Source organism: Sphingomonas sp. F9_3S_D5_B_2 (assembly GCF_054263715.1).
This window is the reverse complement of sequence record NZ_JBSZFB010000004.1, coordinates 162,786-218,688: the sequence shown is the minus strand read 5'-3', so window position 1 is coordinate 218,688 and position 55,903 is coordinate 162,786. Positions and strand designations below refer to the sequence as shown.

General features: G+C 65.1%; 50 protein-coding genes, 1 tRNA gene and 1 pseudogene (2 of these 52 only partly in view). 23 read left to right on the top strand and 29 right to left on the bottom strand.

Features of this window, described 5'->3' with window-relative positions:
- Both rpoC and rpoB read right to left on the bottom strand, forming a co-directional pair.
- A protein-coding gene (gene rpoC / locus ACUXST_RS12295; RefSeq protein ID WP_458390275.1) for a DNA-directed RNA polymerase subunit beta' crosses the window boundary here: on the bottom strand, positions 1-4,052 show its 5' portion. It extends 214 nt beyond the left edge of the window; 4,052 of the gene's 4,266 nt are visible here — the first part of the coding sequence; its start codon is at positions 4,050-4,052; its stop codon lies off the left edge, out of view.
- A 51-nt stretch (positions 4,053-4,103) separates the two neighbouring features.
- A complete protein-coding gene (gene rpoB, locus ACUXST_RS12290; RefSeq protein WP_458390274.1) occupies positions 4,104-8,279 on the bottom strand; it encodes a DNA-directed RNA polymerase subunit beta in 4,176 nt (1,391 codons plus the stop codon).
- A gap of 312 nt (positions 8,280-8,591) precedes the next feature.
- Here rpoB and ACUXST_RS12285 point away from each other — a divergent pair, with 312 nt between their 5' ends.
- The 4 genes from ACUXST_RS12285 to ACUXST_RS12270 all read left to right on the top strand — a co-directional run bounded on the left by ACUXST_RS12285 (position 8,592) and on the right by ACUXST_RS12270 (position 11,506).
- On the top strand, positions 8,592-8,897 hold the full coding sequence (locus ACUXST_RS12285) for a hypothetical protein (protein WP_458390273.1): 306 nt from the start codon (positions 8,592-8,594) through the stop codon (positions 8,895-8,897).
- Between the two features lie 107 nt (positions 8,898-9,004).
- Entirely contained in the window at positions 9,005-9,373 is a 369-nt protein-coding gene (locus ACUXST_RS12280) for an RcnB family protein (protein ID WP_458390272.1), read from the top strand.
- A gap of 76 nt (positions 9,374-9,449) precedes the next feature.
- Positions 9,450-10,163, top strand: a complete 714-nt coding sequence (locus tag ACUXST_RS12275) for a response regulator (protein ID WP_458390271.1) — start codon at positions 9,450-9,452, stop codon at positions 10,161-10,163.
- The gene (locus ACUXST_RS12270; protein WP_458390270.1) at positions 10,163-11,506 is read left to right on the top strand and encodes a sensor histidine kinase; all 1,344 of its coding nucleotides are present in this window, start codon (positions 10,163-10,165) and stop codon (positions 11,504-11,506) included. The genes ACUXST_RS12275 and ACUXST_RS12270 overlap by 1 nt, the downstream gene beginning before the upstream one ends.
- Positions 11,507-11,561: 55 nt before the next feature.
- On the opposite strand, the gene ACUXST_RS12265 is transcribed toward ACUXST_RS12270, so the two are convergent.
- The 5 genes from ACUXST_RS12265 to ACUXST_RS12245 all read right to left on the bottom strand — a co-directional run bounded on the left by ACUXST_RS12265 (position 11,562) and on the right by ACUXST_RS12245 (position 16,939).
- Positions 11,562-12,239: a glutathione S-transferase family protein gene (locus ACUXST_RS12265; protein ID WP_458390269.1), complete on the bottom strand. Its 678-nt coding sequence runs from the start codon at positions 12,237-12,239 to the stop codon at positions 11,562-11,564.
- Positions 12,240-12,686: 447 nt separating this feature from the next.
- Positions 12,687-12,836: a hypothetical protein gene (locus ACUXST_RS12260; protein ID WP_458390268.1), complete on the bottom strand. Its 150-nt coding sequence runs from the start codon at positions 12,834-12,836 to the stop codon at positions 12,687-12,689.
- A gap of 163 nt (positions 12,837-12,999) precedes the next feature.
- Positions 13,000-13,374 (bottom strand): 50S ribosomal protein L7/L12, encoded by a 375-nt coding sequence (rplL, locus tag ACUXST_RS12255; RefSeq protein WP_458390267.1) that lies wholly within the window; start codon positions 13,372-13,374, stop codon positions 13,000-13,002.
- A 70-nt stretch (positions 13,375-13,444) separates the two neighbouring features.
- A complete protein-coding gene (gene rplJ, locus ACUXST_RS12250; RefSeq protein ID WP_458390266.1) occupies positions 13,445-13,960 on the bottom strand; it encodes a 50S ribosomal protein L10 in 516 nt (171 codons plus the stop codon).
- A 312-nt stretch (positions 13,961-14,272) separates the two neighbouring features.
- Positions 14,273-16,939, bottom strand: a complete 2,667-nt coding sequence (locus tag ACUXST_RS12245) for a M1 family metallopeptidase (RefSeq protein WP_458390265.1) — start codon at positions 16,937-16,939, stop codon at positions 14,273-14,275.
- An 11-nt stretch (positions 16,940-16,950) separates the two neighbouring features.
- Between ACUXST_RS12245 and ACUXST_RS12240 the strand changes: the two genes are divergently transcribed.
- Complete coding sequence (locus ACUXST_RS12240; RefSeq protein ID WP_458390264.1) at positions 16,951-17,151, top strand: hypothetical protein; 201 nt, start codon at positions 16,951-16,953, stop codon at positions 17,149-17,151.
- Here the strand turns inward: ACUXST_RS12240 and ACUXST_RS12235 are convergent.
- From ACUXST_RS12235 to rplK, 3 genes are all read right to left on the bottom strand, one after another.
- Complete coding sequence (locus ACUXST_RS12235; RefSeq protein ID WP_458390263.1) at positions 17,148-18,035, bottom strand: outer membrane protein; 888 nt, start codon at positions 18,033-18,035, stop codon at positions 17,148-17,150. The two genes, ACUXST_RS12240 and ACUXST_RS12235, sit on opposite strands and share 4 nt — an antisense overlap.
- A gap of 313 nt (positions 18,036-18,348) precedes the next feature.
- Positions 18,349-19,047 (bottom strand): 50S ribosomal protein L1, encoded by a 699-nt coding sequence (gene rplA, locus ACUXST_RS12230; RefSeq protein ID WP_458390262.1) that lies wholly within the window; start codon positions 19,045-19,047, stop codon positions 18,349-18,351.
- Between the two features lie 4 nt (positions 19,048-19,051).
- Positions 19,052-19,483, bottom strand: a complete 432-nt coding sequence (gene rplK / locus ACUXST_RS12225; protein ID WP_458390261.1) for a 50S ribosomal protein L11 — start codon at positions 19,481-19,483, stop codon at positions 19,052-19,054.
- A gap of 268 nt (positions 19,484-19,751) precedes the next feature.
- Between rplK and ACUXST_RS12220 the strand changes: the two genes are divergently transcribed.
- Entirely contained in the window at positions 19,752-21,548 is a 1,797-nt protein-coding gene (locus ACUXST_RS12220) for a calcium-binding protein (protein WP_458390260.1), read from the top strand.
- A 55-nt stretch (positions 21,549-21,603) separates the two neighbouring features.
- Here the strand turns inward: ACUXST_RS12220 and nusG are convergent, their stop codons facing one another.
- Positions 21,604-22,143, bottom strand: coding sequence for a transcription termination/antitermination protein NusG (gene nusG / locus ACUXST_RS12215; protein ID WP_458390259.1), 540 nt, complete (start codon positions 22,141-22,143; stop codon positions 21,604-21,606).
- 19 nt (positions 22,144-22,162) lie between these two features.
- Positions 22,163-22,384, bottom strand: a complete 222-nt coding sequence (secE, locus tag ACUXST_RS12210) for a preprotein translocase subunit SecE (RefSeq protein ID WP_458390258.1) — start codon at positions 22,382-22,384, stop codon at positions 22,163-22,165.
- A 145-nt stretch (positions 22,385-22,529) separates the two neighbouring features.
- On the opposite strand from secE, the gene ACUXST_RS12205 reads away from it, so the two are divergent.
- Positions 22,530-24,569: a TonB-dependent receptor gene (locus tag ACUXST_RS12205; RefSeq protein WP_458390257.1), complete on the top strand. Its 2,040-nt coding sequence runs from the start codon at positions 22,530-22,532 to the stop codon at positions 24,567-24,569.
- Here ACUXST_RS12205 and ACUXST_RS12200 read toward each other — a convergent pair.
- The 7 genes from ACUXST_RS12200 to ACUXST_RS12170 all read right to left on the bottom strand — a co-directional run bounded on the left by ACUXST_RS12200 (position 24,566) and on the right by ACUXST_RS12170 (position 31,044).
- Positions 24,566-26,107 (bottom strand): winged helix-turn-helix domain-containing protein, encoded by a 1,542-nt coding sequence (locus tag ACUXST_RS12200; RefSeq protein WP_458390256.1) that lies wholly within the window; start codon positions 26,105-26,107, stop codon positions 24,566-24,568. The two genes, ACUXST_RS12205 and ACUXST_RS12200, sit on opposite strands and share 4 nt — an antisense overlap.
- 127 nt (positions 26,108-26,234) lie before the next feature.
- A tRNA-Trp gene (locus ACUXST_RS12195) sits at positions 26,235-26,310 on the bottom strand.
- A gap of 44 nt (positions 26,311-26,354) precedes the next feature.
- Positions 26,355-28,313, bottom strand: coding sequence for a CocE/NonD family hydrolase (locus ACUXST_RS12190; RefSeq protein ID WP_458390255.1), 1,959 nt, complete (start codon positions 28,311-28,313; stop codon positions 26,355-26,357).
- Positions 28,314-28,384: 71 nt separating this feature from the next.
- Complete coding sequence (locus ACUXST_RS12185) at positions 28,385-29,113, bottom strand: hypothetical protein (protein WP_458390254.1); 729 nt, start codon at positions 29,111-29,113, stop codon at positions 28,385-28,387.
- Positions 29,110-29,907, bottom strand: coding sequence for a COG4705 family protein (locus ACUXST_RS12180; protein ID WP_458390253.1), 798 nt, complete (start codon positions 29,905-29,907; stop codon positions 29,110-29,112). The genes ACUXST_RS12185 and ACUXST_RS12180 overlap by 4 nt, the downstream gene beginning before the upstream one ends.
- Positions 29,894-30,631: a hypothetical protein gene (locus ACUXST_RS12175; protein ID WP_458390252.1), complete on the bottom strand. Its 738-nt coding sequence runs from the start codon at positions 30,629-30,631 to the stop codon at positions 29,894-29,896. The genes ACUXST_RS12180 and ACUXST_RS12175 overlap by 14 nt, the downstream gene beginning before the upstream one ends.
- 80 nt (positions 30,632-30,711) lie before the next feature.
- Positions 30,712-31,044, bottom strand: coding sequence for a DUF2218 domain-containing protein (locus tag ACUXST_RS12170; protein ID WP_458390251.1), 333 nt, complete (start codon positions 31,042-31,044; stop codon positions 30,712-30,714).
- An 86-nt stretch (positions 31,045-31,130) separates the two neighbouring features.
- On the opposite strand from ACUXST_RS12170, the gene ACUXST_RS12165 reads away from it, so the two are divergent.
- Complete coding sequence (locus ACUXST_RS12165; protein ID WP_458390250.1) at positions 31,131-31,718, top strand: cytochrome b; 588 nt, start codon at positions 31,131-31,133, stop codon at positions 31,716-31,718.
- A 14-nt stretch (positions 31,719-31,732) separates the two neighbouring features.
- On the opposite strand, the gene ACUXST_RS12160 is transcribed toward ACUXST_RS12165, so the two are convergent.
- Together ACUXST_RS12160 and ACUXST_RS12155 are read right to left on the bottom strand one after the other, a co-directional pair.
- On the bottom strand, positions 31,733-31,957 hold the full coding sequence (locus ACUXST_RS12160; protein ID WP_458390249.1) for a PilZ domain-containing protein: 225 nt from the start codon (positions 31,955-31,957) through the stop codon (positions 31,733-31,735).
- A gap of 124 nt (positions 31,958-32,081) precedes the next feature.
- Positions 32,082-33,848 carry a fatty acyl-AMP ligase gene (locus ACUXST_RS12155; protein WP_458390248.1) on the bottom strand — a complete coding sequence of 589 codons (1,767 nt, stop codon included), beginning with the start codon at positions 33,846-33,848 and terminating at the stop codon, positions 32,082-32,084.
- Between the two features lie 104 nt (positions 33,849-33,952).
- Between ACUXST_RS12155 and ACUXST_RS12150 the strand changes: the two genes are divergently transcribed.
- The 5 genes and pseudogenes from ACUXST_RS12150 to ACUXST_RS12130 all read left to right on the top strand — a co-directional run.
- Entirely contained in the window at positions 33,953-34,504 is a 552-nt protein-coding gene (locus ACUXST_RS12150; protein ID WP_458390247.1) for a regulatory protein RecX, read from the top strand.
- 41 nt (positions 34,505-34,545) lie between these two features.
- Entirely contained in the window at positions 34,546-35,208 is a 663-nt protein-coding gene (locus tag ACUXST_RS12145) for a cold-shock protein (protein WP_458390246.1), read from the top strand.
- Between the two features lie 95 nt (positions 35,209-35,303).
- Entirely contained in the window at positions 35,304-35,666 is a 363-nt protein-coding gene (locus tag ACUXST_RS12140) for a DUF192 domain-containing protein (RefSeq protein WP_458390245.1), read from the top strand.
- A 75-nt stretch (positions 35,667-35,741) separates the two neighbouring features.
- Positions 35,742-36,125 carry an NADH:ubiquinone oxidoreductase subunit NDUFA12 gene (locus tag ACUXST_RS12135; protein ID WP_458390244.1) on the top strand — a complete coding sequence of 128 codons (384 nt, stop codon included), beginning with the start codon at positions 35,742-35,744 and terminating at the stop codon, positions 36,123-36,125.
- A pseudogene (locus ACUXST_RS12130) lies at positions 36,110-36,505 on the top strand (DUF2155 domain-containing protein); the annotation flags it as partial. The gene ACUXST_RS12135 and the pseudogene ACUXST_RS12130, both read left to right, overlap by 16 nt.
- A gap of 35 nt (positions 36,506-36,540) precedes the next feature.
- On the opposite strand, the gene aat reads toward ACUXST_RS12130, so the two are convergent.
- Complete coding sequence (aat, locus tag ACUXST_RS12125; RefSeq protein WP_458390243.1) at positions 36,541-37,269, bottom strand: leucyl/phenylalanyl-tRNA--protein transferase; 729 nt, start codon at positions 37,267-37,269, stop codon at positions 36,541-36,543.
- 56 nt (positions 37,270-37,325) lie between these two features.
- Positions 37,326-37,688, bottom strand: a complete 363-nt coding sequence (gene arsC, locus ACUXST_RS12120; RefSeq protein WP_458390242.1) for an arsenate reductase (glutaredoxin) — start codon at positions 37,686-37,688, stop codon at positions 37,326-37,328.
- Positions 37,689-37,880: 192 nt separating this feature from the next.
- Between arsC and ACUXST_RS12115 the strand changes: the two genes are divergently transcribed.
- Both ACUXST_RS12115 and ACUXST_RS12110 read left to right on the top strand, forming a co-directional pair.
- Entirely contained in the window at positions 37,881-38,450 is a 570-nt protein-coding gene (locus ACUXST_RS12115) for a hypothetical protein (protein WP_458390241.1), read from the top strand.
- 19 nt (positions 38,451-38,469) lie between these two features.
- On the top strand, positions 38,470-39,855 hold the full coding sequence (locus tag ACUXST_RS12110) for a L,D-transpeptidase scaffold domain-containing protein (RefSeq protein ID WP_458390240.1): 1,386 nt from the start codon (positions 38,470-38,472) through the stop codon (positions 39,853-39,855).
- A 3-nt stretch (positions 39,856-39,858) separates the two neighbouring features.
- Here the strand turns inward: ACUXST_RS12110 and ACUXST_RS12105 are convergent, their stop codons facing one another.
- From ACUXST_RS12105 to accB, 3 genes are read right to left on the bottom strand one after another with little or no spacing between them, the layout of a single operon-like run.
- Positions 39,859-40,557, bottom strand: coding sequence for an energy transducer TonB family protein (locus ACUXST_RS12105; RefSeq protein WP_458390239.1), 699 nt, complete (start codon positions 40,555-40,557; stop codon positions 39,859-39,861).
- Between the two features lie 44 nt (positions 40,558-40,601).
- Positions 40,602-41,966, bottom strand: a complete 1,365-nt coding sequence (accC, locus tag ACUXST_RS12100; protein WP_458390238.1) for an acetyl-CoA carboxylase biotin carboxylase subunit — start codon at positions 41,964-41,966, stop codon at positions 40,602-40,604.
- 14 nt (positions 41,967-41,980) lie between these two features.
- Positions 41,981-42,481 (bottom strand): acetyl-CoA carboxylase biotin carboxyl carrier protein, encoded by a 501-nt coding sequence (gene accB / locus ACUXST_RS12095; RefSeq protein ID WP_458390237.1) that lies wholly within the window; start codon positions 42,479-42,481, stop codon positions 41,981-41,983.
- 118 nt (positions 42,482-42,599) lie between these two features.
- Between accB and thiS the strand changes: the two genes are divergently transcribed.
- Genes thiS through ACUXST_RS12080 form a run of 3 tightly spaced genes read left to right on the top strand, consistent with a single transcriptional unit; the run spans position 42,600 to position 43,966 of the window.
- A complete protein-coding gene (gene thiS, locus ACUXST_RS12090; RefSeq protein ID WP_458390236.1) occupies positions 42,600-42,818 on the top strand; it encodes a sulfur carrier protein ThiS in 219 nt (72 codons plus the stop codon).
- Positions 42,819-43,178, top strand: a complete 360-nt coding sequence (locus ACUXST_RS12085; RefSeq protein WP_458390235.1) for a VOC family protein — start codon at positions 42,819-42,821, stop codon at positions 43,176-43,178.
- Positions 43,175-43,966: a thiazole synthase gene (locus ACUXST_RS12080; RefSeq protein WP_458390234.1), complete on the top strand. Its 792-nt coding sequence runs from the start codon at positions 43,175-43,177 to the stop codon at positions 43,964-43,966. The genes ACUXST_RS12085 and ACUXST_RS12080 overlap by 4 nt, the downstream gene beginning before the upstream one ends.
- On the opposite strand, the gene ACUXST_RS12075 is transcribed toward ACUXST_RS12080, so the two are convergent.
- A complete protein-coding gene (locus ACUXST_RS12075; protein ID WP_458390233.1) occupies positions 43,959-44,765 on the bottom strand; it encodes a class I SAM-dependent methyltransferase in 807 nt (268 codons plus the stop codon). The two genes, ACUXST_RS12080 and ACUXST_RS12075, sit on opposite strands and share 8 nt — an antisense overlap.
- A gap of 140 nt (positions 44,766-44,905) precedes the next feature.
- Between ACUXST_RS12075 and ACUXST_RS12070 the strand changes: the two genes are divergently transcribed.
- Positions 44,906-46,234 carry an erythromycin esterase family protein gene (locus ACUXST_RS12070; protein WP_458390232.1) on the top strand — a complete coding sequence of 443 codons (1,329 nt, stop codon included), beginning with the start codon at positions 44,906-44,908 and terminating at the stop codon, positions 46,232-46,234.
- Here ACUXST_RS12070 and ACUXST_RS12065 read toward each other — a convergent pair.
- Positions 46,231-46,704: a GNAT family N-acetyltransferase gene (locus ACUXST_RS12065; RefSeq protein WP_458390231.1), complete on the bottom strand. Its 474-nt coding sequence runs from the start codon at positions 46,702-46,704 to the stop codon at positions 46,231-46,233. The two genes, ACUXST_RS12070 and ACUXST_RS12065, sit on opposite strands and share 4 nt — an antisense overlap.
- Positions 46,705-46,710: 6 nt before the next feature.
- On the bottom strand, positions 46,711-48,384 hold the full coding sequence (locus tag ACUXST_RS12060; protein ID WP_458390230.1) for a thiamine pyrophosphate-binding protein: 1,674 nt from the start codon (positions 48,382-48,384) through the stop codon (positions 46,711-46,713).
- 100 nt (positions 48,385-48,484) lie between these two features.
- On the opposite strand from ACUXST_RS12060, the gene ACUXST_RS12055 reads away from it, so the two are divergent.
- The 4 genes from ACUXST_RS12055 to ACUXST_RS12040 form a co-directional block, all read left to right on the top strand.
- Complete coding sequence (locus tag ACUXST_RS12055) at positions 48,485-50,383, top strand: CocE/NonD family hydrolase (protein ID WP_458390229.1); 1,899 nt, start codon at positions 48,485-48,487, stop codon at positions 50,381-50,383.
- Between the two features lie 242 nt (positions 50,384-50,625).
- Positions 50,626-52,560 (top strand): calcium-binding protein, encoded by a 1,935-nt coding sequence (locus ACUXST_RS12050; protein ID WP_458390228.1) that lies wholly within the window; start codon positions 50,626-50,628, stop codon positions 52,558-52,560.
- A 254-nt stretch (positions 52,561-52,814) separates the two neighbouring features.
- Positions 52,815-54,287, top strand: a complete 1,473-nt coding sequence (locus tag ACUXST_RS12045; RefSeq protein ID WP_458390227.1) for a calcium-binding protein — start codon at positions 52,815-52,817, stop codon at positions 54,285-54,287.
- 218 nt (positions 54,288-54,505) lie between these two features.
- Positions 54,506-55,903, top strand: the 5' portion of a protein-coding gene (locus tag ACUXST_RS12040) for a calcium-binding protein (protein WP_458390226.1). The gene runs 105 nt beyond the window's last position; the window shows 1,398 of its 1,503 coding nt (coding positions 1-1,398); the start codon lies at positions 54,506-54,508; its stop codon lies off the right edge, out of view.

The window sequence follows — 55,903 nt, the reverse complement described above, 5'->3', positions numbered from 1 at the left end:
CGGTTCATTCCAGCGCCCGTGCCTGCCGGGATGAGCCGGCCGACGATGACGTTTTCCTTGAGACCGTTCAGCGTGTCGACCTTGCCCTGAACCGCGGCTTCCGTGAGGACGCGCGTGGTTTCCTGGAACGAGGCCGCCGAGATGAAGCTGCGGGTCTGCAGCGACGCCTTGGTGATCCCGAGCAGGACCGGCTTGCCCTCGGCGCGGCGCTGGTTCTTGGTGAGACGGGCGTTGTTCTCGTCCATCTCATCGCGATCCACCTGCTCGCCGGCCAGCAACGTGGTGTCGCCGCCGTCCGTGATCTCCACCTTCTGCAGCATCTGGCGAACGATCACCTCGATGTGCTTGTCGTTGATCTTCACGCCCTGGAGCCGATAGACCTCCTGGATCTCGCTGACGAGATATTCGGCCAGCGCCTCGACGCCGAGAACTTCGAGGATGTCGTGCGGATCGGGTGAACCGCCGACGAGATTGTCGCCGCGCTTCACATAATCGCCTTCCTGGACCTCGATCATCTTCGACTTCGGGACGAGATACTCGACCGGATCCGAACCATCGTCGGGCACGATCGCGATCTTACGCTTTGCCTTGTAGTCGCGCATGAAGGTGACCTTGCCGGACACCTTGGCGATGATCGCGTTCTCCTTCGGCTTGCGCGCCTCGAACAGCTCGGCGACGCGCGGCAGACCACCGGTGATGTCACGCGTACGCGCGGCTTCCCGCGGCATGCGCGCCAGCACTTCGCCGGCCTCCACCGACTGGCCATCCTCGACCGCGACGATCGCTCCCGGGGCGAGCCGGTAGACGGCCGCTTCCTTCGCGTCCTTGCCCATCAGGGTGAGGCGCGGGTGGGGCGTATCCTTCTTCGACTTGGCGAGATCGTCCGTGACGACGCGCTGCGTGATGCCGGTCGACTCGTCGACAACTTCCGTCATGGTCCGGTTCTCGATCAGGTCCTGGTACTTCACGGTACCGGCCTTCTCGGTGATCACCGGGCTGAACGACGGATCCCATTCGGCGATGCGGTCGCCACGGCTGACGATATGGCCGCTCTCGCAAAGCAGGTGCGCGCCGTAAGGCAGGCGGTGCGTCGAGAGCTCGCGGCCGTCCATGTCGAGGATCGCGATTTCACCCGAGCGCGACAGCGAGATGTGCCGTCCACGCGGGTCGGCAATCGTCGGCATGTCACGAAGCTCGATGGTGCCGTCGACCGGCGCCTCGAGGTTCGACTGCTCGTTGAGCTGCGCCGCGCCGCCGATGTGGAAGGTCCGCATCGTCAGCTGGGTGCCCGGCTCACCGATCGACTGGGCGGCGATGACGCCGACAGCTTCACCGATGTTGACGGGCGTACCGCGGGCGAGGTCACGCCCGTAGCACTTGCCGCAGACGCCCTGCTTCGACGCGCAGACCAGCGGTGAGCGGATCTTCACGCCCTGGACGCCGATCTCCTCGATCCGGGCGACCATCGGCTCGTCGAGAAGGGTGCCCTCCTCGATGAACACGTCGCCGGACTTCGGATCCATGATGTCTTCGGCCGTGGTGCGGCCCAGGATACGGTCGGCAAGCGAAGCGATGACGGCGCCGCCCTGGACGATCGCGCGCATTTCGAGCGCTCGGTCGGTTCCGCAATCCTCCTCGATGATCACCGCATCCTGCGACACGTCGACAAGACGGCGGGTCAGGTAACCCGAGTTCGCCGTCTTGAGCGCCGTGTCGGCCAGGCCCTTGCGGGCGCCGTGGGTCGAGTTGAAGTATTCGAGGACGGTCAGGCCTTCCTTGAAGTTCGAGATGATCGGCGTTTCGATGATCTCGCCCGACGGCTTGGCCATGAGGCCGCGCATGCCGGCAAGCTGCTTGATCTGCGCCTGCGAACCACGGGCACCGGAGTGCGCCATCATGTAGATCGAGTTCAGGTCCGCCTGACGCCCGTCGGGACGCTTTGGAGTCGCCGAAATCTCCTTCATCATCGCGCTTGCGACCTGGTCGCCGCAACGCGACCAGGCGTCGATCACCTTGTTGTACTTTTCCTGCTGGGTGATCAGGCCGTCCTGGTACTGCTGCTCATAGTCCTTCACGAGCGCGCGGGTGTCGTCCACGAGGTCGACCTTGGCCTTGGGAATGACCATGTCGTCCTTGCCGAACGAAATGCCGGCGGCAAACGCGTGCCGGAAGCCGAGCTGCATGATCGCGTCGGCGAACAGCACCGTCTCCTTCTGGCCGGTGTGGCGGTAGACGATGTCGATGACGTCGCCGATCTCCTTCTTGGTCAGGACCCGGTTGACGGTCTCGAAGGGCACCTTGTGGCTCTTCGGGAGGGTCTCGCCGAGCAGCATGCGGCCAGCGGTCGTTTCGAACCGCTTCATGTAGGTGTTGCCCTGCTCGTCGGTCTGCGGGACGCGGCTGGTGATCTTCGTGTGCAGCGTGACTGCGCCAGCGGCGATCGCCTGGTGGACCTCGGCCATGTCGCTGAGCACCATGCCCTGGCCCGGCTCATCATCCTTTTCGAGCGACAGGTAATAGAGGCCGAGAACCATGTCCTGCGACGGCACGATGATCGGCTTGCCATTGGCGGGGGACAGGATGTTGTTGGTGCTCATCATCAGGACGCGCGCTTCCAGCTGGGCCTCGAGACTCAGCGGGACGTGCACGGCCATCTGGTCGCCGTCGAAGTCGGCGTTGAACGCGGCGCAGACCAGCGGGTGAAGCTGAATCGCCTTGCCCTCGATCAGCACCGGCTCGAACGCCTGAATGCCGAGACGGTGGAGCGTCGGTGCGCGGTTCAGGAGCACCGGATGCTCGCGGATCACCTCGTCGAGGATGTCCCAGACTTCCTTGCGCTCCTTTTCGACCCACTTCTTCGCCTGCTTCAGGGTCATGGAGAGACCCTTGGCGTCGAGGCGCGAGTAGATGAACGGCTTGAACAGCTCGAGCGCCATCTTCTTCGGCAGGCCGCACTGGTGAAGCTTGAGCTCCGGACCGGTGACGATGACCGACCGGCCCGAATAGTCGACGCGCTTGCCGAGCAGGTTCTGACGGAAGCGGCCCTGCTTGCCCTTCAGCATGTCGGACAGCGACTTCAGCGGACGCTTGTTGGCGCCCGTGATGGTGCGGCCACGACGGCCGTTGTCGAACAGAGCGTCGACGGCTTCCTGAAGCATGCGCTTCTCGTTGCGGACGATGATGTCCGGAGCGCGCAGCTCCATGAGCCGCTTCAGGCGGTTGTTACGGTTGATGACCCGGCGATAGAGGTCGTTGAGGTCCGACGTCGCGAAGCGGCCGCCGTCCAGCGGCACCAGCGGGCGCAGCTCGGGCGGGATGACTGGGATGACCTCGAGGATCATCCACTCCGGACGGTTGCCGGACTCGAGGAAGCTCTCGACGACCTTGAGGCGCTTGATGATGCGCTTGGGCTTCAGCTCGGACTTCGTCTCGGCGAGGTCCTTGAGCAGGATTTCCTTCTCGCCTTCGAGGTCGAGGTCCATCAGCATGTGCTTGACGGCCTCGGCGCCGATGCCGGCCGAGAAGGCGTCTTCGCCATATTCGTCCTGGGCGGCGAGAAGCTCGTCCTCGGTGAGGAGCTGGTACTTCTCGAGCGCGGTGAGGCCGGGCTCGATCACGACGTAGCTCTCGAAGTAGAGGATGCGCTCAAGCTGCTTGAGCTGCATGTCGAGCAGAAGCCCGATGCGGCTCGGCAGGCTCTTCAGGAACCAGATGTGCGCGACAGGGGCGGCCAGCTCGATGTGGCCCATGCGCTCGCGGCGGACCTTCGAGACGGTGACTTCGACACCGCACTTTTCGCAGACGATGCCCTTGTACTTCATGCGCTTGTACTTGCCGCACAGGCATTCGTAGTCCTTGATCGGGCCGAAGATGCGCGCGCAGAACAGGCCGTCACGCTCCGGCTTGAACGTGCGGTAGTTGATCGTCTCCGGCTTCTTGATCTCGCCGAAGGACCAGCTGCGGATCTTCTCCGGGCTGGCGATGCCGATCTTGATCTCGTCAAACGTCTCGGGCTTGGCGATCGGATTTGCGAAGGGGGTCAGTTCGTTCATTTGTAACTCCTGACCCCGCCCGGGACACGGGCGGGGTTGGGTGGAAGTTGGTTATTCGGCAGCGATGGCGGTCGGGCCTTCGGCATCGGGATCCTCGATGCTTTCGAGCTCCACGTTCAGCCCCAGGCTGCGCATTTCCTTGACGAGAACGTTGAAGCTCTCCGGAATGCCGGCCTCGAAGGTGTCGTCACCCTTGACGATCGCCTCGTAGACCTTGGTGCGGCCGATCACGTCGTCCGACTTCACCGTCAGCATCTCCTGGAGCGTGTAGGCAGCGCCGTAAGCCTGCAGCGCCCACACCTCCATCTCGCCGAAGCGCTGTCCGCCGAACTGCGCCTTGCCGCCCAGCGGCTGCTGGGTGACGAGGCTGTACGGGCCGATCGAACGGGCATGGATCTTGTCGTCCACGAGGTGGTGAAGCTTCAGCATGTAGATGTAGCCCACCGTTACCTTCCGATCGAACGGATTGCCGGTGCGCCCGTCGAACAGGGTGACCTGTCCGGACGGATCCAGCCCCGCCTTCTCCAGCATGTTCGTGACGTCCGCTTCGCGAGCGCCGTCGAACACCGGAGTGCCCATCGGGATACCTGCAGTCAGGTTCGATGCGAGCTCCACGACGCCGTCATCGTCACGGGCATCGATGTCCTGCGCATAGGAATCGCCGTAGATGTCCTTGAGCTTCGTCCGAAGCGCCTTGGCATCCTTGTCCGCGAGATCGCGCCCGCGGTCGTGCATGCCTTCCAGCATCTCCTGAATCTGCTTGCCTAGGCCGCGCGCGGCCCAGCCAAGGTGGGTCTCGAAGATCTGACCGACGTTCATGCGCGACGGCACGCCGAGCGGGTTCAGCACGATGTCGACCGGAGTCCCGTCCTCGAGGAACGGCATGTCCTCGTTCGGCAGGATGCGGCTGATCACGCCCTTGTTGCCGTGACGGCCGGCCATCTTGTCGCCCGGCTGAAGCTTGCGTTTCACCGCGACGAACACCTTGACCATCTTCAGCACGCCCGGCGGCAGCTCGTCGCCCGCCTCCAGCTTGCCGACGCGGTCCTGATAGCGGGCGCTGATGACGTTCACCGCCTCGTCGTACTGAGTCTTCAGGGCCTCGATGTCCGCCTGGCGGCTGTCGTCCTTGACGGCGATCTTCCACCAGTCGTGACGCTCGGCAGCCTCGAGCGTTGCGTCGTCGAGAGTCGCGCCCTTCTTGATGCCCTTGGGAGCCGCAGTCGCGACCTGGCCGAGCAGCATCTCGCGCAGACGCGAGAAGGTCGCACGGTTGAGGATGGCACGTTCGTCGTCGGCGTCCTTCTTCAGCCGCTCCTTTTCCTCGGTCTGGATGGCGCGGGTACGGTCATCCACGTCGATGCCGTGGCGGTTGAAGACTCGCACTTCAACGACCGTGCCGGCGACGCCCGGCGGCAGCCGCAGCGAAGTGTCGCGAACGTCCGACGCCTTTTCACCGAAGATGGCGCGGAGGAGCTTTTCCTCCGGCGTCATCGGGCTTTCGCCCTTGGGCGTGATCTTGCCGCACAGGATATCGCCCGGCTCGACCTCGGCACCGATGTAGACGATGCCGGCCTCGTCGAGGTTGCGGAGCGCTTCCTCGCCGACGTTCGGAATGTCGCGGGTGATGTCTTCCGGCCCGAGCTTGGTGTCGCGGGCCATGACCTCGAACTCTTCGATGTGGATCGAGGTGAAGACGTCGTCCTTCACGATCCGCTCGGAGATGAGGATCGAGTCCTCATAGTTGTAGCCGTTCCACGGCATGAACGCGACGAGCACGTTCCGGCCGAGCGCGAGCTCGCCATACTGGGTCGACGGACCGTCCGCAATGATCTCGCCGGCCGCAACCTGGTCACCGACCTTCACCAGCGGACGCTGGTTGATGCAGGTGTTCTGGTTGGAACGCTGGAACTTCATCAGCGTGTAGATGTCCACGCCGCTGTCGCCCGGCTTGATGTCGCCGGTTGCGCGAACCACGATACGAGCCGCGTCGACCTGGTCGATGATGCCCGAACGGCGGGCAGCGATCGCTGCCCCGGAGTCACGGGCGACCGTCTCTTCCATGCCGGTGCCGACGAACGGCGCCTCAGCCTGGATGAGCGGCACCGCCTGCCGCTGCATGTTCGATCCCATCAGGGCGCGGTTGGCGTCGTCGTTCTCCAGGAACGGGATCAGCGAGGCGGCCACGGAGACCAGCTGCTTGGGACTGACGTCCATCAGCGTGATCTGGTCGCGCGGCGCCATCAGGAAGTCGCCGTTGCGACGCGAGGATACGATTTCCTCGCCGAAGCTGCCGTCGTCGTTCAGCTCAGCGTTCGCCTGGGCAATCGTGTGCTTCGCCTCTTCCATCGCGGAGAGGTAGACGACGTCGTCGGTCACCTTGCCGTCGATGACCTTGCGGTACGGCGTCTCGATGAACCCGTACTTGTTCACCCGGCTGAAGCTGGCGAGCGAGTTGATCAGGCCGATGTTCGGCCCTTCCGGAGTCTCAATCGGGCAGATGCGGCCGTAGTGGGTCGGGTGGACGTCGCGGACTTCGAAGCCGGCGCGCTCACGGGTGAGACCGCCGGGCCCGAGCGCCGATACGCGGCGCTTGTGGGTGACTTCGGACAGCGGGTTGGTCTGGTCCATGAACTGCGACAGCTGCGAGGAGCCGAAGAACTCACGCACCGCGGCAACTGCCGGCTTGGCGTTGATGAGGTCGTTCGGCATCACCGTGGACACGTCGACCGAGCTCATGCGCTCCTTGACCGCACGCTCCATGCGCAGCAGCCCGACGCGATACTGGTTCTCCAGCAGCTCGCCGACGGAGCGGACGCGGCGGTTGGCGAGGTTATCGATGTCGTCGATGTCGCCCTTGCCGTCCTTGAGATTCACCAGCTCCTGGACGACGGCGAGGATGTCTTCCTTGCGAAGCGTCGTGACAGTGTCCTCGACCTCGAGGCCGAGCCGCATGTTGAGCTTTACGCGGCCGACCGCGGACAGGTCGTAGCGCTCGGGATCGAAGAACAGGCCGTAGAACAGCGCGTCCGCGGTCTCGCGCGTCGGCGGCTCGCCGGGGCGCATCACGCGGTAGATGTCCGACAGCGCCTGGTCCGCGTCCTCGGCCTTGTCGGCCTTCAGCGTGTTGCGGATCCAGGGACCGGTGTTGATGTAGTCGATGTCGAGCAGCTCGAGCGTCTGCACGCCGGCCGTGTCGAGCTTCTCGAGGTTCTCGGCAGTGACCTCGTCGCCGGCCTCGATGTAGATCTCGCCGGTCTTCTCGTTGATGAGATCGTAAGCGGAATAGCGGCCAAAGATCTCCTCGGTCGGGATGATCAGGTTCTTGACGCCGTCCTTCGCTGCCTGGTTGGCGCGGCGCGGGGTGATCTTCTCGTTGGCCTTGAAGATGATCTCGCCAGTGTCGGCGTCGACGACTTCATGGGTCGGCTTCTGGCCGCGCCATGCTTCGGGGCTGTAGGGGATCTGCCAGCCGTTCTTCCCACGGACGTAGCCCACCGTCTTGTAGAAGGTGTTGAGGATCTCCTCGCTCGACATGCCGAGCGCATGGAGCAGTGCCGTTACCGGCAGCTTGCGCTTGCGGTCGATGCGGACGTTGACGATGTCCTTGGCGTCGAACTCGAAGTCGAGCCAGCTGCCGCGGTACGGGATCACTCGGGCTGCGAACAGGAACTTGCCGCTGGCGTGGGTCTTGCCGCGGTCGTGGTCGAACAGGACGCCCGGCGAACGGTGCATCTGGCTGACGATCACGCGCTCGGTGCCGTTGATGATGAAGGTGCCGTTCATCGTCATGAGCGGCATGTCGCCCATGTAGACGTCCTGTTCCTTGATATCGATGACCGACTTGGCTTCGGTCTCCGGATCGATCTCGAAGGTCGTCAGGCGCAGGGTGACGCGCATCGGCGCGGCATAGGTCAGCCCGCGCTGGCGGCACTCGTCGGTGTCGTACTTGGGGTGCTCAAGCTCGTAGCGATCGAAGTCGAGGTGCGCGGTGCCGGCGAAATCCTGGATCGGGAACACCGAGCGAAGCGTCTTCTCGAGGCCCGAGACATAGCCGGTCGACGGGTCGGAGCGCAGGAATTGTTCATAGCTCTCGCGCTGAACCTCGATGAGGTTCGGCATTTCCGAGATTTCGTGGATGTTGCCGAAGATCTTGCGGATTCGCCGCTGCTTGGTCCTCGCCCCGCTGGAGGTGTTGTGGGGGGCGTCGATCGCTTTGGTGGCCATGTGCTTCCCTGCGCTAGGCGATGAGCGCCGACAGCGCTCCCGCTTGAGTTCTCCGGCCGCGGCCGGATGAAAATGTGGAGCGCTTGTCCCGGAAACCCTCTCCAATGCGTACGACCCGTGCGCCTTTTACGGGCCCTGTCCCGGAGAGGACGGGAAAAGCCCCGGGCGCACGGGAACGTGCGGCGGAGCCGTTATTTGATGGATGAGCTGCATATAATCCTATTTCGGCCGATGAAAAGGGGTTGATCAGCCGTGGCAACCAATTTCCTACAGCAGCGCTTGGACCTCAGTTGTTCAACCGCTGGAGGTCCCATGCGCCGCGCCTTGATTCTCGCTCCTCTGCTGTTTGCGTCCGCGTGCGGGCAAGGCTCCGACAAGGGTCAGCTGCAGGACGCCGCCAATCAGTCCGACCCGGCGGCGGCGCAGGTCCTGAACGGCGCGGCCGAGAACGGAATGGATCCCCAGGCGGCGCTTAACGAGGCAGGCCAGGCTGCGGCCGGCAACACCGCGGACGCCAATTCGGCGGTCAGCATGCAGGCGCGCCCGAACACTGCTCAACAGCCCAATCCGCCGCAGGACGGCCAGCCGCCACAGAAGACGGCAACGAACGCGATGTAATTGCGACAATTTGCGACAACTTCGCCGTTTTCGGCCGATAGTTGTGCGACATTAGGGGCCCAAATCTCCGTCAACGCCAAGCACGGCGTCAAACGATGGAGACGAAAATGAAAAAGCTCTTTCTCGCATTTGCCGGTGCCTCGGTCGCCCTGACGGGCCTCACCGCTACTCCGGCTTCCGCAGCCGACTTCGGTCGTCAGGACCGCGGCCGCTATCACCAGGTCCAGACCCGCAAGGTCGTCCGCAACCGGATCGTCGTCAACAATAACCACAACCGGTTCCAGGCCCGGCGTTGGCAGCGTGGCCAGCGGTTCGATCATCGCTATGCGAGCAACTACCGCGTGATCTCGAACCCCTACGCCTACCACCTGCGTCCGGCTCCCCGCGGTTACCGCTGGGTCCAGTCCGGCAACGATGCGGTGTTGATCGCGATCACCAGCGGCATCATCGGCGCGGTTCTGGCGAACCAGTTCTAAAGAACGCGCTCAACGGCTCCGGGGCTTAACGGCCCCGGAGCTTTCTTATTGCCCACTGCTGAAGCTAGAGGATGGCATGGCGTCCGAGCCCCACGTCCTGATCGTCGACGACGAACGCGACATCTTGGACCCGCTTGCCGCCTATCTGGGGCGCAGCGGCTTCCGGGTATCCAAGGCAGCCAACGCAGCCGCCGCGCGGGAGATCGTCGCTGCCCACGCGATCGACATCGCGCTCGTGGACGTAATGATGCCTGGCGAGGACGGCCTGTCGCTGACCGGCTTCCTGCGCGCGACGAGCGGCACGCCGGTGATCCTGCTCACCGCCAAGGCCGAGGAGACCGACCGCATCGTCGGGCTCGAGCTTGGCGCCGACGATTACGTGACCAAGCCTTTCTCCCCGCGCGAGCTGGTCGCGCGGATCAAGGCGGTGCTTCGCCGCGCCTCCGGCGATCGCGTCACAGCACCGGACGCCGACGCTTATGCGTTCGGCGACTGGGTCCTTCGCACCGGAGAGCGCGAACTGGTCGACGCGAATGGTGCCCGCGTCCCGCTATCCACCGGCGAATATAATCTCCTGCTCGCATTCGTGACCCACCCGCGGCGGGTGCTCAGCCGCGACCAGCTGCTTGACCTCAGCCAGGGGCGCGAACTCGCCGCATTCGAGCGCAGCATCGACAATCACGTCAGCCGGCTGCGCAAGAAGCTGGAGGCCGACGTCCACGATCCCAAGCTCATCAAGACGGTGTGGGGCGGCGGCTATACGCTCGCCGCCGACGTGCGGAAGGTCTGATGCGCCTGGTGCCGCGCAGCCTGACCGGGCAGATGGCCGTCCTGATTGGTGCGGCGCTGCTGCTCGCGCAGCTGGTCAGCTTCGCCTATCTGCTCGTCGAGCGTAAGCAGTTCACCCGCTCCGAGATCGATACGCCGGCGATCACCCGCTTCACTTCCACGGCCGCGGATGCTGCCCAGGCGGCGCCGGAGTTCCAGCTGCTCGTCCTCCACGACGCCTCCCGGCGAGGCGCTCAATATGCGTTCGGGCAGGCGCCGGTCGTCGGGGACGAGGCTAGCCGCCGGTCCGACACCGAAGACAGGCTGAGGCAGTCGCTCACCACTGCTGGCCTTGGCGTTCAAGACGTGCGCGCCGCGATCGACGTTCACGCGCCGGTTCGCCGCAGGGCAGACGGGCGGCCGCGACGGGCGCAGCAGAGCATGTTGCTCTCCGCTCAACTACCGGACGGCCGCTGGCTGAACGGGCGCGTGTCGGTTCCGGCGCCACCGCCGCTGGTCAGCCCGGAGCTCGCGGTCGGAACGATTCTCCTCTACCTGTTCGTGCTGACCGCGGCCCTGCTGATCGCCACGCGCATCGCGCGCCCGCTGCGGCGGCTGACCAATGCCGCCGAAGCTTTCCGGGGCAGCAACGAGCCTGTCGTTGTCGAGCCGCGCGGGCCGTCGGACCTGCGCGACGCGATCCTGGCGTTCAACGCGATGAACGCCCGGCTTGTGAAGCTACTCGAAGAGAAGGATCGCACGCTCGGCGCGATCGGCCACGACCTTCGCACGCCGCTGACCTCGCTGCGCATCCGCGCGGAGAGCGTGGAGCCCGCCGAGGACCGCGAGCGGATGATCGCGACGATCGAGGAGATGACGGCAACACTGGAGGACATATTGGTGCTCGCCCGCTCGGGCCGCTCGCGTGACCCGCTGGAGCGCACGGACGTTGCCGCGCTCGCCGAGGCGCTCGCAGACGAGTACCGGCAGGCAGGGCAGGAGGTCGCTTTCGCTGCCGGCGGCGCACAGGTGATGGAGGTTCAGCCGAACCTGCTGCGCCGGGCGATCCGCAACCTTATCGATAATGCGCTGAAATATGGCGGCGGTGCAGAAGTGGCCGTGACCGGTGATGACGACAGCGTTCGCATCGCAGTGCTCGACCGCGGTCCGGGGCTGCCAGCGGACGAGATCGCCCGCATCACCGGGGCCTTCTACCGCGCCGAACCGTCCCGCAACCGTGGGACGGGCGGGGCAGGGCTCGGCCTCGCCATCGCCGAAGCCATCGTCGAGGGGCACGGCGGCAAGCTGACCTTCGCCAATCGCGACGGCGGCGGACTGGCGGCAACCGTTTGCTTGCCGCGGTGAAAGCGGCAGCTGCTTTCGGTCGATGTCAGCTTTCTGCCTTAGGCCATCGTGGCGGTTACGCTCGACCGGATTGTGTGATGTTCAATGGGGCCGGTCCAATCGCCGCATCCGCCACTGCCTTTTGTGCGGCGAATGCGCGCTGGAACGCCGGCCGCGCTCGAGCGCGATCGACGTATCGCAGAAGATTTGGAAAGGCGGCGAGTTCGTTTTCGACGCGGAGCAGCACCTCCACCAGCATGAGGTCACCAGCGCTGAATGGGCCGTCGATCCACTCGCTCTCTCCAAGTGCCGTTGCTAAATCCGCCAACCGGGTCCGCAGCCTGGTCTGAACTGCTACCCGTCGAACAGGACCCCAAGGCTCATCCTGCTCGAAATACGCATTCACTTCGAAGTCGATCACCGGCGGTTCAATGGTGCTTACGGCGGCGAACATCCATGTAATTGCCCGAGCCCGAGCATCCGGGTCGCGCGAGAGCAATCCTTCGTGCGTTTCGGCGATGTGCAGCACGATCGCCCCTGTTTCGAATAGTACGAGACTGCCCTGCTCGAACGTGGGTATCTGAGCGAAAGGTTGCTTCGCCCGATGAGCTGGCTTCTTGAAGTCCTCCCACGGGACCAGTTGCACATCATACTCCTGACCGACTTCCTCAAGCGCCCAGCGTACTCGCATGTCCCGTGCAAGCCCTCGTCCACCATCGGGCGAATTGGCGAACGCCGTGATGGTGGGCCTCATTGAGCTACTCCAGCCGCTTTGTCTCAAGTGCGCAGCATGACGGTCTCTTCGCAGACCAGCAACGTCCGCTTCCACGAATTCACGACGTTACGTGCAGTCCGCTTTCCCACACATTGCGGACGTTCGCGCTAGTAGATCAGCAGGACGCACTTCCGGTCGTGGATCTGACCGTGGGCCGATTTACAGATCGAGGGGTCGGCAGGGCTGGACTTGTTCGCTTTCACGGCGAGACATTTGTCGTGAGCCGAACGCTCCCACTCGGAAGAATCTCGTGAGTTCGTACTGCACCGCTGCCGTTCGGATACGGCGCGCACGGGTTGGTCGGGCGGCGGCGTCGCGGGCTTGGCGGAGCAGCCTGCCAGCAGGAGCACGAGCGCGATTACGGGTCGGCGCATGTCAGCGATTGCGTGACCGGCGATTAACTTCTGTGTCCTCGGCCGCGCTCGACTATTCGCAAATCGTGGGCTTCGCTGGACCGGGCGTGTCGGAGAAGCAGCCACCTACGGACGCCTCGGCGCGATTGTTCGTGCGCGCGGCTGCCAGCGCTGCGGCAGCAACTCCGACGATCAGAACGAGGGCGGTAAGATTCCTTTTCACGTGACGACCTGCTTCCTGGCTCCGCGCAGTTGTGCAGAGAAAGGCTTAAAGTCTGCTTTCAATTGGCTCAGCTAGCTCGGCAGATCGAAAAAGGGCGGCCCCTCGCGGAGCCGCCCTTCCCATCCAGAGGCGCTTCAAGACACCCCTGAAATTGTTTTGAAGCTTACTTGAGATCGACGGTGCCGCCGGCATCCTCGATCTGCTTCTTGATCTTCTGGGCTTCGTCTTTGCTGACGCCTTCCTTGACCGCCTTCGGAGCGCCCTCGACCAGCGCCTTCGCCTCGCCGAGGCCAAGACCGGTGATCGCACGGACTTCCTTGATGACGTTGATCTTCTTGCCACCGTCGCCGGTCAGGATCACGTCGAACTCCGTCTGCTCTTCAGCGGCCGGTGCGGCAGCAGCGGCAGCGGCCGGAGCTGCTGCGACGGCGGCAGCGGCGGAAACGCCCCACTTCTCTTCGAGCGCCTTGGCGAGATCCGCGGCCTCGAGAACGGTGAGGGAAGAAAGCTGGTCAACCAGCGAATTGATGTCAGCCATTGTCTACTCCTTGTGGGGCGCTGATGGTCTTGGCCCCGATTGTCGTGCGTTGTTGTGAAAGCGAAGAAACCTATGCCGCTTCCTTGGTGGCATAGGCGTGGAAGATCCGGGCCAGCTGAGCGCCGGGCTCTGCGACGGTACGTGCGATCTTGCTCGCCGGCGCCTGAATGACGCCGATGAGGGTCGCGCGCAGCTCGTCGAGCGACGGAAGGGCGGCGAGCGCCTGGATTCCGTTCACGTCGAGCACGGTGTCACCCATCGCTCCGCCGACGATTTCGAACCTGTCGGTCGTCTTGGCGAAATCCACCGCGACCTTGGCGGCGGCGACGGGATCGGTCGAGGTTGCAAGCGCCGTCGGGCCCTTCAGCAGATCGCCGATGGGCTTGTAGCGCGTGTCCTCGAGCGCGATGAGGGCAAGCCGGTTCTTCGCAACTTTGAACTGTGCGCCAGCGTCACGCATTCTCAGGCGCAGGTCCGTGGACTGTGCAACCGTCAGGCCGAGATTGCGGGTGACAACCACCACGCTGGTCTCGGTGAGAACGTTTTTCAGCTCGGCGACCAGATCGGCTTTTTGCGAACGATCCATGCCAACTCCAAGTATTCGGCCGAAGCGAAGCTGCGGCCGAGGTTCAACAAAAGCCCGGGCAAAGGCGCCCGAGCACTCGTGTCCGTGGGGTGGGGATCGATGGCGTCGCGAGGGAAGATCCCCGGCAACGCACGACAGCTGCGCGGACGCAGCCGAATGATTCCTGTCCCCGTCTAGGCTGGAGATTAAGAGGCGTCCCGCGAAGGATCGGCCGCACCAGCTGTCTCGGACGAGTTCGCTTCGGCAATGCCGATGCGAGCGCGCGCCTATAAAGGAAACGCGCTGCCGATCAACCCTTTGCGGACGCCGTGCCTAGGCCGGGTGCGAGCGCAACCACGCGCTCACCTCCGAACGGACGCGCGGCAGGATCGACGACTGGAAGCGCAGCCGGTCGATCGCCTGCTCGATCGGCTTGCGGTCTGTGGCGGCCAGATTGGCGCTGGCATAGCTCTCCAGCGTCGGGATCAGGCTGGCATCGTTGCTCGACCCGGCAAGCCGTTGCATGAACCGGGAACGGCCCGAGATGTCGATCAGCTGGTTGACCTGCGTGAGGTGGGCAAGGACGAAGTCGATCGCCAGCCGCGGGTGCTGGTCGGCAACGGCCGTGATCATCCCGGAGCTGACCGTCGAGCCAGGCTCCTTGGTCAGTGCCAGCTCGAGCGCGCGGCGGCCGAGGGCTTCGTCCCGGCTCGCTCCGAGAAGCTGGTAGAGCGAGGTGCGCTCGACCGCGCCGGTTGCCGCCTTGGCGCGGGCATGGATCGTGTTCCAGGTCGCCTCGCCGGCGTTGCGGGCAATCACCCGCAGCCACGTCTGCTTCAACGAGCCGGGGATCGCGTTCGGATCGGTCTGCCACGCCGCGAACAGCCGGTTGGCTTCGGCGAGCACGGCCGGGTCGCGGAACTTGCCCAGGATGGCGATCAGCGTACCGCGCAGCAGGGTTTCCGTCGGCAGCTCGCCAGCGCGGGGAGTGAAGCCGAGCTGCTGCAGGCGCGGGCCGTACAGGCGTGACACGCGTGCCGCGATTGCCGCCTGCGCGGCGGGGTCGTTGTCGAGGCCGTCGTAGAGATCGCTCCAGGTACCGACGGCGGCCTGGACGATCTTGGCATTGCCGGCCGCGGGTACCTCGGCCACCAGGTTGAGGCCTGCCGCCATCGGCTGATAGCCGCTGACCGCCAGCTCCATCTGGTCTTCCATCAGGCCGTACTGGTCGACCGCGCCGAGGCGCGGGAAGGCGGCTTGCAGGGCCTGGATCTGCGGAGCGGTATAGAGCGTGCGGAAATAGCCCGTCTGGCCCGGGTTGATCAGCAATGGCCCGCAGCCCGGCGCAGTGATCTGCGTCGTTGCCCCGCCGGTCACCACTTGTGCCACCGGCCCGCCGGCCGTCGCGCCGACCGGGACGTGCCAGTGCAGCGGCTTGGCAGCCACTTCCGCGCGCTGGTCGTTCGAGAACTGCAACTGCGTCAGCGTGGCGACGGTGTTGCCGCCGACGCACTGCGACGGGCCGACCTGGATCAACGGAATGCCAGGCTGATTGGTGAAGTCGCGAGCAACTGCGCCGAGGCCGCTCGCGCCGGCGCGCTCCATCGCAGCCCAGAGGTCTTCGGTGCGGGTGTTCTGGTAGGCGTGGCGGCGGAAGTAATCCTGGATGCCGCGCTGCCAGACGGCCGGCGTCGCGAAGCCTTCGAGCATCGACAGGACAGACTCGCCCTTTTCGTAGGTGATGGTGTCGAAGGCCTGATTGGCCTGTTCGACTGTGCGGACGTGCTGGACGATCGGGTGGGTGGAGCGGAAGGCGTCAAGGCCCATCGCTGCTTCGCGGGCAGCGACGTGGTCGATGTCGGCGCCCCAGTCCGGGTGGAAATGCTGGGTTGCCTTGCTCGCCATCCAGCTCGCGAAGCCCTCGTTCAGCCACAGGTCGTCCCACCACGCCATCGTGACCAGGTCACCGAACCACTGGTGCGCCATCTCGTGCGCTTCGACGCCGAATATCGCCTGGCGCTCACCCTCGCTGGTGATCGCCGGATCGTTCAACAGGATGCGCTCGAAAGTGAAGATCGCGCCCCAGTTCTCCATTGCTCCGAAGAACTGCGACTGGCCGGGGCCCGCGACGTTATCGAGCTTCGGAAGCGGGAAGGGCGTTCCGAAATATTCGTCATAATAGGGCAGGATCTGCGCCTCGGCGTCGAGCGCCGTCTGACCCTTGGGTCCGTTCCCCCGCGACATGACGATGCCGACTTCGTGATTGCCGGCCTGCTTCTTGATGCGGTCGAAGTCGCCGGCCGCGAAGAACAGCAGGTAGGACGACATCGTCGGCGTCGTCTGGAACTTCACTTCCTTGAGTCCGCCGGCGATCGCGCGCGAGCTTGCCGCGGGCATGTTGCCGACCGCCATCTGGTTGGCGGGTACGCGGGCGGTCAGGTCCCAGGTCGCCTTGTAGTCGGGCTCGTCCCAGCTCGGCACGAAGCGGCGCGCGTCGGCTGCTTCGAACTGCGTGAACAGCGAGCGGGCGTCCTTCCCTTCCGCGTTCTTGTAGTCGAGCGCGAAGAGACCGTTGGCCTGGGTGTTGATCTTGCCCGAGTAGCGGATGTTGAGCTTGTACGCGCCCGTGGCGAGCTGTCGCGGGAAGGTGAGCGTTGCGGTCTGCGCATCTGCGTCCTGGGCGATGGTCGCTGCCACGGCTGCGCCGCCGCGCGCGGGCGTCAAAGTCGCCGAAGCCAGCTTCAGGTCCGCAGCGTTCAGCACCAGCGCACGCGTCGGCTGGACGACGTCCAGGTCGATGGCGACAGTCGAGTCGAACGTCAGGCGCTGCGCGTGGGGCGTGACGGTGATCGCATAATGGTGCGGAACTGCCGTGCGCGGCAGCTGCGTGGCCACGCCCTGGTCGATCGTGTCGGGCTGCGCCTGGGTAGCGGCAGGGCTCGCGGCGGGGGCGGCGAGGACGAAAGCAGCGGACGCAAGCAGGACGATAGCACGCTTCATCGGAGGTTCCTTTGCGGGAAGCTGCCGGCGGGCAGCGCAACGGCGTCCGGCTAGCGGCTTGGTTCGACGAAGTGAAGGAAATCTTCGACAGCCTGCGCCGGTGCGGCGACGAACATCACGGACCTGCTCTGAACGACAAAGCCCCGGGCAAGACCGAAGTCCTGCCCGGGGCAATTTGCACCCTCGAGAGGGTTATCGAGCGATCCGCTTAGCGGCCGCGCTCACCCGTGGTCGCCGGAGGCGGCGGGGGCGGCGGCGGCGGCGCCGGGCAGGCGCTGGTCGCCAGGATCACCGAGCCGTCCGGGCAGGTCTGCGTAGCAGGCGCTTCCGGAGCGGGCGGCGGCGGCGGAGGCGGCGGGGGCGGGGGCAGAGCAGCGGCCACGCCACCGAAGTTGTACGCCAGGCTGGCCAGCACGCTGTGTGACCGGAACTTGCCACGGAGAGCCGCATCGTAGGTGGTTGCACCAACGTCCGCGGAGTCACTGAAGTTCAGCCGGCCGGTCTGGAAGTAGCGATACTTCAGGCCGACATCGATGTTGTCGCTGACCGGAGCGTGGACGCCGGCGATCAGCTGCCACGCCCAGGCGTTGTCGCTGTCGCTGCCGCCGTCGAGCGAGTACTTGACCCGCGCACGGCCGACACCGCCACCGGCATAGACACCGAGGCTGTTGCCGACGCTGAAGTCGACGAGGCCGTTGAGCATGCCCGAGAGCACGCTTGCGTGACCGCCGCCGAAGTCGAGGTCAGCGGCCGTGACCGGCGTTCCAGTCGTGTTTTCGATGGCGTCGAGGACGGCCGGGTCGACATTGCTGACCCGATCGAGCTTGGCGCGCTTGTAGCCAAGCTCGCCTTCGATGCGGAACATGCCGAGGTCGTAACCGGCAATGGCGTCGACGTCGTAACCGTTCTTGTACTTGATCGAGAACCCGTTGTTGAACGTCCCCGACGTGGTGCCGTCGTTGCCGTAAAGGTCAACCTTGGTGCTCCGTGGGAACAGCAGGCCGCCCTCGATGCCGATATACGGCGAGCCATCGCGAGCCGCGGCCGGCGTCGCAATGACGAGCGCCGCTACGGTCGCAAGCAAAAATCTGCGCATATTATATCCTTTCTGCGCTGGTAGTGTTTCCCTGTCGGGGCGCCCAACCTTCGCACTTGCACAAAGTTTCGTGAAAGCACGTCGCTCATCCGACACTGCGAAAAACTGTGGCGGAGATGCAACAGGGAAATCGACAGTCGCATCCGACAAGTCGCTGTCCCAAAGAGAAAAAGGCCGGAAAGCGCCAGTTGTGGCGCCCTCCAGCCTCTTCCTTAAATGCATCAGTCCGCGGAATTCATGTGGCAGTCATGCACCGTTCACCTGCCGTGCTTGCCCGGCGACCAGCCGGTCGGCACGGCAGACGAGCCGTTCGTCAGACTCCGGCGATCTCCGCGAGGTCGACCTTGACGCCCGGCCCCATGCTGGAGCTCAGCGAGACTTTCTCCACGAACTTGCCCTTGGCGCCTGTCGGCCGGTTGCGGACGATGGCATCCATGAACGCGGTGAAGTTCTCCTTGAGATCGGCTTCCGGGAAGCTCGCCTTGCCGATCCCGGCGTGGACGATGCCGGCCTTCTCGACGCGGAACTCGACCTGGCCCGACTTGGCGTCAGTGACCGCCTTGGTCACGTCCATGGTGACGGTGCCGAGCTTCGGGTTCGGCATCAGCCCCTTGGGACCGAGTACCTTACCGAGGCGTCCGACAACGCCCATCATGTCTGGCGTCGCGATAACGCGGTCGAAGTCGATGGTGCCGCCCTGGATGGTTTCCATCAGGTCCTCTGCACCGACGACATCCGCACCAGCGGCGGTGGCTTCGTCCGCTTTCGCGCCCTTGGCGAACACGGCGACGCGAACGCTCTTGCCAGTACCCTTGGGCAGGTTGACGACGCCGCGAACCATCTGGTCAGCGTGGCGGGGATCGACGCCCAGGTTCAGTGCAACCTCGACCGTCTCGTCGAACTTGGCGGTCGCATTGGTCTTCACGAGCGCAAGCGCCTCATCGACTCCGTAGAGCTTCTCGCGGTCGACCGAACCGGCCTGCGCCTTCTGCTTCTTGGTCAGCTTTGCCATGTCGTCAGCCCTCCACAACCTGGAGGCCCATAGCGCGGGCGGAGCCTTCGATGATCTTCGACGCCGCATCGAGGTCGTTGGCGTTCAGGTCCTTCATCTTCTGCTCGGCGATGTCGCGCAGCTGGGAGCGCTTGATCGTGCCGGCCGAAGCCTTCCCCGGCTCCTTCGAGCCCGACTGGATCTTCGCCGCCTTCTTGAGGAGGAAGGACGCTGGCGGCGTCTTCGTGGTGAAGGAGAAGCTGCGGTCCGCATAGACGGTGATCACCGTCGGGATCGGCATGCCCTTTTCAAGCTCCTGCGTGGAGGCGTTGAACGCCTTGCAGAATTCCATGATGTTGACGCCGCGCTGGCCGAGGGCCGGGCCGATCGGCGGGGCGGGGTTTGCAGCGCCCGCGGGCACCTGCAGCTTTACGTAGCCGGTGATTTTCTTAGCCATGATCTCACTCTGTATAGGGCAGCAGCGGGAGGCCGGTGCCCGGTCCAAGTTTAGCGGTCCAGGCGGCCGCCCGTCAGGGGGTGGCCTCCCGCAATGGTTTCCAACATGTGCTGGAGGAGCGGGCCTTTAGCTCAAGCGGGCCAATCGGGCAATGCTTCGCGCCGAGTCACGGCGCGGCAAACTGGTAACGGCCGGGGAACAATGTTAAGTCGTCGTCAGGACCGGCGCTCTCGAGGAGGTCTCGCAAGCGTCAACTGGAGTGTGCCAGATGGCCAATCTCTCGTTCGCCGCCGATTCCGATGCCACGGAGTTCGAAGCAGATTGGTCGGATCTCCGCTTCGGTCAGCTGACCTACGTTGACTCGGGTCACGTCAGGCTGACTTACCAGGACTCCTTTCAGCAGCTAGTCGCGGATTTCTTCGGCAGTTTCACCGATAGCCCGATCAGCGGGACCGTCACCAACTTCGAATATGCGGGCATGTCCCTCTCCGGCATGTCGATCGAGTTGGATCGGTTGCTGAACCTCGCGGAGAGTGCGGACGTGACGACGTTCCTGAAGGGCGTACTTACAGGGAACGATGTCGTGCAGGGCTCGACCGCCGACGAGCAGTTGATCGGCTACGATGGCGACGATCGCGTCTACGGCTTCGGCGGCAACGACCAGTTGGACGGCGGGCGCGGAGTGGACCGATTGCTCGGAGGCGCCGGTGACGATCTCTACATCATCCGGGATGCTACAGATTATGTGTACGAGAACGCCGGTGAGGGCATCGACCGGGTCATCTCGCCGATCAGCTATCAGCTGCGGGCCAATGTCGAGAACCTGTCTCTCTCCGGTTCAGCGGACATAATTGGCCGCGGCAACGATCTCGACAACTCGATCGCCGGCAACGGCGGCTCCAACCGGCTCTATGGCTACGAAGGCAGCGACCGCATCTCGGGCGGTGCTGGCGACGACAGGCTCGACGGCGGCACGGACGCCGATCGGCTCGCGGGGGGGACTGGCAACGACACCTACTACGTCGACAGCACCAGCGACATCGTGGTCGAGAAGGCAGGTGAGGGGACGGACAGCGTTCGGACGACGGCGAACTACACGCTCTCCGCGAACGTCGAGAATGGTGCGGTGGAGGGTTCGTCAGGAGTAACGCTTACCGGCAACGCCATGAACAACGTCCTGTACGGCGGTGCGGGGTACAATGTCCTGCATGGCGGGGACGGCGACGACCGCCTGTATGGCGACGGTGACGCGCTTTACGGCGAGACCGGAAATGACGTCCTGAAGGGCAACCATTCCTATCTCAATGGCGGCAGCGGCGACGATGTCCTGACCAGCCTTGACGACGACGAGGACCAACTGATCGGCGGCGATGGCAACGATCGCTACTACGCAGACGGCTATTGGGAACACACCAATTCGTTCGGGGACTTCTGGCATCCGGACGATGTGGTGGAAGAGCTGAACGGCGGCATCGACACCATCTATGCAGTGAACTTCGATCTACCCGCGAACGTCGAGAACGGCGTCGTATCGGGTAGCTCCGGAACCCTCGGCGGAAACGAATTGGCAAACGTGCTCACCGGTTCCGACGGTGCTGACAACCTGATCGGCGGGGCCGGTAACGATACGCTCAACGGGCGCGCGGGCGACGACAAGATCTACGGGCAATCTGATAATGATGTCGTCATCGCCGGTGCCGGCAACGACTGGATCGAGGGCGGTGCAAGTGCCGACACTCTTACTGGTGGGGAAGGAGCGGACACCTTCAACTTTTTCATGGCCAGCGACAGCGTGACGGGCAGCGGCGACATCATCACCGACTTCCAGGCCGGTGTGGACACACTGAAGCTCACCAATATCGACGCCAACCCGCTCGTGGATGGCGATCAGGCATTCACCTTGGTGTCGTCACCGACCAGCGGCCCTGGCCAGCTCTGGATCGAAGCTGGTTCTCACGGAGCGGTCATCGTCTACGCGGACATCGACGGCGATGCCCTGGCCGACATTCAGATCACGCTGCAGAACGTAGGCAGCACGGATATTACCGGCAGCATCAGCTACTGATCGCGTTCGCGATTGCTGTGCTACTCGCGACTGCCTTTGGCAGTCGCTGCACGCATCACTTGACCCGTTCGACCTGCTCGAACTCCAGCTCGACTGGCGTCGCGCGGCCGAAGATGCTGACGCCGACCTTCACGCGCCCCCGGTCGAAGTCCAGTTCTTCGACCAGGCCGTTGAAGCTGGCGAAGGGGCCGTCGAGGACCTTCACGCTGTCGCCGATCTCATAGTCGACGTTGATCTTCTGCTTGGGCGAGGCGGCGGCGGCGGCGTCATGGCTGTCGAGCATGCGCGCGGCCTGGGTATCCGGGATGGGCTGCGGCTTGCCGCCGGGGCCGAGGAAGCCGGTAACCTTGGGCGTGTTCTTGACGAGGTGGTAGACCTGGTCGTTCATCTCGAGCTTGGCGAGAACGTAGCCGGGCATGAACTTGCGCTCCGACTGGACCTTCTTGCCGCGGCGGACCTCGGTCACCGTCTCGGTCGGGACCTCGACCTGCTCGACGAACGGCTCCAGCTGGAGGCGCTTGGCCTCGCTCTGGATGGAGTCGCGGACCTTGTTCTCGAAACCGGAGTAAGCGTGGATGATGTACCAGCGGGACATGTGTTCGGACCTTTGAAGGTTAGGCTTGCGGCGTGGCCGGACCGCTCAGCAAGCCGAGCAGGAACTTGACGAGGGTGGAGAAGAACGCGTCGACGCCGAAGAAGAAGATCGCGAGCATGCCGGTCATCAGGACGACCATGATCGCGGTCGAGATGGTCTCCTTGCGGGTCGGCCAATGGACTCGGCTGATGCCCTCGAGGCGGACCTGCCTCACGAATTCGCCGGGGGAGACTTTCGCCACGTTGCTTTGCTCGCTTGCAGATAGAAAAGCGCCCCGCGGGCCAAGTGGCCGGCGGGGCTGGGATGCGACTTAGCGGCTGTGGCGCGAGTCTTCAAGGTTGACCTCGCGCATTGCCGGGGCGACCAGTGGCGCAGGGGGAAAGCGGATGGTGCTTGGGGCGCTGTTCATTGCTGCCGTGCAGGCGGGCGCTGCTGTTGCGCCGGCGGCGAACGACGCTCGCCAGCAGGCGCAGCAGGAAATCGTGGTCACCGGGGAGCGCGTCCGGCGCTTGCTCAAGGACACGGCGTCCAGCGTGTCGGTCGCGACGGCACGCGACATCGAGGCGGCCTCGGCGAGCCAGGTCGACGAGATGCTGGCCCTCGTGCCGAACGTGCAGCTTGGCAACGGCAGCCAGGGACCGACTATCCGCGGCCAGGACACGACCGGGGCACTTCACGATCTACCGGCGTTCCTTGGCGGCAACCGGCCGCGGACGACGCTGGTCGTCGACGGGCGGCGCGACACCTACAGCGAGTTCGTGTTCGGTGCGGCGCCGCTGTGGGACGTCAGCCGGGTGGAGGTGTTCCGCAGCCCGCAAACGACCACCCAGGGGCAGAACTCGATCGCCGGAGCGATCTTCGTCACCAGCAATGCGCCGACGTTCCAGCCGGAGGCACGGGCGCGAGCGATCATCGGCAATTTGAGGACCCGTGAAGTGTCGGCGATGGCGTCCGGACCGCTCTCGCCGGACGTCGCGGTGCGGGTCGCCGGAGACCTCCGCTACAACCGGACGGCGAGCCGCATCGCCGACCACATGGTCGCAGCCGAGCCCAACCATGAAGTGTTCGGGACCGCGCACGCGAAGCTGTTGGTCAAGCCGCGGGGGATGTCCAATTCGCAGCTGCAGCTGATTTACGCGCATACCCAGTCGCAGTCGCCACAGGTCCAGGGACTGACGCCGCCGTACCGCGCAAGGCGCGACCTGTCGGCGGGCTACGGTGTGTTCCGGATCGGGGTGGACGCGCTGACGGCGGCGGCGCGCGGCGAGGTCGGGCCCGGAATGGACCTCGACCTGGTCGCCACGGCGGGGGCAAGCAACGTGCGGCGGCTCGCACGTCGTGGCGCAGGGCAGGCGCACATCCGCGGGCATGACTGGTCCGGCGAAGCGGTGCTCAACTGGCGAGCGGGCGAAGGGCTGCGCGGCGTCACCGGTGTTTCAAGGACGCACCTGGCGCTGCGGCAGGCGATCGACTTGTCGATCCTGTCAGGCATCGGGCGCTTCCACGATGCGCAGGACGGGACCGGGCTGTTCGGGGAGGCGGACCTGACGCTGTTTCGAAAGGCGACGCTGACGGCCGGTCTCCGCTATCAACGCGACCGGCAGAACCGCTCCGGAACGCTTGCCGCCTCGCGCCAGGGAACACTGATCCCGCTCGACTTCGATCGCACCTTCAGCGCTTGGCTGCCCAAGCTGTCGCTAGCCTACGACTTCACGGATCGGGTGCGCGCCGGAGTGCTGGTGCAGAAGGCGTACAATCCGGGTGGGACGACGCTTCGCTTCGACACGGGTGCGGCGGACAATTTCGGGGCCGAGCGGCTGTGGGATTGTGAACTGTTCGCGCGGGCCACGTTCGGGCCAGTCTTCACGGCATCGGCGAACCTATTCCGCTACGACGCGCGCAATGCCCAGCGGGCGGAGGAGATCACGATCCTGGCGCCGAACGGGTTCCCGGTGGGCTTTGCCGACCTGTTCAACGTGCCTCGGGCACGCAGTTCGGGAATGGAGGCGGAGCTGAGCTGGCGGCCCGCGGCTGCATTGACGGCGCGGGCATCGATCGGATTGCTCTCCACTCGGATCGTAGAGGCGGGAGCGGCAGCGCCGTTACTCCAGGGCAAGCAGTTCGACCGGGCTCCGCATTTCAGCGCATCGGCGGCCGTCGATTGGGACGCGACGGACCGGCTGCGGCTGTCGGGTCAGGTGCGGCACCATTCGACGTATTTCAGCGACAGTGCGAACTCGCGGATACTGGCGATCGACCCGGCCACGATCGTCGATGCGCGCGGCGAATATCGGCTGGGCACCGTCACGGTGTTCGCTTACGCGCGCAACCTGTTCGACCGCTTCGCGCTGGTCGATCGCGACTTCGGCGCCGCGGCAGCCGAGAACCCGCGAGAAGTGGGGATCGGCCTGGACGCACGCTTCTAGCGCTCCAGGCGCAGATACTCGGGCTGGACGCCGCGCCGTTTCCAATAGTCCGCCAACCCGATGTCCGCGCACAGGCGCGTGAAGCGCGGGTCGTGCCGCAGCGCCGCGCAAGGGGGCGTGAACAACCACTGCACGCTCATCCGCCACCCTGAATCGCTGCCAAGCCGCTGATCGACGCTGGTGCCGGCGCGAACGACCGATCCGCGCCACAGAAGGAAGCCGTTGCAGACCTCGAACGCAGCATCGACTTCGTTCAGGGCGCCGAGGACCATCACCGCGGAAGTCGCGAGACCTCCGGCGGACTTCGCGCCCTCGAGGCAGCTTTTGCGCGCAGTGGCGAGATTGCCTGGAGTGGGTTCGATCAGGGCCGCCAGTGCGGCACGCCAGAATGCGACCCAGGGTGGCTCCTTGAAGTTCGGATCCTTGTCGAGCATGGCCTTGGCCGCAAGCGCGCGTCCGGTGGTTGCGAGGATCAGGAAGTGGACCCACCACACGAACCCGCTCGAGGGCCACAGCGCCCTTGCCTGATCGATGACCATGTCCGCCGCCTGGTCCTGTCGCGCGATCCACAGTTTCAGCGCCCGCCTGCCACGCAGTTCCGCCGACAGCGGCTCGATCGCGATCGCCCGCTCGTTGAGGTCCCAGGACTCGCGATTGAGACCGGTGGACTGAAGCAGGGCGACAAGTTCGGAGATGGCGGGCACGTGCCTGCGGTCCAGCGCGATGATCTGCCGCAGGCGCTGGTCCCGGGTGAACCAGTCGAGAGTCTGTCCTTCCAGCTCATACAGGGCGAGCAGTGCGCTCGGCTCAAGCCGGTCGAGGGCAAGGGCCCTGCGGGCGTCTTCCTGCGCCCGTGCAGCTGTGGACGCGTTGATCCCGGGGCCACCCCTGGTCTGGCTCTGGACGTAAGCGAGTCTGCCTAGTGCCTCGGCACTGTCCGGCCGCAGCTGGAGCGCCTTCCGCAGCATTGCAGTCGTCCTGGCGTTCGCGTCCGGAGCGTCTTCGTTCCGGTTCATCGCGGTCCGAGCCGCAGCAAGCAAGGCATCGAACTGTGCATTCGACCGCCGGTTTGCCAGCAACAAGGCACCGCCTCCCGCGGCGGCAAGGGCGCCGCAAGCCGCGGCGCTGCCGATCACGAGGCGGCGCGAGACAGCCGCACTGCCAGCATTTCGTTGCTCCTCGTGTTCGGGCCCGTCGAGATATTGAACGATTGATCCGGTCAGGCGGTATCCGGTGCGCGGGACCGTTTCGATTTCGAACAGGCCGGGCGCGGTCTCACCCGCGATCTTGCGGAGCCGCGCGATGGCGCGGTTGAGGCTGTCGTCGCCGACGAATACGCCGCCCCAGGCGTTTCCGAACAGCTCGTCGCGGGTGACGACGCTGCCGCGGCCGTCGAGGAGCAGCAGAAAGACCTTCATGACGATGGGTTCGAGGTGAGCGCGTCCGGCAGGACCTTCGACCACCCGGCGAGCGGGGCTCACTGTCAGGGGGCCCGCCTTGATGTCAGCGCGGCCGGCAAGATCGGCGACCTTCAGCATGCCAGCGCCAAGCCCCCTTCGCGCGATCAGGAGATGATCAGCTGGTCATCATCGCACATGCGGGCGGGCATTTCTACGCAGCCGCAATGCGATACCGCGGCACGTGGTCCATGGCGGGACTAACGGCTGGCAGGGGCAGAGGGACTCGAACCCACGACCCTCGGTTTTGGAGACCGATGCTCTACCAACTGAGCTATACCCCTAGGCCGCCGCGCGAGGTAGCCAGCACCGGCCCCTTACGCAAGGCTCAGCGGACGACCGGCAGCCCGATCCAGGTGCCGTCGGCGCCGGTGAAGACCTTCTGGGTCGCCGCCCGGTAATCGGTCGGGCGGGCGAAGAAGATGTTGGGAACGAACGTCTGAGGGTTGCGGTCGTAGAGCGGGAACCAGCTCGACTGCACCTGGACCATCAGCCGGTGTCCGGGCTGGACTACATAATCGACATCCGGGAGCCGGAATTCATAAGTGAGAGGCTTGTTGGCCGGGATTGCCGTCGGACGGGCCGGATCGTCGCGGTAGCGGCCGCGGAGGACGTCCATGGCGATCGGCAGCTCGTAGCCGCCCATTTCGGGCTTCTGCGGATACTGGTCGGGGTACACGTCGATCAGCTTGACGATCCAGTCGCTGTCGGAGCCGCTGGTCGAGGCGACGAGGTGCACCTGCGGCGTGCCGGCAAGCTTGAGCGGCTGCGTCAGCGGCGCGCTTGAATAGGTCAGGACATCCGGCCGAGCCTCGGCGAAGCGCTGATCGTCGACGAGCCAGTACCGCCATGTGGAGCCGTTCGAATGGGGCGAGCTGTTGGGGCGCGCGCGGTAGGTGACCGGCTTTGCAGGATCGGAGATGTAGGTGTCGGCGCCACGGGCCGCCGGCGCATCGAACCCGACGCGGGCGCCTGGTGCGAGATAGAGCGGCGTCAGGCCGGCGGAGCAGCCGCTGGCGCAGGCGCTCGGCCAGTCGGCCAGGCGCTGCCACTGGTTGGCTCCGGCTTCGAAGGCGGTGACGCGGGCGATGTTCGCTGGTGGGCCGTCCTTCAGATACTGGTTGAGGAACGGCAGCATGACGTTCTGACGGAACCACTTGCCGGTATCGCTGCCCCACTCGAGCGCGCCGAGCGAACTCGCGCCGCCGTTGGCCTCGCCATGATGCCATGGGCCGAGCACGAGGTGCGCGTTGCCGTCGTCATTGTTCTTGACGGCCGCGAAGGCCGCGGGGGCCCCGTAGATGTCTTCCTGATCCCACAGGCTGTCAACGAACAGGGTCGGGACCGTGAGCGGCGCGCGGGCCAGGATTTTGTCGACAGCCTGGCCTTGCCAGAAAGCGTCGTAGGCCGGGTGCTGCGTCAGGCGATTCCAGAAAGGCAGCTGCTGCATGCCCATCGCGTTGCCGTAGGCGCCGGCCGAGCCGTAGCGCAGGTAGGTGTCGTAATCGTCGTAGGCGTTGGTGAACCAGTTCTCGTCCGAACTCTTGGTTGCCGTCTGGCTGTAGATGTAACTGATCATCTCCTGCCGGAAGGCGCCGTTGTGGAACCAGTCGTCCCCCTTCCAGACGTCGACCATCGGGTTGATGGGAACCGCCGCCTTGAGGGCGGGGTGCGGCCCGACGAGGCTCATCAGCGTCGTGAACCCGTCGTAGCTGGTGCCGATGGTTGCGACGCGGCCGTTGGACTCGGGCACGTTCTTCACCAGCCAGTCGATCGTGTCGTAGGCGTCCGTCGAATGGTCGACGGCCGTGGGATTGAGCGGGCCACGGATCGGCCGGTTCATCACGTAGTCGCCCTGCGACTTGTACTTCCCGCGAACGTCTTCGGCAGCGACGATGTAGCCGGCGCGGGCAAGCTCCGAGTAAGCAGGCGAGAGGACGTTCTCGAGCAGCGGACCGCCGCCGCCGCGGCTCGTCAGGCTATCGGCCGAGTAGGGCGTGCGGTCGAGCATGATCGGGGCATGAGTCACGCCCTTCGGGATGATCATGACGACATAGAGCTTGGTGCCGTCGCGCATCGGCACCATCGCCGTGCGGCGAACGTACTGGAAGCTGGAGCGCGGAGCGGTGAATGTTGCCGGGATGTCGCCGCCTTTAGGGATCGGCGGGACCTGGACCGGGTGGAACTTGGAGGGGATATCGCCCCCTGGCTGAACGGCGGACTGCGACTGCGCGGAAATCGGCGCTGCAAGCGCCAGCGACATTGCGAAAGCGACCAGTTTACGCACGTTTATCCGACTCCCCTCGAGCGACGCCGCGCTCATGGCACGGCCCGCGGACGGCAGCAAATCGGCGTCGACTACAGGTTGAGCCCGAGGCCTGCGTACAGGTGGTAGCCGGTGCGGTGGCCGGACCAGGTCGGGCCTGCGGAGACCAGGACAGCATGATGTTCCGAAATCTTCACGATCCCGCCGAATCCGGCGTTGGTTTCGGCTGATCCCGCGGCGGCATCGCGGCCTTGGCGCGCGAGTTCCGCTCCGAGCGATACTTGCTCGTTGAGGTCGTGGGTCACCGCGGCGGCGACTTGCCAGAAGTCGCGGTTGCCGGCGCCCGGATTGATCTCGTAACCGCCGCCGCCGAACAGGCTGGTTCCGCCGGCGAAGTCCTTCTGCACCCAAGCGGGCAGCAGGACCCGCGCCTTGCCGCCATGCTCGAGGCTCGAGGTTGGCAGGATGACCCGAGGGAACACTGCTGCAGAGATACCGCGGCGCTCGTCATGGATGACGCGATACTTGACCGCGAGCTCAAGATCGCCGGTGCCCGCCCGCCACGCACTGGACGCCTCGTGCGAGAGGCCCACAGGAACGGTCGCGGTGAGCTGCACGTCCTTGGCGACGCCGTAGTTGAGGTCAAGGCCGGTATCGTCGTCCAGATCGGATCCGCGGCCCCCCGCGGCGGTGAAGGCGAAAATCTCCCAATGGCCGACGTCGGTCGGCGCTGGATCGTCGGTGAGGTAGGGCGGACCGGCAAAGGCGGGCGCTGCACAGCTCACGAGGAGCAGGGCAGCGGCGACTCTCGACGACTTCACGCCCGCGCTTCGGCCTGGCCGGGGTGTCGCCCGGGACGCTGCGGAAGCACCAGGATGAGAAGGACGATTACGCCCGCGAGCGCGACGGAGGCGATCGGACGGCTCATCTCCAGCCCGCCTTTGGACAATGGCTTGTCGAGCCAGTCGCCAACCGTTGCTCCCAATGGCCTGGTGAGAATGAAGGCCGCCCAGAACAGCAGAACGCGCGACACTCGGGTCGCGAAATAGAGCAGCGCGATGACGGCGAGCGCGGCCCCGAAGATCAGCGCTCCACCGGAATAGCCGAGACCGTCGGCGATCCAGTCGCCCAGCGCAGTGCCAAGCGTCTGTGAGAAGGTAATGGTAAGCCAGTAGAAGCTTTCCTCGCGCGGGCCCGAGACCGTGTTGACGTCGATGCTTCCCAGGCTCCGGTACCAGGCGAACAGGGAGACGGCGACGCAGGCGAGGAGGAGCAGCGACCCGCCGGGATAGCCGATGCCCAGTGAGCGGTCGGCGAAGTCGGCGAGTGTGGTTCCGCAGGTCGTCGAGGCGACAATCGTCGCCCAGTAGAGCCACGGATGGAATTTGCGGGCGCGGATCTGCACGGCGACCAGCATGAGCAGCAGGATGCCGAATATCGCCGTGCCGATGAGATATCCGTTCGGCACGGGGTGGTCGGTCGTTTCCCCGAGCCAGGTCATGGTGAGCGTGTCGCCGCCGGTCTCGCCGAGAGTCGTTGCCAGGATCTTGATGATCCAGAAGCCCAGCGTGACGGCCGGGACCTTGCTGAGGATCTCGCGGCTAATCTGTTGCACGGTCATTGCTCCCTTGCCGGTCCGGCCGGCGGCGCCACGCGACAAGAACCACCACAAATGCCGCGCCGGTGATCAGTGTCGAGAGCGGCAGGCCGATGGCAAGCGCTTTGTTCTCGGCAAGGAAATCACCCATCGCGGTGCCGGCCGTGCGCGCGATGCCCACGATGGCCCAGTAGGCGAGAAGGGAGGTGGACCCCCGCGTGACCGTAAGCGCACCCAGCAGAGTGGCGAGCAGCACAAGCGAGGCGGGGCCTTGCCCGATGACGTGCGAAGCGTCGTCACCGATGACGGTGCCGAGGACGCCCGCGCTCAACATGGCGAGCCAGTAGATGGCGTGGGTCCTGGGAAGTCTGCGTTCCAAGCCCGCGTTGGCTCGCGCGAGCACATGCATCCGCCACACGAAGCCCGCGAGCAGAACAACGAGCGCGAGCGCGAGGACGATGGGCTGTATGCGCACGCGGAACGCCAGGAAGTCGGCGATGTTCGTCGCGCCGGTGCGGATGATGATGATGACCAGCCAGTACCACGCTTCGTGACGGCTGCTGTCTCCGCGTTCGGCCATGAAGGCGAGGGCCGCGAGGGCGGCAAGCACGAGCAATCCGAGCCCGATGCCGAGCCCGCTTCCATGCGCATAGAGGTCACCGAGATTGGTGCCAAACACGCTGGCGAGGGTGATCGCCACCCAATAGCGCGCATTCACCGTCGGGACGTGGAAAGCCTTCATCGTCGGGTGAAGTCCTGGGAGGAGGTGCGATCAGGCGGAGTAGTGGAACGTGTGTAGCTGCTACTCGGTCACCTGTTACCCTATTTCCAGTCGAACTGGAGTGGTGCTTCGCGAAAGGCGAAGCGGTCGAGATGCCGTTGTACCGCGCCCTTGAGACCTTCGAGCTGTTCCGCGTCGGAGGCCTCGACCTGCACCTTCAGGCTCTCCGGCTGTGCATCGAAGGTGACGAGGCCGTCGCCCGGGTGATCGGCGCCGCGCGCGTCTCGCGGGAACACGACAGTCCCGTGGTCGGGCGTGAAATCGACCTTCAGATTGTGGCTCCAGTGCTTGCAGAGCTGCTGGAGGTAGCGGCTTGCGCTGGCTGTCGGAACGAGAGCGGCGGCGGAAAATTGCGTGGCGGTCAAGTTGGTCATCGCCCAGAAAGATATATCTTAGTGCGCTCGTTGCAAGCCTTTTGCGAATCACTTGCAATAAAGTTTTGACGGAGTAGCAGGCCAGCATGACCGACCGGACTTCATTCGACACCGCGACGCGCATCGTCGCTGCCGATGACGGCACCAATTATGACAATGTCGCGGTGACTCTTCACTGGCTTACGGCACTGCTGGTGCTCGCACAGTTCATCCCGGCGATCACCTGGGACTATTTTTCGCACGAGACTGCGGAAACGCTGGAGAGCGTCCACGTGTCGCTTGGCGTCCTGCTGACCGCGGTGATCATCGCACGCATCGTCTGGCGGCTCATGCCCGGTCACCAGGTTTCGTCACTGGAAGTCAATTGGGTGCGGCTCGCTTCGAAGGGCGTCCACTACCTGCTTTACCTGTTGCTCGTTGCTCAGGCGGCGCTCGGTTTCGCCTTCCGTTGGGCGCAGGGGCATCCGGTGAGCTTTTTCGGCCTGTTCGCCTTTCCAAGTCCTCTGGGGCTGGTCGACAAGCCCACGCGGCACACGCTGCACTTTCTGCATGAGAAGCTGGGCTGGGCGATCGTGATCGTCGCCTTCGGCCACGCTCTGGCAGCGCTCTATCACCATTACGGGCTGAAGGACCGGGTCCTCCAACGCATGTTGCCGAGCGCACGGCGCGGCTGACCGTTCAACGCAAACTACAGGCTGCCGTAGTCGAGGAACTGGCCGCCAGCGGTTCCGGGCAGGGCCCAGCGGATCTGGGCGCGGACGCTCCCCATGCGGGGCAAGGCGATGCTGACATGCTCGCCGATGCGAAAGGTCTCGTCGCCGTTGAGGCAGCAGCCCTGGTCGGACACGTTGGTCAGCTTCACCGTTACGCGGGCGCCGTCCTCACGAAGGACTATGGCATCCACCGAAACCATGTTGCGGTCTGTGCGACCGACCCAGCCTTGACCGCGTCCCATATCCAAACCTCGCCCGAGCTAGGTTTAACCTAGGTTAGCACGCGTGAAAGAAGGCTTAAGCGCTCGTTACCGTGAGCCGGGCTCAGGCGGCGATGTCGTAGGGCTGGATTTCGCCAGACAAGTATAGGCTCCGCGCTTTGGTGCGGGACAGCTTGCCGGAGCTGGTGCGCGGCAGGGTCCGTGGCGGGATCAGCTCGACCACGGGGCTGATGCCGGTAATCGCACGCACCCGTTCACGGATGTCGTCGCGCAGCCGTCCACGCTCCTCAGGATCGGACACGCGGCAGTGGACGAGCACCGCGGGCGTTTCCTCACCGGACGGGCCGGTGATCGCGAAAGCGGCGATGTCGCCCGATTTGAACCCGGGAAGCTGCTCGACCGCCCATTCGATGTCCTGCGGCCAGTGATTGCGGCCGTTGATGATGATCATGTCCTTGGCGCGGCCGACGATGAAGATGTAGCCGCCCGACAGATAGCCCATGTCGCCGGTATCCAGCCAACCATCCGAGCTGAGGCAGGCGTCGGTCGATTCCGGATCGCGGAAGTAGCTGTGCATGACGCTGCTGCCGCGCACGAACACCTTGCCGATGCCGCGGTCGGGCTGAAGCTCGCCATCCGCGTCGCGGATCTCGATTTCCATTCCGGTGACCGCGCGGCCGCAATTGACGACGGCGCGATAGCGGCGCGGACGCTCGCCGGAGCCACAAGTACCGCCGGAAAGCTCGTTCTCCTCGACCAACTCGACGCGAATGCCTTCGCCGGGCGGCATCAGGGAGACCGCCAGCGTGGCCTCCGCGAGGCCGTAGCTCGGACAGAATGCGCTGGCCTTGAACCCGGCTTCGTCGAAGCAGTCGACGAAGGCCTGCATCACGTCGGGGCGGATCATGTCCGCACCGTTGCCGGCGATCCGCCAGCGCGAAAGTTCGAAACGGTCGGCGGCGCGCGTCTGCGAGCTCATGCGGCGCGAGCAGATGTCATAGCCGAACGTCGGCGAATAGCTGACGCTGGTGCCCGGATTGCGGCTGATCATGTCGAGCCAGGCCAGCGGCCGGCGCGCGAAATCCTCGGTCTTGAGGTAATCGGCGGGGAGTTGCAGCGCCACGGGCGACAGGAAGCAGCCGACCAGGCCCATGTCGTGATACCAGGGCAGCCACGAGATGCAGCGATCGGTGTCACGGATCTTCAGGCCGACGCCGTGGGCGTGCAGGTTGGCGAGCAGCGCTTCGTGGGTGACCGCGACGCCGTGCGGGAAACGGGTCGAGCCGCTGGAATATTGGAGATAGGCGATATCGTCCGGCTTTGCCGGCGGAAGCTCGCCGGAGGTCTCGTCGAGGCTGGCGATCGTTTCCCAGGCGCGTGCATCGACGCCGCGCTGGATGGCTGCATCGCTGCAAAAGCCCTCCAGCTCCGCCGGAAACAGGAACAGCTTCGGGTCGCAGCTGTCCAGCTGGATCTTGAGCTGCGCGATATAGGCTTCGCGGCCGCCGAAGCTGGTCGGCAGTGGCAGCGGAACGGGAAGCGCTCCAGCATAGACCGCGCCGAAGAAGCAGGCCGCGAACTCGACGCCCGTTTCGGCTACGAGCGCGATGCGGTCGCCCGGAACGACACCCAGTCCGACGAAGCGGCGCCCTGCCGCCAGTGCATCGTCGCGGAGCTCGGAGAAGGGGTAGGCGCGGGTGAGCGTACCACGGGCGTCGTGGAAGTTGAGGCCCCTGCGGCCCTTGGCGGCATAGTCGAGCGCTTCACCAAGCGTGCGGAAGTCGGCAATGCGCCGCGGCAAGCTGTCGATGGTCGGCGTCGCCCCCCCGGGCGCAAGATCAGTTCGCTGGTCTGCGTGGCGGTCTAGCACGCCATCCCTTCCTACATTGTCGCACTCTCGTGCGCTGCGAGCCTGCAACGCCTGTTCCTGATGGTTCGAGAGTGTGGCACAAAAAAGACGTCATGGCTGCAAACATGGACCGTCGGAAGCTAGCCCCACTGGACGAACAGGGGCTGAACAGCCTTGCGTTGCGCTATGTCGAGCGCTTCGCGACGACCCGGGCGAAGTTGCGTTCCTATCTCGATCGCAAGGTGCGGGAGCGCGGATGGGCCGACGGTTCGCCGCCCGACATCGGCGTAATCGCCGAGCAGTTCGCAGAACGGGGCTATGTCGACGACGCGGGCTATGCCCTGGCCAAGTCGCGGTCGCTGACCGGACGCGGCTACGGCAAGCGTAGGCTGGGCGACGCGCTTCGGGCAGCGGGCGTGGGCGAGCAGGATTCCGAGGCCGCGCGCCTCCATGCGGAGGAGGAGGCGGTGACAGCGGCGATCCGCTTCGCCGAACGCCGTCGGATCGGGCCGTTCGCGCGCAGCGCTGCAGCGCTTCCGGCCGAGCGGGACAAAGCGCTTCGAGCAATGGTTCGCGCCGGCCATGACTTCGCTCTTGCCCGCGCGATCGTCGCAATGGGCCCCGTGACCGACCCTGATCGGGACGCGATTGCAGAGCAGTTGCGGACTCTTTGTTAAAGTCGGTTTGCCGACAGACTCGCCCATGTTAATAGGGGAACGTGCCACGGGTTGATGCGAAGCTTGATCGAGAGGATCCTGCCGGCCTGGATCAGGCGGAGCCCGCCGCCGCGGCTGCAGCTCCCGACGCAGATTCGGACGCCGTTGCTCCCAGCTTGAATGGCGACAGCGAACTCCCGCCGATAGTCGGACGGGTGAAGTGGTTCGACGCGACGCGTGGTTTCGGCTTCCTCGTCTGCGACGAGCTTGAAGGCGACGTGCTGCTCCATTTCAGCGTGCTTCGCGAACATGGGCGCCGCAGCGTTCCCGAGGGTGCGGCGGTCGAGTGCATCCCTGTCCAGCAGGCGCGCGGGCTGCAGGTCAAGCGAGTCATTTCCATCGATCTGTCCACGGCCTTGCCGCCGCAATCGCGCTCCTCCATTGGGACTCGCGAACGCGCCGACCGCAGCGCTCTTGCCGAGCGCGCCGGTGAGTTCGAGCCGGTGGAGGTCAAATGGTTCAATCGCGTCAAGGGTTATGGCTTCCTCATTCGCGTCGAATCGGCGGACGAGGACGTGTTCGTGCACATGGAGACGCTGCGCCAGGCGCACCTGGGCGAGCTCCAGCCGGGGCAGCGCGTGGAAGCGCGGATCGCGGACGGGGGCAAGGGCCTGACGGCAGTGGAAATCCGCGGCGAGCTGGCCCAGCCTTCATCGCTCTACTGATCGGCGCTGCCTTCGCTGCCTGCAGCCCGCAGGCGCCCGCCGCCGAAGCGGCTGCCCAGCCGGCGGGCGGCCAAGCCCAATCGGGACTCCAGGAGGTGCCGCTGATCATCCATTCGACCACCGGCGATCACCGCTTCACCGTCGAGGTTGCCGGCTCGCCTGAACAGCAGGAACGCGGACTCATGTTCCGCACTTCGCTCGCCGGGGACCGTGGGATGATCTTCCCGTACGACCCGCCTCGCGACGCGTCGTTCTGGATGAAGAACACGCTGATTCCGCTCGACCTGGTGTTCATCGACGCGAACGGCCGCATTGCGCGGATCGCCGCCAACGCTGCGCCGATGTCCCTCGACCCGATCCCGTCCGGCGTTCCGGTCAGCGGGGTCCTCGAAATCCGTGGCGGACGCGCAGCCGAGCTTGGCATCAAGGAAGGCGACAGCGTCAGCTGGACTCTTTGACTGGGAGCGCAGGTCAAGCGGCAAACAGACGTCGCGCTTGCACTCTCAAGGCGGACGCGGCAGAGGCCCATGTCCATGGGTTTCTGGTCGAAAATGTTCACCTGGTGGAACGGCGCGACGTTCGGCACCGCCCTGTTCACGCGTCTGCACGGCAACGAGGTCGGCCGCGACGATGCGGGCAATGTCTATTACGCGAGGGGCGGTAGCAGCCCGCGCCGCTGGGTAATCTACAATGGCGCCAACGACGGCAGCCGCGTGCCTCCGGAATGGCAGGCATGGCTGAAGGGCACGATCGAAGATCTGCCCGAAAAGGCACTGCCGCCGCGCCGAAGCTTCCACAAGCCGGCGGAAGCGAACCTGACTGGCACGATGGCGGCATTCCGGCCCGACGGATCGCTTGGCAGCGGCCGAATCCGGCCTGCATCGACCGGCGACTACCAGCCATGGATCCCCGAATAAGCGTGCAGCTGCGAAGCGCTGCCCTGCTGACGATGGCGGCGGCTGTCGCGGGTTGCGGCAAGCAACCGGCGCAGCAGCAGGCGACGGCGCCCGTCGTCACGAAGGGTACAGCGCCGACCGGCGTCAACCAGCCAGGCGTAACGCCGATGGCGCAGAGGGTGGCGGTTATCGCCATCCTCAACAAGCGCAACTCGCTGGTGCAGAACGTCGCTCTTCACCCCGGCCAGTCCGTCCGCTGGAAGGACGTCGTGGTCCGGCTGCGGGCCTGCGAGACCACGGCGCCGTGGGAGCCGGAGAAGCTCACGGGCGCGTTCGTGCAGGTCGACGTGATGCGTCCGGACCGCACGTTCGGACGGGTGTTCTCGGGCTGGCTCTACAAGGAGTCGCCGTCGCTCAACACCGTTGAGCACCCGGTCTACGACGTGTGGCCCAAGAGCTGTGTGATGACATATCCGCCGGGAGCGCCTGCGCCGGCTGCGCCCGCGACCTCCAGCAACCTGTCTAGCGCTCCGAAGTCGACCGGCTCTGCAGGCAAGCGGCCGCGCGCCACTGCGCCTGCTCCGTCGCCGCCTCCCAGCGCCGCCGCCAACAACCCGACGTAGGTCTCGCGCGGGACGGTCACTGCCCCGAGCGAGGCGAGGTGATCGGTCAGGAACTGGCAGTCGAGCAGCATGAAATTGCCGGCCTTGAGGCGAGCGACAAGCCACGCCAGCGCCACCTTTGAAGCGTCGGTTTCGCGGCTGAACATGCTTTCACCGAAGAACGCCCTCCCGAGACTGACGCCATAGAGTCCCCCGACCAGCGCGGGGCGCTCGCCGCTGCCGCTCCAGACTTCGATGGAATGGGCGTGCCCCGAAGCGTGCAGGGCATGCATTGCGTGCTCGATGTCGGCGTTGATCCAGGTCTCCTCGCGGTCGGCGCAGGCGGCGATGACCGCGCCGAACGCGCGGTCGCGGCTTATGGTGAATGCGCCGCGCTGGATCGTCCGCCGAAGCGATCGCGACAGGTGGAAAGCGTCGAGCGGAAGGATCGCGCGGTTCCGGGGCTCGACCCAGAAAAGATCCTGCGCATCGCGGCTGTCGGCCATCGGGAAGATGCCGGTGGCATAGCCCTGAAGCAGGAGGCGCGGATCAAGCCGACTCATCTCGCGCTACGTAGTCGGGTTCAACGGCTCGCGCGAATGCCTCAACGCAAGCGCTGCTAGAGGATTTCGCGGACCCGTTCCTGCGGGCGGCACAGGCGGACGCCCTTGCCGGTCTCGACGAGCGGGCGCTCGATCAGGATCGGGTGGCGGACCATCGCGTCGAGCACCTCATCGTTCGTCACGTCCGGGCGCGTCAGGCCAAGCTCCGCGGCGAGTGGCTCCTTGGTGCGAAGGCCCTCGCGCGGAGTGATCCCGGCGCGCTTGTAGAGCCGTGCCAGGTCCTCGCGGGTCGGCGGATTTTTCAGATATTCGTGGATCCACACGTCCACTCCTGCGTCGCGAAGAAGATCGAGCGTTTTGCGCGACGTTCCGCATTTCGGGTTGTGGTAGATCGTCGCCTTCTGCGCCTGCTGAATCATGGACGTAGGCTAAGCCGCGGCCGCGCCAATGACCAGCTAGCGAGTTTTTCGGTCCGCCGCAGAAGCAGCAAACATTGTCGCGGCTGCGGAACGATGACTGCAAATCGTCGTTTCCTGCCCTGCGACATGCGTTTCAGCGGCGATTGAGTCACTGCGCATGTCCCGGCAGCTCAACGAAACGGGAGAAAGACTATGCGGAAATCCATTCTGGCGCTCGGATTGGCAACTACTGTCACGCTCAGCGCGTGCGCAAGCAATCCTGCGGTGACCCGCGATGCGGCCATTGGCGGCCTCGGCGGCGCTGCTGTCGGTGCGGTGGTTCCTGGCATCAGCACCATCGAAGGCGCTGCGGTCGGTGCTGCTATCGGTGGTCTCGCCGGTGCCGCCTGGGCCGACAACAACAACGACGGATACGTCGACGGCTATGTCTACAACGGCCAGTATTACGCCGGACAGCCGCAGGGCTATGATCCGGGCACGCGCAGCGTGCTTGGCAGCGCTGCTACTGGCGCTCTCGGCGGCGCAGCGCTCGGCGCGGCTGCTGGTGCGGTCATCCCGGGTGTCAGCGTCCTGACCGGCGCCGTGATCGGTGCGGCCGTCGGCGGTCTCGCCGGCGCCGTTTGGGCGGATCGCAACAATGATGGTACGGTGGACGGATATGTCTACAACGGCCAATATTATGCGGGCGGCCCGAGCAACACGATGGCCCCTGCGCCTGCTCCGGCCTATTCGACCCCGGTGCGGAGCGGCGAGCGCGGCTAAGCTCTCGATCGGAGTTGAAGTGAAGTTATTGCGTAACGCGTGCACCGGCCATGTGCCGGTGCACGTTTTCAAATCAATTGGCGGAGTTGCGGCGGCCCTCGGGCTTGCCGCGGCTCCGCTTTCGTCTGCCCAGGCTGCTCCTGCTCCTGCTCCTGCTCAGGTGCAGGCTGCGGCGGCAGTCCCAACCCGCCTGAGTACGTTCGACTTCTATCGGGCACGAGGCGGTGCGCCGCTGTGGCTGGCGCCGTCCGCCGGCACTGCAGCGCAGGACCTCCTCGCGCTGCTCAAGAGCGCCGACGTCGATGGGCTGAATCCGGACCGGTACGGCATTGCCGTGTTGGAGCAGGCGCTGGCAGCCGCACGTGGCAGCAATTCGAAAGCTGCGCAGCGCGCCGATATCATGCTGAGCCAGGCCTTCACGGCCTATGTCGGAGACCTGCGCCATGATCCTGGCGTCGGCATCACCTATGTCGATCCGCAACTGCTTCCGACGCCGCCGAGCCCGATGACGGTGCTGACGGAAGCTGCAGCAGCGCCATCGCTCTCCCAATATGTGCGCAGCCTCGGCTGGATGCATCCGATTTACGGCGAGCTTCGCTCTGCGCTGACAGAGAAGAAATATGCCGACGACAAGCAGCGCGACCTGCTCCAGGTCAACCTGCAGCGGGCGCGGGCACTTCCCCCGGGCAAGCAGAAATATGTCGTTGTGAATGCCGCGCAGCAGCGGCTCTACATGTACGAGAATGGCCGGGTCGTGGACTCGATGGTCGTCGTCGTCGGCAAGCCGAAATGGCAGACGCCAATGCTGACCGCGAGTATCCGTTACGCCGCCCTGAACCCTTATTGGTACGTGCCGCCGGATCTCGCCGGTGAGGATGTTGGGCAGTTCGTGATCAAGTACGGCCTGCCGTACCTCGACAAGATGGGGTACCAGATCGTCTCGGACTGGAGCGACAATCCGACGATCCTGGACCCCAAGACCGTCGACTGGAAGGGTGTCGTCGACGGCAAGGTCGAAGTGATGATCCGCCAGAAGCCGGGCCCGCAGAATTTTATGGGGCGGATGAAGTTCATGTTCCCCAACAAGTTCGGTGTCTACCTGCACGATAACCCGCGCCGGGACCTCTTCCAGAAGTCGGCGCGATTCTACAGCGGGGGCTGCGTACGGCTCGAGGATGCGGCGCGCCTCGGGCGCTGGCTGTTCGGGCGCGATCTCGACTGGCAGGCCGCCGGACCCGAACAGCCCGTGCCTCTGGCGCGGCCGGTGCCGGTCTACATCACCTATATGACGGCCACGCCCGACGAGGGCGGCGCGATCGCCTATTACGACGACGTCTACCGGCGTGATGCGGCGCAGCTTGCGACCTTGTCTTCGAACACCGGCGGTTCCGCCGTCGGGCGCTGAAGGTCAGCGCCGCCGCCAATTCGGGAAATAGGTGATGTCCTGCGATACGGCGCGGCCATCGGGGTCGCGGGCCGGGGTGAACCGCACGTAGCGATCGGTGAGCAGGCAGACGAGCGAGTCTGTCGTTGCGTCGCCGCTGGACCGTGCGATCCGGCAGTTGCTGACGCTTCCGTCCGTTGCGACTCGGATGGTGACTGCAACTTCTCCGCTCGGCATGCCCGCTGCCGCGAGCTCGCGATACTGTGAGCTGGGGATGTTGCGGATCAGACGTGCCGGCGTGAAGCCCGAGTAGTCGGTTCCGCCACCGCCGGTGCCCACGCCGGTCCGACCGGCACCGGTCCCGCCCCCTGCGGTCGAAGCACCCGAGCTGGACGCGCTTCCCTGTCCAGCGCTGCGGGCTGCCGGCACCGGAGTGCGGACTGGGATCTTTGGCCGCGGAGCCACCACCGGTGAGGCCTGCGCCCTCGGCGCGGGCGCGCCCGCAGCCTCCTTCGCCGTGCGTGCCTGCTGCGGGGGCGGCGGTAACGGAGGCGGCGGGATTTCGCGGATGTCGAACGTTTTCAGCTTCTCGACAGCCTGACGGACCTTGTCGACGTTCAGGCCGGACAGGATTACCGCTGCCAGCACGCAGTGGATGGTTACCACTGCGGCAATGGCGCGCGCGCGCTCCGGCCGGTTTACGTTGCCGCTGTAGCTCGTCATTGATTCGGGATCTCTGTCCACGAACGCAGCTTACGACCGAAAGTTTAGCTTTCGTCGTCGCTCCTGTTTTGTCGCGACAGCCAGTCCTCCAGCCACTTGATCGTATAGTCCCCAGCCAGGAACTCCGGATCCCGAACGAGGCGCTGGTGAAGCGGGATGGTGGTCTTCATCCCCTCGACGACGAACTCCTCCAGCGCCCGCTTGAGGCGCATGATGCAGCGTTCGCGCGTGGTGCCGTAGACGATCAGCTTGCCGATCATGCTGTCGTAGTAAGGCGGCACCCGATAACCGGTGTAGAGCCCGCTATCGACGCGCACGTGCATGCCGCCGGGCGCAACGTAGTTCTTCACCAGGCCGGGAGAGGGGGCAAAGGTCTCCGGATCCTCGGCGTTGATGCGGCATTCGATGGCGTGGCCGTGCAGCTTGATCTGGTCCTGCCGGCAGGACAGGCCTTCGCCGGAGGCCACCCGGATCTGCTCGCGGACCAGGTCGATGCCGCTGATCATCTCCGTGACCGGATGCTCGACTTGCAGGCGGGTGTTCATCTCGATGAAGTAGAATTCGCCGTTCTCGTACAGGAACTCGATGGTGCCGGCGCCGCGATAGCCCATTTCGGACATCGCCTTGCGGACCACCTCGCCCATGCTGGCACGCTGTTCGGGCGTGAGCACCGGCGAAGGCGCTTCCTCGAGCAGCTTCTGGTGGCGGCGCTGGATCGAGCAGTCGCGCTCGCCGAGGTGGATCGCGCCGCCTTCCCCGTCGCCGAACACCTGGAACTCGATGTGGCGCGGATCGGCGAGATACTTCTCCATGTAGATGGTGTCGTCGCCGAATGCGGAGCGCGCCTCGGACGAGGCCTGGCTCATCGCGCTTTCCAGCTCGTCGCGGTGCTCGACCACCTTCATGCCGCGGCCGCCGCCGCCGGACGCTGCCTTGATCAGGACCGGATAGCCGATCTCTTCCGCGAGCTCTTCCGCCTGGGCGAGGCTGGTGATCGCGCCGTCGGAGCCCGGCACGAGGGGCAGGCCGAGCTTCGCGGCAGTGCGCTTGGCCTCGATCTTGTCGCCCATCGTCCGGATATGCTCGGGCTTTGGGCCAACCCAGATGATGTTGTGAAGCTCGACGATCTCGGCGAACTGCGCGTTCTCCGAGAGGAACCCATAGCCGGGGTGGATCGCGTCCGCGTGAACCACTTCCGCGGCCGAGATGATGTTCGGGATGTTAAGGTAGGAGTCGGTGGCCGACGGCGGACCGATGCACACGGTCTCGTCGGCAAGCCGGACGTGCATCGCGTCGGCATCGGCGGTCGAGTGAACCGCGACGGTGCGGATGCCCATTTCATGGCAGGCGCGGTGGATCCGCAGCGCGATCTCGCCGCGATTGGCGATGAGCAGCTTCTGGATCTTCATTGGGCTGGCGTCGCTTAGCCGATGACCATGAGCGGCTGGTCGAATTCGACCGGCTGGCCGTCGCTGATCAGGACTTTCTTGATGATGCCGCCAGCTGGCGCAGTGATGGGGTTCATCACCTTCATCGCCTCGACGATGACAAGCGTGTCGCCCGCCTTCACTGCGTCACCGACCTCGGCGAAGGGCTTGGCGCCTGGCTCGGGCCGAAGATAGGCGGTGCCGACCATCGGCGATTTCACGGCATCGCCCGTGATTTCGTCCTGGCTCGCATCGGCGGCCGGGGATGCGGACTGCGATGCTGCAGCCGCCGGAGCCGGAGCTTGCAGCGCCGGAGCGGAGGTGTGGAAAGCCGGCGCTGGCTCGCGGCTCACCTTGATGCGCCGGTCGCCGTCCTCAACTTCGATTTCGGTCAGGCCATTGGCGCTGAGGAGCTCGGCGAGCTCACGCACCAGTCCGGGGTCGATGCGCATCGCGCCAGCGGCGTCGCGCGTGCTCCCGTCCTTCGGTTGTGGCATTGCTGGTTCCCTGTCTGCTCTTGGCGGTGCGCTCTGTCAGACGAGCGGCGCTGCGTCCACCCTCAACAGCAACAGGCCATTTGCGCTCTTACCTCGGCACTCCTATCTCGCCCGTCACATGGATCCGGACGACAGCCTCTCGGTCAGCATCAACGGCGAGCACCGGCGGGTGCCCGGCGGCTACAACCTGGTGGAGATGCTCAACGACCTTGGCCTGGACCCCGGTAGGGTCGCAGTGGAGCGCAACCTCGAGATCGTGCCGCGCTCGACCTTCCATGAGGTTCAAGTCGAGGACGGCGACTCGTTCGAGATCGTGCATTTCGTCGGAGGTGGTTAAGTGACCAGGCGAATAGTGCCGAACCTGGTTGCCGACGTGCCTCAAGAGGGCGCAGAGTTCTTCACGCAAGTGCTTGGTCTCGAACGGAAGATGGACCTCGGGTTCATCGTCACTTACGCTTCACCGTCGAACGCCGAGGCACAGCTCAGCATCCTGAGCCAGGATCCGTCGGGAACGACTCCCGACTATTCGGTAGAAGTGACCCATGTCGACGAAGCGTTCGCTTCCGCACTGAGACAGGATTGCGAGATCGTCTACTCGCTGCGGGACGAACCTTGGGGCGTGCGACGCTTTTTCGTGCGCGATCCCGCCGGAGCGTTGGCTAACGTTCTCGCGCACAAGGAGAGAACAGCAGGATGAATGCGCAGTCGGCTATCGCAACCGATACCTGGACCGTCGCTGGGCGGACGTTCACATCCCGGCTGATCGTCGGGACCGGCAAGTACAAGAGCTTCGCGGACAATGCTGCAGCGCTCGAGGCATCGGGCGCGGAGATCGTGACTGTGGCGGTGCGGCGGGTGAACGTCTCCGATCCCAGTCAGCCGCGGCTGACCGACTTCATCGATCCGGCGAAGGTTACCTACCTGCCGAATACGGCGGGCTGCTTCACTGCCGAGGACGCCATCCGAACCTTGCGGCTGGCGCGCGAGGCCGGCGGCTGGAATCTGGTGAAGCTCGAGGTGCTCGGCGAAGCGCGGACGCTCTACCCGGACATGCGCGAGACTCTGCGGGCGACCGAGGTCCTCGTGAAGGAAGGCTTCGAACCGATGGTTTATTGCGTCGATGATCCGATCGCCGCGAAGCAGTTGGAGGAAGCCGGAGCAGTGGCGATTATGCCGCTCGGCGCCCCGATCGGCTCCGGGCTGGGCATCCAGAACCGGGTGACGATCCGGCTAATCGTCGAGGGCGCCAAGGTGCCGGTGCTCGTCGATGCGGGCGTCGGGACCGCTAGCGACGCAGCCGTGGCAATGGAGCTCGGTTGCGACGGCGTGCTGATGAACACGGCGATCGCCGAGGCGAAGGAGCCCGTGCTGATGGCGCGGGCAATGAAGTCGGCCGTCGATGCGGGCAGGCTGTCCTATCTTGCCGGCCGCATGCAGAAGCGCCGCTACGCCGATCCGTCGAGCCCGCTGGCAGGCCTTATCTAGTCGCGGTTACGATGTGAGCCGACATCGGCGCTTCGAAGCCGTTCGGTCCTTCGAACTGACGCGCGCGGCGGGCGACTTGGGCGAAGGTGCGGCCGAGTGCGTCGGGTCCATATTCCTCAAGCTCGACGCACATCGGCGAGCCGTAGCATAGACCGCGGGCGGCCTCTTCGGCGGAGGCGCTGCGGCTGATCAGTTCGACTGTTTCAATCTCAACACCGGTAAAGCCGCCGGCGCGCAGGTCGCGCTCGATCGCGGTCGTGTCGGCGTAGCTGAACGGACCACGCTTCATGAACATCGGCGGGTTGTCCGGGAACAGGCTCAGCATCGTCTCGTGCGCGACCATTGTCAGCGGGTTGCGCTCCATCTCGTCCCAGATCGCAAGCAGGTAGTGTCCGCCGTCGCGGAGCAACCGCCGCGCTTCGGAATTACCGCGCACCGCGTCGGGGAAGAACATGATGCCGAACTGGCAGACCACGAGGTCGAAGCTCACGTCCTCGAACGGTAGATTGAGGGCGTCGGCTTGGCGGAAGCTGACCTTCGGCGAGTCGACGCGGCTGACGGCGACGTCGAGCATCGCCTGGTTTAGGTCCGTCGCGGTAACGTCGGCCTCGGGGAGAGCGCGGGCGAGTTCCTGGGTGACTACGCCGGTGCCCGCCGCGGTTTCGAGAATGCGCGTCGGCTTTAGCCGTGCCGCCCGGCGCGCGAGCTCTTTCGCGTAGGGGCGGAACAGCAATGGCACGAGATATTGGTCGTAGCTCGCCGGTACAGAGCCTGAAAACCGCGTGTCGATCGAAGCCATGCGCCGTCTCCTTCGGCGAGAGGGAAGTGTCGCCTGGATGACAGATTTCGCGCCTTCCGGCGAGCCGCGCCGCGCCAGTACAGCAGTTGGAGCCGGGCGCTGCGCCCTTCGTTCCTGCGAACAGGGAAGAGGGACGAACCATGGACGACACGTTGACCCGCACCTTGCCCGAGGCGATCGCGAAGGCCGCCGAGCCGCTGCCGGACCTGAACGACCCATCTTTTGGAGCGATGTTCGACCGCTTCGGCGATGCTCGCGTCGTGCTCCTCGGCGAAGCGAGCCACGGTACGAGCGAGTTCTACCGCGCGCGGGCGGCGATCACCCGCCGGCTGGTGGAGCATCACGGTTTCACCATCGTCGCGGTCGAAGCCGACTGGCCGGATGCAGCCACGATCGATCGCTACGTCCGCCATCGCGAGCCACGGGCGGGCGAGGAGAACGCTTTCGAGCGCTTCCCGACGTGGATGTGGCGGAACGTCGAGGTCGACGCGTTCACGCGGTGGCTTCACGAGCACAATGCGCAGCGACCGTACGAGCAGATGTGCGGCTTCTATGGCCTCGATCTTTACAATCTCGGCGCTTCGATGCGCGCCGTCATCGACTTCCTGGAGCAGGAGGACCCCGAAGCCGCACGCGACGCGCGGAAGCGTTACGGCTGCCTGGAGCCGTGGGCCGAGCACCCGGAGCGGTATGGCGCGATCGCGCTCAGCGAGGGCTATGCACGTTGCGAAGTCGGCGTCATGCAGATGCTCCGCGACCTAAACCAGCGCAACTTCGATTGCCTCGGCCAGGATTGCGACGAATGGCTGGACGCGGCGGCCAATGCGCGCCTCGTGAAGAACGCTGAGGCTTATTATCGCGTGATGTATTACGGTTCGGCGGAGAGCTGGAATTTGCGCGACACGCACATGTTCGAGACATTGTGTCAGCTGCTCGAGGCCAAGGGTCCCAATTCCAGGGCGGTCGTCTGGGCCCACAACAGTCACATCGGCAATGCGGCCTTCACCGACATGGGTGAGCGCCGCGACGAGATCAACATCGGCCAGCTCACGAAGGAGCGGTTTGATGCCCGGGCGAGGCTGATCGGGTTCGGCACGCACAGCGGCACGGTTGCGGCGGCAGATGACTGGGACGAGCCGATGCAAGTCAAGCAGGTGCGGCCATCACTTGCGGAAAGCTACGAGCGGATGAGCCACGACAGCGGCGTTCCGCGCTTCCTGCTCGACCTTCGCGAGGGCGAGGTCGGGCGTGGAGTGCGCGAGGCGTTACTGGAGCCGCGGCTGGAGCGGTTCATCGGCGTCATTTACCGCCCTGAGACGGAGCGCTGGAGCCACTACAGCGAAGCGATCCTGCCGAAGCAGTTCGATGCCTGGGTTTGGTTCGACGAAACCACCGCGGTGACGCCGCTCCCGGGTGCGCGCCGTCCGGGCACCGGCGGCGCCGACGAGACTTACCCCTCGGGGCTCTAGCGGAGCGGCTTCTCGAACCAGTGGTGGGCGTAGAGCTCGTCGTTGAACGGCTCGACCTCGCGGTAGCCGGACGAGAGGTAGAGCAGCTGCGCCTCGGCGAGTGACTTGTGGGTCTCCAAGGCGGCGGTCGAATAGCCGAGCTCACGCGCCCGTTGCTCCAGCGCTCCGAGCAGCAATCGGCCGATGCCGCGGCCGCGCGCCTCCCGAGCGACCCACATGCGCTTGAGGTAGGCGGTGTCGGCCGAGAGCTGCTTCAACCCGCCGCAAGCAACGGCTTCGCCGTCCAGGCGCACGATAAGGAAGGTGCCGCGCGGCGGCGCGAACTCGCCGGTGTCGGGAGCGAGACTGAGCGCGGGATCGAAGCCCTCCACGAAGCGGTGCTGCAACTCTTCGTAGTAAGAAGCGAGGCAGGAGCGCGCCGTGTCGCTGTCCGCAGGCTCGGCAGCGATCTGCAGCCCGTCAGCGGACAAGCTGGGTCAGCCTTTGGCCTTTTGCCTCAGCTGGGTGATCGTCGTCGCGTTGCTGATCTCCTCGACGTCGGTCTTGCAGTGCAGGAGCCGGATGCCGCGCTGCCCCAGCGCTCGGCCGAGTGCGGGGGTGAAATCTTCCGTGCGCTCAATCGTATTGGCCCAGCCGCCGTAGGCCCTGGCGAGCGCCGCGAAGTCCGGATTGCTCAACTCGGTGGCTGATAGACGCTCGGGATACTCGCGCTCCTGATGCATGCGGATCGTCCCGTAAGCCCCATTGTCGACCAGGATCACCAGCAGGTCGGCGCCGTACTGGGCCGCCGTCGCAAGCTCCTGGCCATTCATCAGGAAGTCGCCGTCTCCCGCTACGCAGACGACCGGGCGGTCCTTGAACCGGAGCGCCGCCGCGACTGAGGCGGGAAGGCCATAGCCCATCGTGCCGCTGGTCGGCGCAAGCTGCGTCGGCATCGTGCCGTAGCGCCAATAACGGTGCCACCAGCCGGAGAAATTGCCGGCGCCGTTGCAGATGATCGTGTTCTCTGGGAGGGCCTCGCGCATCGCGGCCACGCACGGGCCGAGGTCGAGCGTGACGCCCTCGCGCTCCTTGGGCTCGCTCCACTCCAGCCATTCCCGGTGCGCCTGCTCGCCGCAGGAGAAGCGCACGCAATCAGGATCGAGCCAGCCGTCGAGCATTTCCGCAAATTCGCCCATATCGGCGCAGATCGGCAGGTCCGCGTGATAGACGCGGCCGAGCTCGTTCGGGTCGGGATGAACGTGGACCAGCGTCTGGTCCGGGTGATCGGGCGTGATCAGCGTGTAGCCGTCGGTCGTCGATTCGCCGAGCCGCGTACCGACAGCGATGATCAGGTCGGCGTCGCGCAGGCGCTGCTGAAGCTTCGGGTTGGGGCCATAACCGAGTTGCCCGGCATAGACCTGGCACGAGTTGCAGATCGCGTCCTGGCGCCGGAAGGCGGCTGCGACAGGGATGCCATGGCGGAAGGCGAAGTTGGCGAAGTGATGCGCCGCGCGCGGGCTCCAGTCCGCGCCGCCCACGATCGCTACCGGAGCGGCCGCCTCCTTCAAAAGCGCGAACAGCGCCTCGATGGCGCCGGGATCGGGCGCTTCGGCGACCGGCGGGACTCGTGGACGATCGACCGCTTCGACTTCGTCCCGGAGCATGTCCTCGGGAAGCGCGAGCACGACCGGGCCAGGCCTTCCGGCGGTCGCGACGCGGTAAGCGCGCGCCACATATTCGGGGATGCGACGAGCGTCCTCGATGCGCGCCGCCCATTTCGCGACCGGTGCGAAAAAGGCGGGGAAGTCGATCTCCTGGAAGCCTTCCCGGTCGCGGTCGCCACGCGCCACATCGCCAATGAAAAGGATCATCGGCGTGGAATCCTGGAACGCGACGTGGACTCCGGCACTGGCATTGGTGGCGCCGGGACCGCGCGTCACGAAGGCAATGCCGGGCCGGCCGGTCATCTTGCCGTCAGCGTCGGCCATGTAGGCAACTCCGCCTTCCTGGCGGCAGACCACGGTGTCGATCTCGGGCGTGTCGTGGAGCGCGTCCAGGACGCCGAGGAAACTTTCGCCCGGGACGGTGAAGATGCGGTCGCAGCCCTGGATCTTGAGCTGGTCGACGAGGATGCGTCCGCCAGTTCTGGCGCCGGTGTTGGTGGTCATTGCGGCCCGTTAGCGGCAACCCGCCGCCGCGTCACCAACGGCGGATGGACAGCTACGCAAGAAAGCGTAGTGCTGCGGCCGTTCGGAAGGGGAGGATTCGATGGCTCGGGCATGGCTTTGGGGCGCTGCGGCGCTGGCGGGATTAGTCGCGGCGGCACCAAGTCATGCGCAGGTTTACGACGAGCGGCCCAAGAGCGTGGCGACAGCGACGGCTGGCTGGGATTATGAGCGCCGCACGGTCGAGATCCCGATGCGCGACGGAGTCAAGCTGCACACGGTCATCCTCGTGCCCAAGGCTGCGCGGGGCGCCGCGATGCTGCTGACGCGGACGCCCTACAGCGCCGATGCGCAGACCAACATCGTGCATAGCGGCCATCTCGCCGCAGCCCTCGACGGCTACGACAACGCCGCCGACATCATCGCGGAAGCCGGCTACATCCGCGTCGTCCAGGACATCCGCGGCAAGTACGGGTCGCAGGGCACCTACGTGATGAACCGCCCGCTAGTCGGCAATCCGCTGAACCCGACGAAGGTCGACGACTCGACCGATGCATACGACACTATCGACTGGCTGGTGAAGCACGTGCCGGAGAGCAACGGCCGCGTCGGTGTTATCGGCATCAGCTACGACGGGTATGAAGCGCTGGTGCCGCTGATCAACCCGCATCCGGCGCTGAAGGTCGCGGTGCCGATGAACCCGATGGTCGACGGCTGGCGAGGTGACGACTGGTTTCACAACGGCGCGTTCCGCCAGACGGGCACCGACTACGTCTTCGAACAGGAAGCGACCCGCGACAACAGCGCGCCGTTCGCGTGGAGCACGTACGACGTCTACGACACGTTCATGCGGGCCGGCTCGGCGGGCGAGTTCGGACGGCAGCACGGACTGGAGCAGGTCGGCTTCTGGCGCCAGATCACGAGTCATCCGGCCTATGACAGCTTCTGGCAGAGCCAGGCAATGGACAGCATCCTGGCCCGGCAGCCGCTGAAGGTCCCCGTGATGCTGGTCGACAGCCTGTGGGACGCCGAGGACATCTACGGCGCGCCGGCCGTGTATCGGGCGATCAAGGCCAAGGACACAGGCAACGACAAGGTCTTCCTGACGCTGGGGCCCTGGTATCACGGCCAAGGAATCGATCAGGGCCGCAATACCGGCAACATCCAGTGGGACCAGGACACGTCGAAATGGTGGCGGCATCAGGTGCTCGCGCCCTTCCTCGCTCACTATCTCCAGGACGCGCCGATGAACGTGGCGCCCGTTACGGCATTTCAGTCGGGCACCAACCAGTGGCAGCGGCTCGATACGTGGCCGACGGTTCAAGGCGGCGCGCGGCTCTATCTGCGCCCGGACATGAGCACGGGATTCGAGCCCGCCGCGGGCGAGACGCGCACGGTCAGCTACATCTCCGACCCTGCGCACCCGGTGACTAATACGCCGCGGCCGAACCGGCTCGTCAGTTATGACGACGACCATTGGAAAGCCTGGCTGACGACCGACCAACGCGAATATTCGACGCGCCCCGACGTGCTGACGTTTACCGGAGCCGTGCTGACGGCGCCCGTGACGATCGCGGGCGAGCCGGTGGTGCACCTCAACGCTTCGACCAGCGGCACGGACAGCGACTGGATAGTGAAGCTGATCGACGTCTATCCGGACGAGGTGCCGGGCGAACGCGCGATGGGCGGATATCAATTCCCCATCGCGATGGACATCTTCCGCGGCCGCTACCGGGAGTCGCTGTCCGATCCCAAGCCGCTGAGTCCGAACGTACCGCTCGCCTACAGCTTTGGGCTGCCGCAGACCAACCACGTCTTCCTGCCGGGGCACCGGATCATGGTGCAGGTGCAGTCGAGCTGGTTCCCGCTCTACGACCGCAACCCGCAGACGTTCGTCCCCAACATCTTCTTCGCCAAGGCGACCGACTATGTGCCGGCCCAGCAGAAGGTGGTGGTCGCGGGTCCGCAGGCAAGCTTTGTAGAGCTGCCCGTCGTGCATTGAGGCGAGCGCTCCGGCGCAGAGCCTTCAAGACAGCCAGTGCTCGCCTGCAGTTGACAGTTGACTAGCAGAATTGGTTAATCGTCCCACTTTGAACCATGATGAACGTTTCGTCGCAGCCACAGAATAGTTGGTCGACGGCGGCACAAATTCACCTCAGTTAACAACTGTTTACTGAACTCGCTCTCACGGGCCAGCGTTCTTCTGGAGTGCCAATTCGGCGACTTCGAGAAAGGGTTCAGTAAATGCCAACCCAGAGTTTCAGCGACGGCCCTGACACGTACACGGTCACGGGTCAGGGGGATTACACACTCAGCTTCCTGGGCGGCAACGACCGCCTGAACGTTCGGGGCGGAACCTCAACGACGGCGGCGATGGGGGAGGGCAACGACTATGTTCAGCTCCTTTCCGGGTTGGCCACTGTATCAGGTGAAGCGGGCAGCGACCGTTTCGACATCTGGTCGTCGAATGCCACGGTCTCCGGCGGAGACGACGACGATCTGTTCGTGGTGCGTGCAGGCACGGGCGACACCCTGACGGGCGATGCCGGTGACGACCGCTTCAACATTGTCACGAGCACCAGCAATCTCTGGGGTGATGGCGGCGACGGCAACGACGCCTTCAACGGGTATAATCACGTAATCTCCGGCACCATCTACGGCGGTGCAGGGGACGATCTCTTCTACGACCTCAACGGCAGCGTCGGCAGCTTGAAGGTCTACGGCGGCACGGGCGACGACATCTATCGCGCTTATGGCGGCAACTTCCCGGACTTCATCGAGAACGCGAACGAAGGCATGGACACCGTCCAGCTCGCCCGCGGGACCGACTACACGGTACCGGACAACGTGGAGAACATCATCGTTGGCACTTACGCCGGGAGCAACGCGGGATCGGCAACGATCACCGGCAACGAGCTTGGCAACTGGATCACCGGCCACGGCAATTCCGAGACGATGTACGGCCTCGATGGCAACGACCACCTGTTCGGCAAGGCGGGCGTCGACTCCCTCTGGGGCGGCAACGGGAACGACCGGATCGACGGCGGCGAAGGGAATGACGTCCTGTGGGGCGAGGCGGGCCGCGATTCACTCAATGGCCGCACCGGCGACGACATCATGGCGGGCGGTGCCGACAACGACACCTATTATGTCGACAGCGTGCGGGACGTCATCATCGAGGACGTCAACGGCGGCATCGATACCGAGCGTACGTCGGTGAGCCTGACGCTCGCCGACAACGTCGAGTATGGTGTCGTCGAGGGTTCGACCGGCCTACATCTCTCCGGCAACGAGCTCGACAATCACCTGTTCGGCGGGTCGGGCGACGACTGGCTGTCCGGCTATGCGGGCGACGACGTGATCCGCGGCGGTGGCGGCAATGACCGCATCGACGGCGGCGAAGGCACCGACGCGCTCTACGGGGAAGCCGGCGATGACGTGCTGAACGGCCGCACGGGCGATGACACCATGGCTGGCGGAGCAGGAGACGACACCTACTTCGTCGATAGCCCGGGCGACGTGGTCATCGAAGACGTGAACGGCGGCATCGATACGGAGCGCACGTCCGTCGACCTGACGCTTGCCGACAATGTCGAATATGGCGTCATCGAAGGAACAGCCGGCCTGCACCTGATCGGCAATGGCCTCGACAACCGCCTCTACGGCGGGCCCGCAGACGACTGGATCGAAGGCCTTGACGGTGACGACTACATACAGGGCGGCGGCGGCAACGATCGCCTGGAGGGCGGCAACGGCAACGACAATATAGACGGCGGCGCCGGCAACGATACCATCGACGGGGGCGCCGGTGACGACGTCATCACCGGCGGTCTCGGCCTGGATACGCTAACGGGGGGCGGCGGCAGCGACACCTTCGTGCTGACGGGCGACGCCGACATGATCACCGACTTCAACAGCGACGCGGCCGACCCGAACTCCAGCGATCACCTGGATTTCTCACTGATCGACGCAAACGTTAACGTCGATGGCAACCAGGCGTTCGCGGGGATCGGCGTGCTGCCGGCAGCCAACGCGCTCTGGTTCGAAGTCACGGTGAACGCTGACACGACCCTCGACCTGGATATCTACGGCGACATCGACGGCGACGCTGCCACCGCCGAGCTGCAAGTGCACGTCCACCTGCTTGCAGGTCTGCCACTGACCGACTTGATCTTCTAATCGATCGGCATTGAACTCGAGGCGCCGGGCTCCAACCCGGCGCCTTTTTTTGTTCGCGGAGCAAGCGGCGGCGGCTGCCCGGGTCTTTCCGGACCCGCTCCGAGTGACGGATCGGCGATCCGGAGCGCCGAGGTGGCCGTCCCGCCACGGGACCAAACTTAAATTTTCATTGTCTAGCTTCTGACAACAAAGGGATTTAACAACTCGAAGGGGCGCTCACGACTCGTGCGTATCAACGAAGAGGTTCATTCAACATGCCTACCCAGTTCTTTACTCAAGATGCCGACACCTACTCGGTCCGGGCTGCCGGTGACTATTACCTGACCTTCCTCGCCGGCGACGACACGCTGAGCGTGAACGGGGGAACCACCACCACAGCCTCGATGGGTGAAGGGGACGATTACGTTAAGCTGATCTCCGGCACTGCGACGGTTTACGGTGAGCAGGGTGCCGACCGGTTCGACATCCTCGCGTCGGGCGCGACCGTTTGGGGCGGCCGCGACAGCGATCTGTTCAATCTGCGCGGTGGATCCAACCAGACGATCATGGGCGAGCGCGGCAGCGACCGCATCAATTTCTCGACCGATATCGCCAATCTGACGGCCGACCTCGGCACCGGCGACGACGTGTTCAGCGGCTACAACCACACCGTGACCGGCACGATCCGCGGTGGCGACGGCGCAGACAAGATCTACGACGTTAACGGCACCGCAGCTACGCTCACCATCTATGGCGGCGACGACAACGATGTGTACCGGGTGACGACCAAGGCCCAGGGCACGATCGTCGAACTGGCCAATGAGGGCACCGACACGGTGCAGGTCTCTCGCGGCATGGATTTCACGCTCGGTGACAATTTCGAGCGTGTGGTTGTCGGCACCTACTTCGGCAGCACCACCGGCGACGCAACCATCACCGGCAACGCACTCTACAACGTCATCACCGGCGGCGGAAACAACGAGACGATGTGGGGCCTCGAAGGCAACGACGTTCTCTATGGCAAGGGCGGCAACGACACCCTGCACGGCGGCATCGGCAACGACACCGTCGACGGCGCTGACGGGAACGACAACCTGTTCGGCGACGAGGGTAACGACATCCTCAACGGTCGAGCAGGCGACGACACGATGACCGGCGGTATCGGCAACGACACCTACTATGTCGACAGTGCCGGCGACATGATCGTCGAGGGTGACCGTGAGGGCCGTGACGTGGTCAAGACGACGATCGATTACACGCTCGCCGCCAACGTCGACGACGCCATCATCGCCTCCAGTGTCGGTCATTCGCTCACCGGCAACGACGAGCAGAACCGTCTCACCGGCGGATCTGGGGACGACATGCTGACTGGTCTCGACCTCAGCGACACGCTGACTGGCGGTCTTGGCAGCGACACGTTCGTCTACACCTCGACAGGCGATTCGACCGTTGCTCACCACGACACCATCACCGACTTCTACTCGGTTGATGGTGAGGGCACGGACGACCAGATCGATCTGTCGGCGATCGATGCCGATATGATCACCGACGGCGACCAGGCGTTCACGTTGAACAACACGGGCGTTGCCGCGCACACCGCAGGCGACCTCTGGTACACGTCGGTGGATAATGGCGACGGCTCTTCGGACGTCAGCTTCTACGGTGACACGAACGGCGACGGCACTGCCGACTTCCTGCTGGTCGTGCACGCGACCAACGGTTGGTACGCCGACGACCTCACGTACTAAAGTCGGCTATTGAACAGACGGAGGCGTCGGGCTAGTGCCGGCGCCTCCATTTCGTTGAGGGGCGGCATGAACGCTGACGAGACGGCCAATGCAGCGGCCGGCGTAAAAAAATGCGCGTTCGGAGCCTTAACGACATGGCGCTGTAACACCTAAGGCGTACCACCCCCGTCGATGCGGGGCGGTCGCGCGGCATCGTCCTTTTGTGAGAAGGAAGTTCGATGCCTACCCAGTTTTTCGACGATGGACCGAACTCGTATACGGTCAGCAGCGCAGGCGACTACAACCTCGTATTTCTTGGTGGCGCCGACACGCTGACGGTCAATGGCGGTGACAGCACCACTGCGGCGCTCGGCGAAGGCGAAGATTACGCCAAGCTGATTACCGGCCTCGCAACCGTGTACGGGGAGTCGGGCAACGATCGCTTCGACATCTGGGCCAACAACGCGACGGCATGGGGCGGCAGCGGCGACGACCTGTTCGTCCTGCGCGCAGGATCCGGGCAGACGATCGCCGGGGACAACGGCAACGACCGCGTCAACGTGGTCGCCGATATCACCACCCTTACCGTCGACCTCGGAGCCGGCGACGATGCCGTCAACGGCTACAATCACACGATCACCGGCACGCTGAACGGCGGCAACGGCAGCGATGTCTTCTTCGACATCAACGGCACCGCCGGAACGCTGACGTTCGCGGGCGGCGATGGCAACGACGTCTATCGGGTGACGCCGACGGCCATGGGCACAATCGTCGAGAACGCGAGCCAGGGCGACGACACCGTCCAGCTCGCGCGCGGCATGGATTATACTCTCGGCGCCAATGTCGAGCGGATCACCGTCGGCACCTACGCCGGCAGCACCACGGCGGACGCAACGCTCACCGGTAACGAACTGGCGAACAGCATCACAGGCGGCGGCAACAACGAGACGATCTACGGCCTCGAAGGCAACGATTACCTCTACGGCAAGAACGGCGATGACGCCGTCCACGGCGGCAACGGCAACGACACTGTCGATGGCGGGAACGGCACCGACACCCTCTACGGCGACGCGGGCAACGACCAGCTCAACGGCCGCGCCGGCGACGACACCATGTACGGCGGCACCGGCAACGACGCCTACTACATCGACAGCTCCGCCGACGTCGTGGTCGAGAATGCAGGCGAGGGCACCGACACCGAGAAGGTCAGCATCAGCTTCCTGACGCTCTCCACCAATGTCGAGAATGGCATCGTCGCGAGCAGCGCAGGCCTGGCGTTGGCCGGTAACGGGCTCGACAATCACCTGTACGGCGGCGCCGGTGGTGATTGGCTCCTCGGCGGCGAAGGCAACGACACGATCTCGGGCGGCGCCGGCGCCGATCTGCTGCAGGGCGACAACGGCAACGACACGTTCGTGTACACGTCCACGAGCGACTCTACTTCCTTATCTTCCGATACCATATCGGATTTCACCTCAGTAAACGGCGAGGGGGCAGATGATCAGCTCGACCTGTCCGGCATTGACGCCGATGTGCTGACCGCTGGCGACCAGGCGTTCACCCTGAATTACTCAGGCGCGCCGCTCGGTACGGCTGGCGACCTCTGGTTCACGTTCACAAACAACCCCGACACGAGC

What these genes read in the sequence shown, in the direction of transcription:
- rpoB (WP_458390274.1), bottom strand. Translation starts at nt 8,279, where the DNA reads ATGGCCACCAAAGCGATCGACGCCCCCCACAACACCTCCAGCGGGGCG.
- ACUXST_RS12115 (WP_458390241.1), top strand. Translation starts at nt 37,881, where the DNA reads ATGCGGAAATCCATTCTGGCGCTCGGATTGGCAACTACTGTCACGCTC.
- ACUXST_RS12205 (WP_458390257.1), top strand. Translation starts at nt 22,530, where the DNA reads ATGGTGCTTGGGGCGCTGTTCATTGCTGCCGTGCAGGCGGGCGCTGCT.
- nusG (WP_458390259.1), bottom strand. Translation starts at nt 22,143, where the DNA reads ATGTCCCGCTGGTACATCATCCACGCTTACTCCGGTTTCGAGAACAAG.
- rplK (WP_458390261.1), bottom strand. Translation starts at nt 19,483, where the DNA reads ATGGCTAAGAAAATCACCGGCTACGTAAAGCTGCAGGTGCCCGCGGGC.
- ACUXST_RS12150 (WP_458390247.1), top strand. Translation starts at nt 33,953, where the DNA reads ATGGACCGTCGGAAGCTAGCCCCACTGGACGAACAGGGGCTGAACAGC.
- ACUXST_RS12285 (WP_458390273.1), top strand. Translation starts at nt 8,592, where the DNA reads ATGCGCCGCGCCTTGATTCTCGCTCCTCTGCTGTTTGCGTCCGCGTGC.
- rplL (WP_458390267.1), bottom strand. Translation starts at nt 13,374, where the DNA reads ATGGCTGACATCAATTCGCTGGTTGACCAGCTTTCTTCCCTCACCGTT.
- rplA (WP_458390262.1), bottom strand. Translation starts at nt 19,047, where the DNA reads ATGGCAAAGCTGACCAAGAAGCAGAAGGCGCAGGCCGGTTCGGTCGAC.
- ACUXST_RS12070 (WP_458390232.1), top strand. Translation starts at nt 44,906, where the DNA reads ATGGACGACACGTTGACCCGCACCTTGCCCGAGGCGATCGCGAAGGCC.
- ACUXST_RS12220 (WP_458390260.1), top strand. Translation starts at nt 19,752, where the DNA reads ATGGCCAATCTCTCGTTCGCCGCCGATTCCGATGCCACGGAGTTCGAA.
- rplJ (WP_458390266.1), bottom strand. Translation starts at nt 13,960, where the DNA reads ATGGATCGTTCGCAAAAAGCCGATCTGGTCGCCGAGCTGAAAAACGTT.
- ACUXST_RS12245 (WP_458390265.1), bottom strand. Translation starts at nt 16,939, where the DNA reads ATGAAGCGTGCTATCGTCCTGCTTGCGTCCGCTGCTTTCGTCCTCGCC.
- ACUXST_RS12075 (WP_458390233.1), bottom strand. Translation starts at nt 44,765, where the DNA reads ATGGCTTCGATCGACACGCGGTTTTCAGGCTCTGTACCGGCGAGCTAC.
- thiS (WP_458390236.1), top strand. Translation starts at nt 42,600, where the DNA reads ATGGATCCGGACGACAGCCTCTCGGTCAGCATCAACGGCGAGCACCGG.
- ACUXST_RS12050 (WP_458390228.1), top strand. Translation starts at nt 50,626, where the DNA reads ATGCCAACCCAGAGTTTCAGCGACGGCCCTGACACGTACACGGTCACG.
- ACUXST_RS12200 (WP_458390256.1), bottom strand. Translation starts at nt 26,107, where the DNA reads ATGCTGAAGGTCGCCGATCTTGCCGGCCGCGCTGACATCAAGGCGGGC.
- ACUXST_RS12235 (WP_458390263.1), bottom strand. Translation starts at nt 18,035, where the DNA reads ATGCGCAGATTTTTGCTTGCGACCGTAGCGGCGCTCGTCATTGCGACG.
- ACUXST_RS12165 (WP_458390250.1), top strand. Translation starts at nt 31,131, where the DNA reads ATGACCGACCGGACTTCATTCGACACCGCGACGCGCATCGTCGCTGCC.
- accB (WP_458390237.1), bottom strand. Translation starts at nt 42,481, where the DNA reads ATGCCACAACCGAAGGACGGGAGCACGCGCGACGCCGCTGGCGCGATG.
- ACUXST_RS12270 (WP_458390270.1), top strand. Translation starts at nt 10,163, where the DNA reads ATGCGCCTGGTGCCGCGCAGCCTGACCGGGCAGATGGCCGTCCTGATT.
- ACUXST_RS12045 (WP_458390227.1), top strand. Translation starts at nt 52,815, where the DNA reads ATGCCTACCCAGTTCTTTACTCAAGATGCCGACACCTACTCGGTCCGG.
- ACUXST_RS12055 (WP_458390229.1), top strand. Translation starts at nt 48,485, where the DNA reads ATGGCTCGGGCATGGCTTTGGGGCGCTGCGGCGCTGGCGGGATTAGTC.
- ACUXST_RS12280 (WP_458390272.1), top strand. Translation starts at nt 9,005, where the DNA reads ATGAAAAAGCTCTTTCTCGCATTTGCCGGTGCCTCGGTCGCCCTGACG.
- ACUXST_RS12135 (WP_458390244.1), top strand. Translation starts at nt 35,742, where the DNA reads ATGGGTTTCTGGTCGAAAATGTTCACCTGGTGGAACGGCGCGACGTTC.
- arsC (WP_458390242.1), bottom strand. Translation starts at nt 37,688, where the DNA reads ATGATTCAGCAGGCGCAGAAGGCGACGATCTACCACAACCCGAAATGC.
- ACUXST_RS12080 (WP_458390234.1), top strand. Translation starts at nt 43,175, where the DNA reads ATGAATGCGCAGTCGGCTATCGCAACCGATACCTGGACCGTCGCTGGG.
- ACUXST_RS12160 (WP_458390249.1), bottom strand. Translation starts at nt 31,957, where the DNA reads ATGGTTTCGGTGGATGCCATAGTCCTTCGTGAGGACGGCGCCCGCGTA.
- ACUXST_RS12105 (WP_458390239.1), bottom strand. Translation starts at nt 40,557, where the DNA reads ATGACGAGCTACAGCGGCAACGTAAACCGGCCGGAGCGCGCGCGCGCC.
- aat (WP_458390243.1), bottom strand. Translation starts at nt 37,269, where the DNA reads ATGAGTCGGCTTGATCCGCGCCTCCTGCTTCAGGGCTATGCCACCGGC.
- ACUXST_RS12170 (WP_458390251.1), bottom strand. Translation starts at nt 31,044, where the DNA reads ATGACCAACTTGACCGCCACGCAATTTTCCGCCGCCGCTCTCGTTCCG.
- ACUXST_RS12175 (WP_458390252.1), bottom strand. Translation starts at nt 30,631, where the DNA reads ATGAAGGCTTTCCACGTCCCGACGGTGAATGCGCGCTATTGGGTGGCG.
- ACUXST_RS12275 (WP_458390271.1), top strand. Translation starts at nt 9,450, where the DNA reads ATGGCGTCCGAGCCCCACGTCCTGATCGTCGACGACGAACGCGACATC.
- ACUXST_RS12265 (WP_458390269.1), bottom strand. Translation starts at nt 12,239, where the DNA reads ATGAGGCCCACCATCACGGCGTTCGCCAATTCGCCCGATGGTGGACGA.
- ACUXST_RS12060 (WP_458390230.1), bottom strand. Translation starts at nt 48,384, where the DNA reads ATGACCACCAACACCGGCGCCAGAACTGGCGGACGCATCCTCGTCGAC.
- accC (WP_458390238.1), bottom strand. Translation starts at nt 41,966, where the DNA reads ATGAAGATCCAGAAGCTGCTCATCGCCAATCGCGGCGAGATCGCGCTG.